45 protein-coding genes and 1 pseudogene (1 of these 46 running past the window's edge) are annotated in these 57671 nt (G+C 71.1%); 17 read left to right on the top strand and 29 right to left on the bottom strand.

Translation table 11 applies throughout. The features are described 5' to 3' along the window. On the top strand, window positions 1-511 hold the 3' portion of the coding sequence (locus ACFYPJ_RS36650; RefSeq protein ID WP_389026046.1) for a histidine phosphatase family protein. Its footprint begins 83 nt before the window's first position; 511 of the gene's 594 nt are visible here — the last part of the coding sequence; its start codon lies off the left edge, out of view; the stop codon is at window positions 509-511. Window positions 512-737: 226 nt separating this feature from the next. On the opposite strand, the gene ACFYPJ_RS36645 is transcribed toward ACFYPJ_RS36650, so the two are convergent. Continuing rightward, on the bottom strand, window positions 738-1403 hold the full coding sequence (locus tag ACFYPJ_RS36645) for a TetR/AcrR family transcriptional regulator (protein ID WP_389026044.1): 666 nt from the start codon (window positions 1401-1403) through the stop codon (window positions 738-740). A 236-nt stretch (window positions 1404-1639) separates the two neighbouring features. Then, the gene (locus tag ACFYPJ_RS36640) at window positions 1640-2236 is read right to left on the bottom strand and encodes a TetR/AcrR family transcriptional regulator (protein WP_389026042.1); all 597 of its coding nucleotides are present in this window, start codon (window positions 2234-2236) and stop codon (window positions 1640-1642) included. Between the two features lie 114 nt (window positions 2237-2350). Between ACFYPJ_RS36640 and ACFYPJ_RS36635 the strand changes: the two genes are divergently transcribed. After that, window positions 2351-3253: an NAD(P)-dependent oxidoreductase gene (locus ACFYPJ_RS36635; RefSeq protein WP_389026050.1), complete on the top strand. Its 903-nt coding sequence runs from the start codon at window positions 2351-2353 to the stop codon at window positions 3251-3253. A 116-nt stretch (window positions 3254-3369) separates the two neighbouring features. Here the strand turns inward: ACFYPJ_RS36635 and ACFYPJ_RS36630 are convergent, their stop codons facing one another. Further along, entirely contained in the window at window positions 3370-3807 is a 438-nt protein-coding gene (locus tag ACFYPJ_RS36630; protein ID WP_389026040.1) for a PPOX class F420-dependent oxidoreductase, read from the bottom strand. Window positions 3808-3991: 184 nt separating this feature from the next. On the opposite strand from ACFYPJ_RS36630, the gene ACFYPJ_RS36625 reads away from it, so the two are divergent. Next, window positions 3992-5215 (top strand): serine hydrolase domain-containing protein, encoded by a 1224-nt coding sequence (locus ACFYPJ_RS36625; protein ID WP_389026038.1) that lies wholly within the window; start codon window positions 3992-3994, stop codon window positions 5213-5215. A 151-nt stretch (window positions 5216-5366) separates the two neighbouring features. On the opposite strand, the gene ACFYPJ_RS36620 is transcribed toward ACFYPJ_RS36625, so the two are convergent. The 5 genes from ACFYPJ_RS36620 to ACFYPJ_RS36600 all read right to left on the bottom strand — a co-directional run bounded on the left by ACFYPJ_RS36620 (window position 5367) and on the right by ACFYPJ_RS36600 (window position 11280). Then, window positions 5367-6341: a zinc-binding alcohol dehydrogenase gene (locus ACFYPJ_RS36620; RefSeq protein WP_389026036.1), complete on the bottom strand. Its 975-nt coding sequence runs from the start codon at window positions 6339-6341 to the stop codon at window positions 5367-5369. Between the two features lie 359 nt (window positions 6342-6700). Then, entirely contained in the window at window positions 6701-8065 is a 1365-nt protein-coding gene (locus ACFYPJ_RS36615) for a GH1 family beta-glucosidase (protein ID WP_389026034.1), read from the bottom strand. 44 nt (window positions 8066-8109) lie between these two features. Then, window positions 8110-8970: a carbohydrate ABC transporter permease gene (locus ACFYPJ_RS36610; protein WP_389026032.1), complete on the bottom strand. Its 861-nt coding sequence runs from the start codon at window positions 8968-8970 to the stop codon at window positions 8110-8112. Then, window positions 8963-9961 (bottom strand): carbohydrate ABC transporter permease, encoded by a 999-nt coding sequence (locus ACFYPJ_RS36605; protein WP_389026030.1) that lies wholly within the window; start codon window positions 9959-9961, stop codon window positions 8963-8965. The genes ACFYPJ_RS36610 and ACFYPJ_RS36605 overlap by 8 nt, the downstream gene beginning before the upstream one ends. Window positions 9962-9966: 5 nt before the next feature. After that, entirely contained in the window at window positions 9967-11280 is a 1314-nt protein-coding gene (locus ACFYPJ_RS36600; protein WP_389026028.1) for an ABC transporter substrate-binding protein, read from the bottom strand. A gap of 185 nt (window positions 11281-11465) precedes the next feature. On the opposite strand from ACFYPJ_RS36600, the pseudogene ACFYPJ_RS36595 reads away from it, so the two are divergent. Then, window positions 11466-11765 (top strand): annotated as a pseudogene (locus tag ACFYPJ_RS36595) (sugar kinase); the annotation flags it as partial. 306 nt (window positions 11766-12071) lie between these two features. Here ACFYPJ_RS36595 and ACFYPJ_RS36590 read toward each other — a convergent pair. From ACFYPJ_RS36590 to ACFYPJ_RS36575, 4 genes are all read right to left on the bottom strand, one after another. Further along, entirely contained in the window at window positions 12072-13112 is a 1041-nt protein-coding gene (locus ACFYPJ_RS36590; RefSeq protein ID WP_389026026.1) for a LacI family DNA-binding transcriptional regulator, read from the bottom strand. 62 nt (window positions 13113-13174) lie between these two features. Then, on the bottom strand, window positions 13175-15610 hold the full coding sequence (locus ACFYPJ_RS36585) for a glycoside hydrolase family 3 C-terminal domain-containing protein (protein WP_389026024.1): 2436 nt from the start codon (window positions 15608-15610) through the stop codon (window positions 13175-13177). A 25-nt stretch (window positions 15611-15635) separates the two neighbouring features. Continuing rightward, entirely contained in the window at window positions 15636-17390 is a 1755-nt protein-coding gene (locus ACFYPJ_RS36580; RefSeq protein ID WP_389026022.1) for a discoidin domain-containing protein, read from the bottom strand. Between the two features lie 138 nt (window positions 17391-17528). Then, window positions 17529-18623 (bottom strand): DUF1996 domain-containing protein, encoded by a 1095-nt coding sequence (locus ACFYPJ_RS36575; protein ID WP_389026020.1) that lies wholly within the window; start codon window positions 18621-18623, stop codon window positions 17529-17531. A gap of 317 nt (window positions 18624-18940) precedes the next feature. Between ACFYPJ_RS36575 and ACFYPJ_RS36570 the strand changes: the two genes are divergently transcribed. Both ACFYPJ_RS36570 and ACFYPJ_RS36565 read left to right on the top strand, forming a co-directional pair. Then, window positions 18941-20734 carry a coagulation factor 5/8 type domain-containing protein gene (locus ACFYPJ_RS36570; protein WP_389026018.1) on the top strand — a complete coding sequence of 598 codons (1794 nt, stop codon included), beginning with the start codon at window positions 18941-18943 and terminating at the stop codon, window positions 20732-20734. Window positions 20735-21481: 747 nt separating this feature from the next. Beyond that, window positions 21482-22717 (top strand): MFS transporter, encoded by a 1236-nt coding sequence (locus ACFYPJ_RS36565; protein WP_389026016.1) that lies wholly within the window; start codon window positions 21482-21484, stop codon window positions 22715-22717. Between the two features lie 190 nt (window positions 22718-22907). Here the strand turns inward: ACFYPJ_RS36565 and ACFYPJ_RS36560 are convergent, their stop codons facing one another. Both ACFYPJ_RS36560 and ACFYPJ_RS36555 read right to left on the bottom strand, forming a co-directional pair. Beyond that, window positions 22908-23588, bottom strand: coding sequence for a 4'-phosphopantetheinyl transferase (locus ACFYPJ_RS36560; protein ID WP_389026014.1), 681 nt, complete (start codon window positions 23586-23588; stop codon window positions 22908-22910). After that, window positions 23536-24444, bottom strand: coding sequence for a metallophosphoesterase family protein (locus ACFYPJ_RS36555; protein ID WP_389026012.1), 909 nt, complete (start codon window positions 24442-24444; stop codon window positions 23536-23538). Before ACFYPJ_RS36555 ends, ACFYPJ_RS36560 begins: the two co-directional genes overlap by 53 nt. A gap of 474 nt (window positions 24445-24918) precedes the next feature. On the opposite strand from ACFYPJ_RS36555, the gene ACFYPJ_RS36550 reads away from it, so the two are divergent. Both ACFYPJ_RS36550 and ACFYPJ_RS36545 read left to right on the top strand, forming a co-directional pair. After that, a complete protein-coding gene (locus tag ACFYPJ_RS36550; RefSeq protein WP_389026010.1) occupies window positions 24919-26787 on the top strand; it encodes a serine hydrolase in 1869 nt (622 codons plus the stop codon). A gap of 392 nt (window positions 26788-27179) precedes the next feature. Beyond that, window positions 27180-27845, top strand: coding sequence for an RICIN domain-containing protein (locus ACFYPJ_RS36545; RefSeq protein ID WP_389026008.1), 666 nt, complete (start codon window positions 27180-27182; stop codon window positions 27843-27845). A 197-nt stretch (window positions 27846-28042) separates the two neighbouring features. On the opposite strand, the gene ACFYPJ_RS36540 is transcribed toward ACFYPJ_RS36545, so the two are convergent. Beyond that, on the bottom strand, window positions 28043-28324 hold the full coding sequence (locus tag ACFYPJ_RS36540; RefSeq protein ID WP_389026006.1) for a hypothetical protein: 282 nt from the start codon (window positions 28322-28324) through the stop codon (window positions 28043-28045). A 382-nt stretch (window positions 28325-28706) separates the two neighbouring features. Then, window positions 28707-29093 carry a hypothetical protein gene (locus tag ACFYPJ_RS36535; RefSeq protein WP_389026004.1) on the bottom strand — a complete coding sequence of 129 codons (387 nt, stop codon included), beginning with the start codon at window positions 29091-29093 and terminating at the stop codon, window positions 28707-28709. Between the two features lie 188 nt (window positions 29094-29281). Between ACFYPJ_RS36535 and ACFYPJ_RS36530 the strand changes: the two genes are divergently transcribed. Then, on the top strand, window positions 29282-29986 hold the full coding sequence (locus ACFYPJ_RS36530; RefSeq protein ID WP_389026002.1) for a TetR/AcrR family transcriptional regulator: 705 nt from the start codon (window positions 29282-29284) through the stop codon (window positions 29984-29986). A 417-nt stretch (window positions 29987-30403) separates the two neighbouring features. Here the strand turns inward: ACFYPJ_RS36530 and ACFYPJ_RS36525 are convergent, their stop codons facing one another. The 3 genes from ACFYPJ_RS36525 to ACFYPJ_RS36515 all read right to left on the bottom strand — a co-directional run bounded on the left by ACFYPJ_RS36525 (window position 30404) and on the right by ACFYPJ_RS36515 (window position 32159). Beyond that, window positions 30404-30766, bottom strand: a complete 363-nt coding sequence (locus tag ACFYPJ_RS36525; protein WP_389026000.1) for a hypothetical protein — start codon at window positions 30764-30766, stop codon at window positions 30404-30406. 438 nt (window positions 30767-31204) lie between these two features. Next, window positions 31205-31513: a hypothetical protein gene (locus ACFYPJ_RS36520; protein ID WP_389025998.1), complete on the bottom strand. Its 309-nt coding sequence runs from the start codon at window positions 31511-31513 to the stop codon at window positions 31205-31207. 364 nt (window positions 31514-31877) lie between these two features. Beyond that, on the bottom strand, window positions 31878-32159 hold the full coding sequence (locus tag ACFYPJ_RS36515; RefSeq protein WP_376537077.1) for a metal-sensitive transcriptional regulator: 282 nt from the start codon (window positions 32157-32159) through the stop codon (window positions 31878-31880). 414 nt (window positions 32160-32573) lie between these two features. Here ACFYPJ_RS36515 and ACFYPJ_RS36510 point away from each other — a divergent pair, with 414 nt between their 5' ends. Next, window positions 32574-32855 carry a heavy-metal-associated domain-containing protein gene (locus ACFYPJ_RS36510; RefSeq protein WP_389025997.1) on the top strand — a complete coding sequence of 94 codons (282 nt, stop codon included), beginning with the start codon at window positions 32574-32576 and terminating at the stop codon, window positions 32853-32855. A 121-nt stretch (window positions 32856-32976) separates the two neighbouring features. On the opposite strand, the gene ACFYPJ_RS36505 is transcribed toward ACFYPJ_RS36510, so the two are convergent. From ACFYPJ_RS36505 to ACFYPJ_RS36465, 9 genes are all read right to left on the bottom strand, one after another. Beyond that, window positions 32977-33537 (bottom strand): pyridoxamine 5'-phosphate oxidase family protein, encoded by a 561-nt coding sequence (locus ACFYPJ_RS36505; RefSeq protein WP_389025995.1) that lies wholly within the window; start codon window positions 33535-33537, stop codon window positions 32977-32979. A gap of 144 nt (window positions 33538-33681) precedes the next feature. Then, a complete protein-coding gene (locus ACFYPJ_RS36500) occupies window positions 33682-34911 on the bottom strand; it encodes a cytochrome P450 (RefSeq protein ID WP_389025993.1) in 1230 nt (409 codons plus the stop codon). Between the two features lie 111 nt (window positions 34912-35022). Further along, on the bottom strand, window positions 35023-36618 hold the full coding sequence (locus ACFYPJ_RS36495) for an MFS transporter (protein WP_389025991.1): 1596 nt from the start codon (window positions 36616-36618) through the stop codon (window positions 35023-35025). 157 nt (window positions 36619-36775) lie between these two features. Continuing rightward, window positions 36776-37438 carry a hypothetical protein gene (locus ACFYPJ_RS36490; protein WP_389025989.1) on the bottom strand — a complete coding sequence of 221 codons (663 nt, stop codon included), beginning with the start codon at window positions 37436-37438 and terminating at the stop codon, window positions 36776-36778. Beyond that, on the bottom strand, window positions 37435-39276 hold the full coding sequence (locus tag ACFYPJ_RS36485) for an acyl-CoA dehydrogenase family protein (RefSeq protein WP_389025987.1): 1842 nt from the start codon (window positions 39274-39276) through the stop codon (window positions 37435-37437). Before ACFYPJ_RS36485 ends, ACFYPJ_RS36490 begins: the two co-directional genes overlap by 4 nt. Further along, window positions 39273-40334: a methyltransferase gene (locus tag ACFYPJ_RS36480; RefSeq protein ID WP_389025986.1), complete on the bottom strand. Its 1062-nt coding sequence runs from the start codon at window positions 40332-40334 to the stop codon at window positions 39273-39275. The genes ACFYPJ_RS36485 and ACFYPJ_RS36480 overlap by 4 nt, the downstream gene beginning before the upstream one ends. 149 nt (window positions 40335-40483) lie before the next feature. Then, complete coding sequence (locus tag ACFYPJ_RS36475; protein WP_389025984.1) at window positions 40484-41257, bottom strand: N-acetyltransferase; 774 nt, start codon at window positions 41255-41257, stop codon at window positions 40484-40486. 55 nt (window positions 41258-41312) lie between these two features. Next, entirely contained in the window at window positions 41313-42098 is a 786-nt protein-coding gene (locus tag ACFYPJ_RS36470; protein ID WP_389025982.1) for a leucyl/phenylalanyl-tRNA--protein transferase, read from the bottom strand. A gap of 7 nt (window positions 42099-42105) precedes the next feature. Further along, window positions 42106-45138: an amino acid adenylation domain-containing protein gene (locus ACFYPJ_RS36465; protein ID WP_389025980.1), complete on the bottom strand. Its 3033-nt coding sequence runs from the start codon at window positions 45136-45138 to the stop codon at window positions 42106-42108. Window positions 45139-46890: 1752 nt separating this feature from the next. On the opposite strand from ACFYPJ_RS36465, the gene ACFYPJ_RS36460 reads away from it, so the two are divergent. From ACFYPJ_RS36460 to ACFYPJ_RS36430, 7 genes are all read left to right on the top strand, one after another. Next, complete coding sequence (locus ACFYPJ_RS36460) at window positions 46891-47637, top strand: TnsA-like heteromeric transposase endonuclease subunit (RefSeq protein ID WP_389025979.1); 747 nt, start codon at window positions 46891-46893, stop codon at window positions 47635-47637. After that, on the top strand, window positions 47637-49685 hold the full coding sequence (locus tag ACFYPJ_RS36455) for a Mu transposase C-terminal domain-containing protein (RefSeq protein WP_389025977.1): 2049 nt from the start codon (window positions 47637-47639) through the stop codon (window positions 49683-49685). The genes ACFYPJ_RS36460 and ACFYPJ_RS36455 overlap by 1 nt, the downstream gene beginning before the upstream one ends. Further along, window positions 49685-50743 (top strand): AAA family ATPase, encoded by a 1059-nt coding sequence (locus ACFYPJ_RS36450; protein ID WP_389025975.1) that lies wholly within the window; start codon window positions 49685-49687, stop codon window positions 50741-50743. Before ACFYPJ_RS36455 ends, ACFYPJ_RS36450 begins: the two co-directional genes overlap by 1 nt. Beyond that, a complete protein-coding gene (locus ACFYPJ_RS36445; RefSeq protein WP_389025973.1) occupies window positions 50740-51582 on the top strand; it encodes a TniQ family protein in 843 nt (280 codons plus the stop codon). Before ACFYPJ_RS36450 ends, ACFYPJ_RS36445 begins: the two co-directional genes overlap by 4 nt. Window positions 51583-51625: 43 nt before the next feature. Then, complete coding sequence (locus ACFYPJ_RS36440; RefSeq protein WP_389025971.1) at window positions 51626-51970, top strand: hypothetical protein; 345 nt, start codon at window positions 51626-51628, stop codon at window positions 51968-51970. Further along, complete coding sequence (locus tag ACFYPJ_RS36435; RefSeq protein ID WP_389025969.1) at window positions 51967-52293, top strand: hypothetical protein; 327 nt, start codon at window positions 51967-51969, stop codon at window positions 52291-52293. The genes ACFYPJ_RS36440 and ACFYPJ_RS36435 overlap by 4 nt, the downstream gene beginning before the upstream one ends. Window positions 52294-52672: 379 nt before the next feature. Then, entirely contained in the window at window positions 52673-56341 is a 3669-nt protein-coding gene (locus ACFYPJ_RS36430) for a S8 family serine peptidase (protein ID WP_389025967.1), read from the top strand. Window positions 56342-56492: 151 nt separating this feature from the next. On the opposite strand, the gene ACFYPJ_RS36425 is transcribed toward ACFYPJ_RS36430, so the two are convergent. After that, window positions 56493-57497, bottom strand: coding sequence for an aldo/keto reductase family protein (locus tag ACFYPJ_RS36425; RefSeq protein ID WP_389025965.1), 1005 nt, complete (start codon window positions 57495-57497; stop codon window positions 56493-56495). Between the last annotated feature and the right edge of the window lie 174 nt (window positions 57498-57671).

Genomic DNA, 57671 nt, shown 5'->3' with positions numbered 1-57671 from the left:
GACGCGGCACGGCGAGGAACAGGCCAAGTCCCTCGCTCCGCTCCTCTCGGGCCGGACCTACGCGCTCACCCTCACCAGTCCGTCCGACCGCGCGGTCCGCACCGCCGGACTCGCGAGCCTGACCGGGACGGTGCCCGATCCGGAGCTGCACGAGTGGGACTACGGCGGCTACGAGGGCATCACCACCGACGAGATCCACCGCACGCGCCCTGACTGGGACCTGTGGACGGACGGCGTGCCGCCCGGCCCGGACGGGCATCCCGGCGAGTCGCCCGAGCAGGTGGGACAGCGGGCCGACCGGGTGCTCTCCCGCATCGAGGCCGCCCTCGCCCAGGACACCGGCGATGTGGTGCTCGTCGCCCACGCCCACTTCCTGCGGGTGCTCACCGCCCGCCGGCTGGGCCTGCCGCCCGCCGAGGGCCGCCTCTTCCAGTTGGCCACCGGCGCGGTGAGCCGGCTGTCCCTGGAGCACGGGCGGCCCGTGATCGCGGAGTGGAACAGGACCGCCTGACCGTCCCGGCCCGGGTCACACACCGTGACCCGGGCCGCAGCGGAACGGCAGGGACGACGTGCGGGCGGGTGCCGGATGCCGGGTGTGTCCGGGCGACGGCAGACGAAAACGCGCCGGGCCGGCCGGGGCTCAGGGGCAGCGCGGAGACCGACCGGACGGCGGGACCGAGCAGGACCGCGACGGGGCCGCGCACGGCAGGCCGCACCGCCGTTCGGGTTCCGCCGGATCAGTCCGTCGTCCGCCGCGTGGTGAGGTAGGCGATCACCATGTCGCCGAGCAGGGCACGGTGGCGCTCGCGCTGGGCGGGGTCGGCCGGGTCCGGGCCGGACAGCGCTCCGTATCCGCGCCGGCCCGCGACCCGGAGGAAGCAGAACGCACTGATCATCGCGTACACGTCGACGGCATCGGCGTCGGCCCGGAACACACCCCGTGCCCGGCCCGCCGCCAGGATCCGGCGGATCGCTTCGAGGGCCGGCGGGTCGGTGGCCACCGGCCGGGCGGAGGCGGCGCTGCGACCGGCCCCGTGGCCGGGGTCGATGCTGACCAGACGGATGAGGTCCGGGTGCTGTTCGTGGTGGTCGAAGGTCAGCTCGGCCAGCCGTCTGATGGCCGCGGCCGGATCGAGGTGCTCGACGTCGATCCGCTGCTCGGCCGCGCGGATCATCCCGTACGCCCGCTCCAGTACGACCGTGAACAGCTGCTCCTTGCCACCGAAGAAGTAGTAGATCATCCGCTTCGTGGTGCGGATACGGGCGGCGATCTCGTCGATCCGGGCACCGGCGTAGCCAGCCCGGGCGAACTCCTGTGTCGCCGCGTCCAGGATCTCGTCCCGGGTGCGCGCGGCGTCGCGGCCTCCCCCGCTCCGTCCTGCCGGTACGCCGCCGCTCGTCATCAGGACCTCCGGACGGTAGGGCCAGTACCGCACATTCTAGAAGCCGGTCCCGCCCGGCACCGGGCGTCGTCACGACCGGTCCGACCAGGATCTGAGGGCCGGTCCCGGCGACACCACCCCGCCAGGTCATCTCGGACAGGGAGACACAGTCACACCGGGCCCGGAGGCCAGCGGCCCTCTTGCAGGACCGCAAAGAAGATGACGGGGGCGACCGGGCGCGCAGACGGGTGCTGGTCTCAGGAGGGGGGCCGCACGGCCGCGTCGAGAAAGGGGCCCAGTTCCCGGGCCACGGTCGTCAGGGGCGCCACGTCGCGTTCGGCCCTGGCCAGCAGGATCGCCCCCTCCAACGCACTGATCATCACGCCGGCCAGGGCGGCGGCCCGTTCGGCGGGCACCCCCAGGCCGGCCAGGGCCGCGCCGAGCGGGGTCCGCCAGGCCGCGAACGCGGCGGCGGCCGCGGCACGGGTGGACGTGCCCGCAGCCGCGCAGTCCACGGTGGCCGCGGCGACCGGACAGCCCCGGTCGAAGCCGCTGGTGCCGTACTCGTCGGTCCACTGCCGCACCATCGCGGCGAACAGACCGCTCGGCGTCGGCCGGTCCTGCTCGGCCAGGAAGCGCGCGATCCGGTTGCCCGCGTACCGTCCTGCCCAGTCCACGGCCTCGTTGACGAGCTGTTCCTTGCCGCCCGGGAAATAGTGCTGGAGCGATCCGCGCGGCGCCTGGGCGTGGGCGGCCACCTCGCGCATGCCCGTCGCGGTGACTCCGTCGCGCCGGATGAGCTGGGCCGCGCTGAAGACCATCCGCTCCCGCGGTCCCCTCCGGGAACCCGCCATCGTCGACCTCCCGGCGTGCCGTGCCTCGCTGGCCGCCAGCCTATGACCGTCGTCATAGCATTCGCTACTATGACCGCTGTCATAGTCGGTTCGGGGGCGGAGGGCGGTCCGCAGGTGCACGTCGGATTCATCGGACTCGGAGTGATGGGGCAGCCCATGGCACTGCGCCTGGCGGTGGCGGGCACCCCGCTCGTGGTCTGGAACCGCAGCACCGGCCGCACCGAGCCGCTGCGCGCGGCCGGCGCCGAGGTGGCCCCGGATCCCGAGGGCGTGTTCGCACGGTCGGACGTGGTGATCCTGATGCTCGCCGACGACACAGCGATCGACGCGGTGCTCGACCGCGGCGGCCCGCGGTTCGCGGCCCGCGTCGCCGGGCGTGTCGTCGTACACATGGGCACGACCTCGCCCGAGTACTCACGGGCGCTGGAGGCCGACGTCCGCGCCGCGGGCGGCCGTTATGCCGAGGCGCCGGTCTCCGGCTCCCGGGTGCCGGCCGAGCAGGGCCGGCTGGTGGCCATGCTGGCCGGCGAGGAGGCGGCCGTGGCTCAGGTACGGCCGCTGCTGGCGCCGATGTGCCAGGAGGTGTTCGTGTGCGGTCCGGCACCGCACGCCCTGCTGATGAAGCTCTCGGTGAACCTCTTCCTCATCACTCTGGTGACCGGGCTGACCGAGGCGTTCCACTTCGCCGAACGGCAGGGCCTGGACCGGCGGCTGTTCCTGGACGTGCTGGACGCGGGCCCGATGGCCAGCGGGGTCTTCCGGATGAAGGCACCCAAGCTGGAGGACCGGGACTTCGCGGTACAGGCGGCGGCCCTGGACGTACTCAAGAACAACCGCCTGATCGCGGCGGCGGCCCGCACGGCGGGGCTGGCCTCGCCGCTGCTCGACGTCTGCCACGGCCTGTTCGAGGAGACAGTGGCCCACGGGTACGGCGGCGAGGACATGGTCGCCGTGCTACGGGCGATCGAGGCGCGCACCGAGAGAGCCGCCGCCGAAGCGCCGACCGCGCGCCGCTGAGGGACGCAGGCACGCGGTGACCCGCGGCGGCCGGGCACGCCACCGCCGGGGCGGACCGGCGGCCCGTCCTGGCAGCGGCGCCCGCGCTCCCCCGTCCGGTGCATCCGGTGCGGCGCTCAGCGTCGCGGAATCCCGTACGCCCGCTCGACCCGCAACCGCAGCACCAGGCGTCGGTCACGGACCATGGCCGCCCGGAAGTCGTCCCAGTCGGGGTGCTCGCCCAGGACGTCGCGGTAGAGGCGGACCAGTTCCTCGACCGTCTCGTCGTGCGGGTCCCGGGCCACCGGGGTGAGGTCCGCCGTGCCCTCGGCGACCGTGTACGCCCACCGGTCGGCGCTGGTGACGTGGTACGACGCCCGCGGGTCGCGGCGCAGATTGCGGGTCTTGGCGCGGTCGTCCGTGATCGACACACGGATGACGCGCTCCTCGGGGTCGTAGGCGTGGCTCACGTTCGACAGCTGGGGGCGGCCGTCGTGCTTGAGCGTGACCAGCACTCCGGCGTGACCGTCGGAGAGCAGTGCCAGCAGTGCGTCCTGTGTCGCGTCCTCAGTCATGCAGGGATCAACCGGGCGGGCGTGCCCGGACATTCCCCTGTGACGGCGCGTCGCGTCGCTCACCCGCGCGCGGAGGGGCGCATCCGCCCCGCTCCCTGCGCCACGATGTGGTCCAGCGTGGTCCGCGGCCGTCCGGGCGGGGTATGCCGGACCGCACCGCGTACCGCCCGACCGGAGGAGAGCGATGCCACAGCTGCGACAGGAAGCCGATCCGGACGAGGCCGGTCTCGACCCGAAAGCGCTGGACCGCCTCGACCAGTACCTCGCCCACCACGTCGACGAGGGCCGGCTGCCCGGTTGCCTGGTGGCCGTGGCCCGCGGCGGGCGCATCGCCCATCTCACGGCGTACGGTCATCGCGACCGGGCCGCCGGGCTGCCGGTCGGGGCGGACACGCTGTGGCGGGTCTACTCGATGACCAAGCCGGTCACCGCCCTCGCCGTGCTGCTCCTGGTGGAGGAGGTCAGGCTCTCCCTGGACGACCCGCTCGACCGCCATCTGCCGGTCTTCGCGAACCCGCGGGTGTATGTGGGCGGCTCCGGCACCGGGGTCACCACCCGCCCGGCGGACGGCCCCCTCCTGATCCGGCACCTGCTGACCCACACGGCGGGCCTGACCTTCGGTTTCTACCACTCGCATCCCGTCGACGCCCTCTACCGCACCGCCGGTCTGGAGTCGTCCGTGCCGCCCGGCGCGGATCTCGCCGGGACGATGGACGTGTACGCCGGACTGCCGCTCCAGTTCGAGCCGGGTACGCAGTGGAACTACTCGGTGGCCTCCAATGTGCTGGGCCGGGTCGTCGAGGTGGTGTCCGGGCAGCCGCTCGACGCGTTCTTCGCCGAGCGGATCTTCGGTCCGCTCGGCATGCCGGACGCCGGGTTCCACATCGTGCCCGGACAGGCCGAACGGCTGGCCGAGTTGTACGGGGAGACCGAGGACGGCGGCATCGAGCCGGTCCCGGGGCTGCCGCTGCACGGCCGTCCCCGTTTCCTGTCCGGCAGCGGGGGCATGGTGGCCACGGCGTACGACTACCACCGGTTCGCCGAACTGCTGCGCCGGGGTGGGGAGTTGGACGGGGTCCGGCTACTGCGGCCGCAGACGGTGGCGCTGATGACGCGCAACCACCTTCCCGGCGGCGCCGACCTGCGTGCCTTCGGCGCCCCCGCCCACCAGGAGCCCGGCAACGCCGGGCTCGGCTTCGGCCTGAGCGTCTCCGTGGTGATCGACCCGGACCGCACTGCGGTCCCGGCCCGGCTCGAGACCTACGGCTGGAGCGGCGCGGCGTCGACGACCTTCTGGGTCGACCCCGGCCGCGGCCTCACCGTGCAGTTCATGACCCAGGTACGACCGCGGACACTGAAGGTGATCCCGGCGGTGAAGCGGCTGGTGCACGATGCGGTCGTGGACTGAGCCGCGCCCGCCGGCCGGATCCGGACCGGTGCGCGACCGTGTCCAGACCCGGGCCGGCGGCGCCGAACGCCCAGGCGGTGACGCCCTTTCAGGGGCCGAAGCCGCCGGCTTGCGGCATCCCCGGGTTCAGTACGTACCCGCCCCGCTCGGGTCAGGCGTACCGGACCCGGTGGCACAGGGCCGCGAGTTCACCCGTGGTGAGCCGCGGCATCACCTCGGGCAGTTCCTCGAACGCGCTCTCTCCGGTGATGAGCGCGTCCAGCGCGGGATCGGCGAGCAGGTCGAGGGCGAGGGCCATCCGGTCGGCGTGGCTGCGGCTCGCGCGGCGGGCCGGGGAGACCGCACCGACCTGACTGGCGCGGACGGTGAGCCGCCGGGAGTGGAACGCCTCGCCGAGCGGCAGGGTGACGCGCCGGTCGCCGTACCAGCTCAGTTCGAGGACCGTGCCCTCGGTGGCGAGCAGGCCGAGACTGCGGACCAGGCCCTGTGCGTCGGCGCTCGCGTGGACGACCAGGTCGCAGTCGCCGAGGGCGTCCTCGGGCGCGGCGAAGTCGACGCCCAGGGCCCGGGCGGTCGCGGCCCGCGCCGGCTCCGAGTCGACGAGTTGGAGCCGTACGCCGGGGAAACGGGCCAGCAGGGCGGCCACCGAGCAGCCGACCATGCCGCCGCCGACCACCGCGATCCGGTCGCCGATGAGAGGCGCGGCGTCCCACAGGGCGTTGACGGCGGTCTCCACGGTACCGGCGAGGACGGCCCGCCCGGCGGGCACCGTGTCCGGCACGGGGGTGACGGCGTTCACCGGAACGACGTAGCGGCTCTGGTGCGGATACAGGCAGAACACCGTGCGTCCGGTCAGGTCGTCCGGGCCCTGCTCCACCACGCCCACGTTGAGGTAGCCGTACTTCACCGGCCCGGGGAACTCGCCGTCCTGGAACGGCGCCCGCAGCACGGCGTGCTGGCTCTTTGGGACCCCGCCGCGGAACACCAGGGTCTCGGTGCCGCGGCTGACTCCCGAGTAGAGCGTGCGCACCAGGACCTCGCCCCGGGCGGGCTCGGGGACGGTGATGTCCCGCAGCTCGCCGTGGCCCGGCGAGCGGAGCCAGAACGCGCGCGCGGACCGGTTCATCGGCATCCTCCTGAACGGCCGGGACGTCGTTCACGTACCGGGATGTGCACAGAGGCCGCGCACAGTACGCGACAGTGATCAACTCTGTCACTTGTCACTCGGCCGGAGGAATGCGCGGTGGCCCGGAACGACACGTACGACGCCCGGCCGGTCCAGCGGGAGACGGCCGTGGGAGCGGGAGGGGTCAGCTCTTCCTGCTGGTCCTGCTGGGTACGGCGTTCGGCATGGGCCCGGCGGGCTGACCGGGCCGGCGTACGCCTTCGCGACCTGGGCGGCGCTGTCCCGGGCGCCGCAACCGGCCTGCGAACGCCGGCAGTGGGCGCGGGCTCCCGCGCCCGCGCCCACCGTCCGGGCCGGGCTCAGGCGGCCCGGCGTGCCCGGCTGCGGTGCCGTCGGACGATGTCCGCGTACCGGTCCCCGGTGCCCTTCATGGTGCGTTCCTGGGTGCGGTAGTCCACGTGGACCAGGCCGAAGCGCTTGGCGTAGCCGTATGCCCACTCGAAGTTGTCGAGCAGCGACCAGGCGAAGTAGCCGGCCAGCGGGGCGCCCTTGCGGGCCGCGGAGGCGCAGGCCGCGAGGTGCTCGATCAGGTACTCCTGGCGCTCGGGGTCGTCGACGGTGCCGTCGGGGCGGACCACGTCCGGGTAGGCGCTGCCGTTCTCGGTGACGTAGATCCGGCGGGCCCCGTACTCGTGGGTGAGGCGCAGCAGCAGCGTCTCAATGCCGCTCGCGTCGATCTCCCAGTCCATGCCGGTGCGCGGGACGCCCAGCCGGCGCACGGAGCGGGCACGGGGCGCGGGACCGGCCGGGTCGTCGGCGACGTACGCCGGGAAGTAGTAGTTGAGGCCCAGCCAGTCCAGCGGGGCCGCGATCGTCTCCAGGTCCCCGGGGTGCTCGGGCAGGTCGACGCCGTACACCTCGCGCATGTCGGCCGGGAAGCCGCGGCCGTGGACCGGGTCCAGCCACCAGCGGTTGACATGGCCGTCCTGCCGGCGGGCGGCCGCCTCGTCCTCGGGGCGTTCGGTGGCGGGGTGCACGGTGGAGAGGTTGTTGACGATGCCGACCTGGGCGTCCGGCGCGGCGGCGCGAATGGCCTGCACAGCCAGGCCATGGCCGAGGAGCAGGTGGTAGGAGGCGCGGACCGCGGCGGTCAGGTCGGTCAGCCCGGGTGCCATCTTGCCCTCCAGGTGGCCGATCCAGGCCGAGCAGGAGGGCTCGTTGAGGGTGGTCCACAGGCGCACGCGGTCGCCGAGCCGGGCGGCCACGGCCGAGGCGTACGCCGCGAAGTGCTCGGCGGTCTCCCGCTCGGCCCAGCCGCCGCGGTCCTGGAGGACCTGCGGGAGGTCCCAGTGGTAGAGGGTGACGGACGGGGTGATGTCCGCCGCCAGCAGGGCGTCGATCAGCTCGTCGTAGAAGGCGAGGCCCTTGGGGTTGACCGGGCCGTCGCCGCCGGGCACCACGCGCGGCCAGGCGATCGACAGCCGGTAGGCGTTGGTGCCGAGCCGGCGCATCAGCTCGATGTCCTCGCGCCAGCGGTGGTAGTGGTCGCAGGCGACGTCGCCGGTGTCACCGTTGTCGATCTTGCCGGGGGTGTGCGAGAAGGTGTCCCAGATCGATGGGCTGCGGCCGTCCTCGGCGACGGCTCCCTCGATCTGGTAGGCCGCGGTGGCCGTGCCCCACAGGAAGTCGTGCGGAAGCGCGGCGAGGTCGATACGGTCGGACACGGAAGACCTTTCAGAAAGGGCGGAGTTGCCGGGTGAGGGGTGTGTCACTTGACGGCTCCCGCCGTGAGTCCGGCGACGAGATAGCGCTGCAGCAACAGGAAGCCGGCCACCACGGGCACGCTGACAACGAGCGAGGCCGCCATGATCTGGTTCCAGTACACGTCGTTGAGCGTCGAGTAGCCCTGGAGCCCGACGGCGAGGGTGCGGGTGGCCTCGTTGGTCATCACCGAGGCGAACAGCACCTCGCCCCAGGCCGTCATGAAGGCGTACACCGCGACCGCGACGATGCCGGGGATCGCGGCCGGCACGACGACCCGCAGCAGCGCGCCGAGCGGTCCGCAGCCGTCCACCAGCGCGGCCTCGTCCAGGTCGCGCGGCACCGAGTCGAAGTACCCGATGAGCATCCAGATGGAGAACGGCAGCGAGAAGGTCAGGTAGGTCAGGATCAGCCCGCCGCGCGAGCCGAACAGGGCGATGCCGGTGGCATTGCCGATGTTGACGTAGATGAGGAACAGCGGCAGCAGGAAGAGGATGCCCGGGAACATCTGGGTCGACAGCACGGTCACCGTGAACACCCGCTTGCCGCGGAAGCTGTAACGGCTGACGGCGTACGCGGCGAACACCGCGATCACCACCGAGCAGACGGTGGCCGAGCCCGCCACGACCAGCGAGTTCACGAAGTACTTCGCGAGCGGCACCGTCGACCAGATGTCGATGTACGGGCGGATCGTCAGGCCGCTGGGCAGCCAGCGGAACTTACCGGTGACGTCGGCCAGCGGCTTCAGCGAGCTGGAGACCATGACGTACACCGGCACCAGGACGAAGCCGGTGAGCAGGGTGAGGAAGATCCGCCGCGACCACAGGAACGAGCGCGGCGGGGCCATCGGCGAGCTGGGGCTAGACATCGGCGGCCCTCCGTCCGCGCGAGGTGAGCAGGAGGTACACGCCCGTCACGACGAGCAGGAACAGCAGCAGCAGGACGGACATCGCGGAGCCGGTGCCGAAGTTCCAGGTGACGAAAGACGCCTGGTAGATGTGGACCGAGATGAGATCCGCGGCCTGCGGCGCCGCCTTGCCGAACAGCACGTACGGCGTGTTGAAGTCGTTGAACGTCCACAGGAACAGCACCAGGACCAGCACCTGGTTGACCGGGCGCAGCGACGGCAGGGTGATGCGGCGGATCTGCTGCCACATCCCGGCGCCGTCCAGCGCGGCGGCCTCGTACAGATCCTTGGGGATGTTCTGCAGTCCGGCCATGACGATGAGGAAGGCGAACGGCCAGCCCTTCCACACCGAGACGGTCAGCAGGGCGTAGAAGCTGTTGTCGCCGATGAGCCAGAAGGACGGCTCGTCGGTGAGGTGCAGTTGGTCGTGCAGGACGTGGTTCACCAGCCCGTTGTCGTGCTGGAACATGAACACCCAGGTGATGACGGCGGCGTACACGGGCAGCGCGTACGGCACCAGGAACAGCGCCCGCAGCAGCCCCCGGCCGCGGAAGGCGTCCTGCATGTAGACCGCGGCGGCGGTGCCGATCAGCCAGCACAGGGCGACCGAGAGCAGGGTGAAGCCGACGGTGACGAAGAAGGAGTGCAGCAGCGCCTTGCCGACGGGGGCGTCGAAGTCCACCGACAGCCGGTAGTTGCCGAGACCGGACCAGGGGGCGGTGCTCCAGTCCCGGATGTAGAACTGGGTCAGCTCCTTGAAGCTCATCACGACGCCGATGACCATCGGCACCAGGTGGACCAGGAGTTCGAGCAGCAGCGCGGGCAGGAGCAGCAGGTACGGCAGTCCGATGCGGCGGATCCGCCCGGGGCGGTGCGGGCGGCGCACCGCCCCGGGAGGGCCCTTGCGCACGGTCCGCCCGTCTGTCTCCGTCGGGACGGTGGCGGCGGTCATCGTGCTCAGGCCGCCGGCATCTGCTGCTGGGCCTTTTCGAGTGCGGCCTTCACCGAGTCGGCGGTGACCGCGCGACCGCCCGCGGCGTACGCGAACAGCTCCTTGACGGCCGTGCCGACCGCCGTCTCGAACTGCGACTCGGACGCGACCTGGGGCAGCGCGGCGGCGCTCTTGGCGAGGGTGTCCTTCAGCACGGAGTTCGACGGGGTGTTGAAGGCGGCGTCGCCCTGCGCGTTCCTGACCGGCGGGATGGAGGAGTACGCCTTGTTGAGGATCGTCTGTTCCTCGTCGCTGGTCATGAACTTCACGAAGTCGGTCGCGCCGTCGATGTTGTGGCTGTTCTTGAAGACGGCGATGTTGATGCCGGCGACCATCGAGTTGATCTGGGTACCGGTGCCGGGGGCGCCGGACTGCACGGGCACGGGGGCTATGCCGTACTTGTCCTCGCTCATGCCCTGGGACTTGAGGTTGGCGGCGGCCGACTGCCACAGCAGCATCGCCTGCTTGCCCTTGGCGAAGTCGCTCACGGACTGGTTCTGCGCGTACTCGGCGTCACCGGTCGGGATGACCTTGTCCTTGGCCATCAGGTCGACGTACTGCTGCACCGCGGCGACGATCTTGTCGTTGGTGAAGTCGGGCTTGCCGTCGGCGGTGAAGAAGTCGGCGCCGTGCTGCTTGGCGAAGACGAAGACGTGGTGGATGTTCTCGGAGACGTTCGCGCCCTCGGCGCCGAGGACCGACTTGCCCTTCGCCTGGATCTTCCTGCCGTCGGCGATCAGCTCGTCCCAGGTGGCCGGCGGCTTGTCGATGCCGGCCTCGGCGAAGATCTCCTTGTTGTAGTAGAGCGCGTACGCCATCGAGTACAGCGGCACCGCGGCCGGGTCCTTGCCGTCCGCTCCGGTGGAGCCGAGCGCCGAGTCGACGAAGCGGTCCTTGCCGCCGATCCTGCCGAAGTTCTTCGTGTCCCAGGGCAGCAGCGCGCCGGTGGCCTGGAGCGAGGCGCTCCAGGTGTTGCCGATGTTGAGGACGTCCGGGCCCTGGCCCGAGGTGGTCGCGGTGAGGATCCGGTTGAGCAGGTCCGACCAGGGCACGACCTCCAGCTTCACCTTGATCCCGGACTGCTTCTCGAACTTGTCGAGTTCGGGCTGGAGGACCTGCTTGTCGATCGCGACGCTGGCGCCCTGGTTGGAGGCCCAGTAGGTGAGCGTCTTCGGTGAGTCGTCGGACCCGCCGCTGGACGAACCGCCTCCGCAAGCCGAGGCGGCCAGGGCGAGTGACATGGTGACGGCGCCTACGGCCGCGGCTCGGATGCTGCGCATGGCTCCTGGTGTCCCTTTCCGGGAGTCGTGAGCCTGAGGACGGCCCGCGGGAAGGCGACACCCCGTTCGACTCCCGAAGCCCCTCATGGCTTAATTTAGGACGTGAGTTAAACCTCAAGAGAAACGGTCGTCAAGAGACCGGGCACAGGTATCTGACCGGACGGACCACACAGCGAGGAGACCAGGTGGCGGTGCGGGGCGGTCGTACGGTGCGTGACCTGCGGCGGGAGAGCCGGGCCGCCGTTCTGCAACGGTTGTATTTCGACGGCCCCACGAGCAGGCAGGCGCTCGGGCCGGCGACCGGGCTGAGTTCGGGCTCCATCAGCACCGTGGTGGCCGAACTGATCGCCGACGGGCTGCTGGAGAAGGCCGGGAGCGTGGGCTCCGACGGCGGCCGGCCGCCCACCCTGCTGCGCGTCGTGCCCGGCAGCGGGCAGCTGACCGGGGTCGATGTCGGGGAGAACCGGGTACGGGTCGGGCTGTTCGCCACGGCGCCGGCCCGTCCCGCCGCGCGCGTCCGCATCGAGCTGGGCAGCCTCGGCCCGGACGCGGTGACGGTCGGCGCGGCCACGCCTCCGCTCGCGGCCTTCCTCTCCCGCGGCGGCCGTCGCACCCCGGCCGTACCGCCCCGTCCGCCGCCACCGGCCTGGCGCACGGCTCTGGACGGACGGCTGGCGTGAACGCCGCTCCCCCGGCTCCGGCGCACCTGCCCCGGCCCTGAGCGGACCCGCCCGGACCGCCCCGCCGCCGAGTGAGCCGAGCGTGGGACCGTCGTCGTCCCCGGTCGGGCCTCACGCCGACTGGCGTACCACCAGCTCGGGTTCGAACACGACCGACGTCACCTCGGTGCGGACGCCGCGGACGTGTTCGTCGAGCAGCCGGGCCATCGCCGCCGCCATGTCCTCGACGGGCTGGCGGACGGTGGTGAGCCGGGGACGGCAGGTGACCGCGACACTGGAGTCGTCGAAGCCGACCACCGCCACGTCCTCGGGGACCCGGCGCCCCCGCTCGCGCAGCACCTGGCAGGCACCCTGCGCCATGAGGTCGTTGGCGGCGAACACCCCGTCGACACCGGGGTGTTCGGCCAGCAGGCTGGACATCGCCACCACTCCGCTGTCCAGGGTGAAGCCGCCTTCGGCGACCGGCACGTGCGGATGGCCGTGCCGGGCCAGTGCGTCCCGGAAGCCGGCCAGCCGCTCCTGGCTCGCGGTCACCGCCAACGGGCCGGATATCGTGGCCAGTTCGCGGCAGCCGCGGGCGAGCAGATGCTCGGCGGCCAGCCGTCCGCCGTCCCGGTGGGCGAGGTCCACATGGCTGAGCGGCACCGGCCGCGGGGGCCGGGCGAACAGCACGGCCGGCAGCCCGGCCTCGGCGAGCAGCGCGGGCAGCGGATCGTCGGCATGGGTGGACACCACGAGCGCGCCGTCGGCCCGCCCCTGCCGCAGATACGTCAGCACCTCCTGCCGGGCCTCGGCCGACTCCGCGAACATCAGCACCGGATGCATGGAACGCGGACGCAGGAAGCCCACGACCCCGCCGGCCACCCGTCCGAAGAAGGGGTCCGCGAACACCCGTGCGGCGAAGTCGTTCTGGGTGGCGTCCGAGGCGTCACCGGCACCGGACACCACCAGCGCGACGGTCTCCGCGCGACGGGTCACCAGCGAGCGGGCGGCCCGGTTGGGCGCGTACCCGGTCCGCTCGATGGCCCGGCGGACCACCTCCTGGATCGCGGGATCCACGTTGCGCACACCGTTGACGACGCGGGACACGGTCGCCCGGGAGACGCCGGCCTCCCGGGCCACGTCCTCCAGCGTCGGGGCCCTAGTGTTCATGCCCGCACCCTAACGGCCCGGCGCCACCAGGGCATAGAGCGCTCTCCAGGCCCCGCCGGCCCTCATTCCCGGTCCCGTATCACCACCTCAAGGGCCAGGGGCAGGTCGCCCGCGGAGCGGCCCGCCAGCACCCGGCACGGACCCGGCTCGGTCCGCCACCCGCCCGCCTCGACCGACCAGTGCCGCAGCCCGCGCGCGGCGATCCGCACCGCGGCGGTCACGCTCTCGCCGGGCCGGGCCCGCACCGCCGCGTAGCCGGCGAGCCACCGCTCCGGGTACTCCACCGCCGCCCCCGGCCGGGCCAGATACACCTGGACGACCTCGCGGCCCGCCCGCGCCCCGGTGTTGCGCACCCGGACCCGCACGGTGAACGCGTCGCCCGCGCGGACCCCGGCGGGCCCGGTGACCTCCTCGTACGACCAGCTGGTGTATCCCAGCCCGTGCCCGAACCAGTAGGCCGGGGTGCGGTGCAGCCGCAGCCAGCCGCGGTATCCGACGTGCAGGCCCTCGGTGTAGGCGAGGCGACCGGCGACCGGCTGGGTCCGGGTGACGGGGGCGTCCGCGAGAGCGGCCGGCCAGGTGGTGGGGAGCCGTCCGCCGGGCTCGGCCCGGCCCAGCAGCACGTCGGCCAGTCCGCCGCCCGCCTCCTGCCCGGGGAACCAGGCCAGCAGCAGCGCGCCGACCTCGTCCCGCCAGGGCAGTTCGACGGGACCGCCGCTGTTGACGACGGCCACCGTCCGCGGGTTGGCCCGGGCGACGGCGCGGACGAGGGCGTCCTGCCCCGGGGGCAGGGCGAGCGAGGTCCGGTCGTGGCCCTCGTACTCGTCGTGCTCGGTGGTGCCGACGACCACGACGGCCGCGTCGGCGGCGCGGGCCGCGCGGGCCGCGTCGGCGAGCGCGACCGCGGGGTCCGGGGCGGGCGGCGCCGCGCCGACGACGGTGGCCCGGCCGGTGCCGGGGGCGAGTTCCCGGCGTGCCACCAGGTGCGGTGCGCTGCCCGCGGCCAGTTCGGCGGTGACCTGTCGGGCCGGCGGGCGGACATGGACGAGCGCGGGGTCGTCGGTGTCCTTGACGACGGTGTCGTCCAGCAGGGTGCGGCCGTCGAGGCGGAGACCGAGCCGGCCGAAGCCGGCGATGCCGAGCGTCCAGCGCCCGGAAACCCGCGGATGCAGCCGCGCGCTGATCTCCACGGTGTGCCCCCCGGGGATCAGGGGCGGCTCCAACTGCCGCCCGCTCTCCCGGCGTTCGGCGGACAGCTCGCGCCCGTCCGGGTCGAGTACGCGCAGCAGCACGCCGGGCACCCCGGACCGCGGATCGGTGCACAGGGTCATGTCCAGCGGGGCGGGCGGCCCCCCGGACACGGGCCCGGGGACGTGCACGACCCGGCCGCGCCCGCGCAGTCCGGCCCTGATCCCGTCGAGGACCGAGACCTCGTCCTGCGGGAAGACACCCGCGCTGCCACCGCCCTGGAACCGGGTACGGGCGGCGTGCTCGCCGATGACGGCCAGCGTCGCGAGCCGCCCGGGATCGAGCGGCAGCACGTCCCGGTTGGCCAGCAACACGGCACCCGCGGCTACGGCCCGACGCGCCAGCGCCCGGGTCCGGGGCGAGCGCAGCGGCGGCGGGGCCGGGCGGCGCTCTCCGAGGGCGCCGCACCGGGCGGCCAGCCGCAGCAGCCGGCGTACCTTGTCGTCGACGGCGGACTCCGGGACCCGCCCGTCCTCCACCGCCCGGGCCAGCGCCTGCCCCCACGGTCCCCCGGGGCCGGGCATGACCAGGTCGAGCCCCGAGCGCGCGGTGTCCCGTGTGCCGCGGGCCGCTCCCCAGTCGGAGACGACGACGCCGTCGAAGCCCCACGTGGTCTTCAGGGGGTCGGCCAGCAGCGGATGAGCGGTCATGCTGGTGCCGTCGAGCCGGTTGTATCCGGCCATGACCAGCCGGACGCCGGCCGCCACGACGGCCTCGAAGGGCGCGAGGCCGACCTCCCGCAGGGCCCGCTCACCGACGCGTACGTCGACGCTCAGCCGGTCGGTCTCCGAGTCGTTGGCCACGTAGTGCTTGGCGGTGGCCGCCACTTCGTGCGCCTGGATGCCCCGGACCAGGGCCGCGCCAATGCGGCCGGTCAGCTCCGGGTCCTCGGAGAAGCACTCGAAGTGGCGGCCCGCGAGGGGGCTGCGGTGCAGGTTGAGGTTGGGGGCGAGGACCACGTCCACCGCCTTGCGCCGCGCCTCGGAGGCGAGGAGGCCGCCGAGTTCCTCGACCAGCCGTTCGTCCCAGGTGGCGGCGAGCGCGGTGGCCGAGGGCAGCAGCACCGCCGTGTGCCGCTCGTCCCAGGTCTGGCCGCGCACCCCCGCCGGGCCGTCGGACAGCACCAGTTCGCGCAGCCCGATGGCGGGTTCGGCGGCGGTGCGCCAGGTGGTGGCGCCGGTCAGCAGCCGGATCTTGGCAGGCAGGGTCAGCTTGCGGGCCAGCCGGTCGAGTTCCTCCTCGTCGGTCATCCTCACCCCCGGTCGTCGCGCGCGGTCAGTTGTAGACGCCGAACTGGTACAGCGAGTAGCCCCAGCCGGTGCCGCGTTGCGTGCCGTTGACGCGGACGTAGCGTCCGGTGCCGGTGACGTCGAGGTCGGCGACGCCGCCGTTGCCGTCGGTCACCGCGCGCACCGTCTGCCAGTTCTGCCCGTCGTCGGAGGTCTGGACGGCGTACGCCTTGGCGTAGGAGGCCTCCCAGACCAGTTGGACGTGCCGGAACGAGGTGCGGCTGCCGAGGTCGACCTGGATCCACTGGGGATCGCTCCAGTCGCTGGCCCAACGGGTCGCCGGGTCGCCGTCGACGGCGTTGGCGGGCGTGCACGGGCAGTCGCCGTAACTCCCCTGGTACGAGGAGGCGGTGGCGGGTTTGCGCAGGGCCACGTCGGTGCCGTCCACCGGGGGCGGCACGACCTTGATCGAGCGGGTCTCGACGCCGACGTTGCCGTGGCCGTCCGTCACCTTCACATAGATCTTCCAGACACCGGGGCGGTCGGGTGCGGTGGTCCGAAGCCGGCCGCCGCCGAAGTCGGTGAAGGGCAGCGGGGCGAGGTTCTTGCTCTGGTCGATGTACATGCTGTTGTCGAGGACCTCGTAGGTGACGGGGTCGCCGTCCGGGTCGGCGGCCCGGACCGCGAGGGTCAGGTCACGGCCCGCCGGCACCGCGCCCGCGTCGCCCTCCACGGTCAGGCCGGAGACGACCGGCGGGGTGTTGTCGTGCGTGGTGTCACCGCCGTAGGCCCGCTTCACGGCGTAGTACGACAGCCGCTTCTGGCCCGCGGGCAGCAGGTTGAACCAGATGCCGCCGAAGTCGTACTCGGTGCCGTAGTGGAACATGGTGGCGCCGAGCGCGACGCCCTGGTGCCCGGTGACGCAGTTCCAGGCACGGGTGTACCCGTCAGCCTTGGCCTGGTCGGCGGGCTCCAGGGGCACGCCGTTGGCGTCGTCCGGCACCTCCCACTCGCCCGCGGGTCCGGTCTCGGTGACGATGTACGGCTTGCTGTAGCCCCCTTGCTCCCACGTGGATCTGATGTCGCAGACCGCGTTGTAGGCGTTGACGGCGTACAGGTCGAGGTCGGGGGCGTTCCTCTTGTAGTAGGGCCAGGCGCCGGTCCAGGCGTCGGTGGAGGTGACCGGGTGGTTCGGGTCGATTCCGTGGATCTTCTTCGCGACATCGTTGACGAAGGTCGTGTACGCGTCGCGCTGGCGCTCCAGTTCGTCGCCGCTGTAGCAGTTCTGGAGGCCGAGCACCGACTCGTTGCCGACGTTCCACATGAGGACGCCGGGGTGGTCCTTGTAGGTCTGCACCCACTTGGGGAACTCGTCGAGCATCTGGGTCTTGTAGGCGGTGTCGGTGACGTAGTTGACACAGCCGCCGCTGCCGGGGCCGCCACCGGGCTGGAGCCAGAAGCCCGCGATGACCTTGATGCCGTGGGCGGCCGCGGAGTCGAGCAGTGGTTTGCTGGTGGCGTCGGTGCCCCAGGTGCGGACGGTGTTGACACCCATGGAGGCGAGGTCGGGCAGGTAACCCTCGGCGTCGGCGGTGGCCGGGCCCCAGGTGAGGCCCTTGACCTGGTACGGCCGTCCGTCGACGGTCAACTGCCAGGCGCCCTGGCCCCCGGTGACCCGGACGACGCTTCCTGCGGCGTGTGCCTGGGCCGCGGGCAGGGCGGTGAGGGCGCCGACGGCCAGGATGCCGGCGGTGAGGGGCGCCGCCAGCCGGCGCGCGTGGGTACGGGGTAACGGGGTCATGTGGTCGCTCCGGTGGACGCGGAACACTGCGGGTGACGTTTCGAGGGAGTGCCGCGAGGGCTCAGGAAGCTCATGGTTCTCGTCGAGCGCCGCGACGACTCAGGGAAGCTGATAGTTGTTGTCGAGCGTCGTGACGGCTCAGGGAAGCTCATAGTTCTCGTCGAGGGCGGCGCCCGCCTCGGGGTGTGTCTCGTCGTAGCCGCGCGCGTCGCACTGCAGCCCGCCGACGACACAGTGGTCGACGAGCGCCTTGAGGGTGGCGTCGTCCCAGGCGTTGAAGAAGTCGTAGTGGAAGGAGTAGCCCCGTCCGCTGGACAGTCTCACCTGGGAGAGGTCCCCGTTGACCGGGAACGCCATCTTGAACTCGACCATCGGCAGGGCGACCGGGTGGTCGGCGGGGCATACGTTGTCGTTGGTGCCCGGCTTGACCACCGGATAGGCCATGTGGCTCTTGTGGTCGGGGGTGTCCAGGTACTGTGCGTCCCAGCAGCTGGGCGCCTGGAAACGGATGTTGAGCTGCACGTCGGCGCGGTCGGGGCAGTTCGCCGGGAAGTCGACGTTGAAGTAGCTGTCCCCGCACTCCCAGCCCTCGACGAAGCCGCGATGGGCCCGGAACTCGTCCGCGCTCTGCATGGGGCTGCCCACGACGAACCGCAGCCCCTTGGGGAAGGGGCGGACGCTGGTGTAGTCGGTGACGCCGGCCTTGTAGTAGATGACCTGCGGGCCGACCGGCAGTACCGGCTGGTCGCCGTTGTACAGGGTGGGCATCCAGTACCCGGAGCGGTCGCCGGGTGCCTTGCAGGTGGTGGTGCCCGCGTCCAGCGAGGCCGTCGTGCTGTTCGCGTCGGTCGTGGTGTTGCCCATGAACGTGTGGTCGTGGGACTTGCCGGGCTGCTGCGGATAGACGATGGGGTCGTCCGGCTTGGTGTGGCTGACCGAACAGTTGGCCTGGAACTCGTGGAAGTAGCGGTGCGGCGGGGTGTCGGCGGACGGGGTGACGCCGGTGACCGGCGGGTTCGCCGGGATGTAGCCCTCGCCGTCGGGGTCTTCGGGTGAGTACGCGGTCGACGGAGCCATGACGTGTGCGGCCGTCCGTGCCGCGTGCGCGAGGTGTCCCGGCAGGCCGTCGGGGGTGTCCGTGGCCGACCGCGCGACACCGCTGAGGCCGAGTGAGGTCAGCAGTAAGGCACCCGCGATCAGCGCACCTGAAACGGTCTTCGGTCTCGGTGCCATGGAAGGCTCCTGTACGGGAGGTGGGGGTCTGTGGGGGTATACGGAGAGAGCTTGGGAACACTGGGGGAGAGCGCTCTCCCACGGCTGGAGTGTTGAGGCGGTGGCACGAGGGTGTCAAGGGATCCGGCACAAAGGATCAACGATGCTCCGCGCACACTTCTCAAAAGCAGGGAAAGCTAATTGACGGTGGATCAGCAAAATCGGTCGGAATCTCGTCACGACCCTTGACGCATCGTTCACACCAATGAAACATCCAACCGCGAGAGAGCGCTCCCCGACCCCCACACCGTTCACTTCCTGAACCAGGAGAGCCGCGCATGCCCCCTACTCCCCCCTCCATGGGCCGCAGAGCCGTACTCGGCGCCGCAGCAGCTGTGGCCACCACCGTCACGGGCCTGTCGGCCACCGCGTCGGCGACACCTGCACCGGCGTCCGCCGAACCGTCCGGCGGGCGTCCGCTCGATCTGCCCGGCGGCGGCGACCTCGGCCCCAACGTCATCGTGTTCGACCCGTCCACGCCTGGCATCCAGGCCCGGCTGGACGACGTGTTCCGGCAGCAGGAGACGGCGCAGTTCGGCACCGGCCGGTACGCCCTGCTGTTCAAGCCGGGCACCTACAACGGCCTCAACGCGCAGATCGGCTTCTACACCTCCATCGCGGGCCTCGGCCTGTCCCCCGACGACACGACCATCAACGGCGACGTCACGGTCGACGCGGGCTGGTTCAACGGCAACGCCACGCAGAACTTCTGGCGTTCGGCGGAGAACCTGGCCGTGGTACCGGTCAACGGCACCAACCGCTGGGCCGTGGCGCAGGCCGCGCCGTTCCGCCGCATGCATGTGCGCGGCGGCCTCAACCTGTCGCCCAACGGCTACGGCTGGGCGAGCGGCGGCTACATCGCGGACAGCCGGATCGACGGCCAGGTCGGCCCGTACTCGCAACAGCAGTGGTACACCCGCGACAGCGCGATCGGCGGCTGGCTCAACGGTGTGTGGAACATGGTGTTCTCGGGCGTGGAGGGCGCCCCGGCGCAGACCTTCCCCAATCCGCCGTACACCACCCTGAACACCACACCCGTCTCCCGCGAGAAGCCCTTCCTGTACCTGAACGGCAGCGAGTACCGGGTCTTCCTGCCGGAGAAGCGCACCGACGCCCGCGGCGTCACCTGGGGCAACGGCACCCCGCGGGGCACATCACTGGCGCTGTCCCAGTTCTATGTCGCCAAACCGGGCGACAGCGCGGCCACCCTCAACCAGGCGCTCGCGCAGGGCCTGCACCTGCTGCTCACGCCGGGTATCTACCACGTGGACCAGACCCTCCAGGTCGACAACGCCAACACCGTCGTCCTGGGCCTGGGTTACGCCACGATCGTGCCCGACAACGGGGTCACCGCGCTGCGGGTCGCGGACGTGGACGGGGTGCGCCTCGCCGGCTTCCTGATCGACGCGGGACCGGTCAACTCCCCCACTCTGCTGGAGGTCGGACCGACCGGTGCGTCCCGGGACCACTCGGTCAACCCGATCACCGTGCAGGACGTGTTCGTCCGCATCGGCGGCGCCGGCGCGGGCAAGGCGACCACCAGCATGGTGATCAACAGCCGGCACACCATCGTCGACCACACCTGGGTGTGGCGTGCCGACCACGGCACCGGCGTCGGCTGGGACACCAACCGGGCCGACTACGGTGTCGTCATCAACGGCGACGACGTGCTGGCCACCGGTCTGTTCGTGGAGCACTTCAACAAGTACGACGTGCAGTGGTTCGGGCAGCGGGGCCGGACGATCTTCTTCCAGAACGAGAAGGCGTACGACGCCCCCAACCAGGCGGCGATCCAGAACGGCTCGGTGAAGGGCTTCGCCGCCTACCGGGTGGGTGACAACGTCACCGCGCACGAGGGCTGGGGCCTGGGAAGTTACTGCTACTACAACGTCGATCCGACGATAGTGCAACACCATGGCTTCGCCGCCCCGAACACCTCGGGCGTGAAGTTCCACAACCTGCTCGTCGTCTCGCTGGGCGGCAACGGCCAGTACGAGCGCGTGATCAACGACATCGGGTCGCCCACCTCGGGCACCTCGACGACGCCGTCCACGGTGGTGTCGTACCCCTGACGGGACAGGGAGGGGCGGGCGACGGCCGCACGTGCCGCCGCCCGTCCCGGCGCGGCCCCGAGGCGAACGGCAAGGCGAGTGCATCCGTTTATCCGGAGCCGTATCCAGATCGGCGTGAAGTGCCGCGCCGGATGAACGCGCCGGATGAATTCGACAAAAGCTCCCGGACTTAGCTCGACGGCCCGTTCGGTCCCATTCCGCCGCGATCTTCCACTATCATCCGCGATCTTCCGTGATCCGCCCTGGTCGTGCGGGAATTCGAGTGCGCCACGGCCCGCAGGCCAGGCTCAGATCAGTACCTTCGGGGCAGGGCTCGACATTTTCCGGACATTCGACTGCCAGGATTCGGCAGACTCGCGGTGAGCGACACACCGTTACCCTGGCCGGGCACCTGACCACCGTCTTGACCGGGGCATACCCCCGCAATTACGGCATCCAGCCGAAATGCGAGGTCAACACCTGGACGGTATAGACAAGTTGTGTCAATCCAGTTCGGGCCGGGTGCGACGCACCGCCGAGTACGCATTGCCCGGCGTTCAACGCATTTCCGGAGAGGGAATACGGACTTCCGGCGAAGTGCCGCCCATGGCCGGGAAAATGGTACTCGCTCACCGAAACAACCCGCCGTCGAGGCCGCGCACAGTGGTGCGTACCGTTGGCCGGTGGACGCCCTCCCGACGAACGTACAGTTCTAATCTGTTCGTAAGCAGTCGACGGGTGACCCAGAAGCGGACGGATTGGAATCGATTGGACACGCAGAAGTCGCGGAAGACGTCGTTCGCCGCGCTGCGCCGGATGACCTTGGTCCCGGCCCCCGTGCTCATCCTGATCGTGGGGACCCTCTTCTCCCGCGTCGGCGACTCGCTCGCCTCCCTGGGCATGGTGCTCGACGCCGCGGACAAGGACATCTCCTGGGGCGTGACGGAGGTGTTCCTCGCCGACCTCGTGCCCACGGTCGCCGCCGCTCCTCTCATCGGGTCCCTGGTGGACCGGATCAGTGCACGGTCCGTGTGTCTGTGGGCTCTGGTCGCCCAGGCGTTGACGCTCGGCGTGGCCGCCGCCGTCGACGCCTTCCACCTGCGGGTGGCGCTGATCGCCGTGGCCGGGCTCGCCGGTGTGGCATCGGTGGCCGCCGGTTTCAAGATCCTGCCCGTGGTGGCCGGGGAGAAGCACACCGGCCGGGCCAACAGCCTGCTCACCGCGGGCCTGTCGGCCGCGGGGCTGCTCGGGCCGGCGCTGGCGGGCCTGCTGCACTCTGCCTGGGGCACCGCCGCGCTGCTCGGCGCCGACGCCGTCTCGTTCCTCGTCCTGGCCTGGTGTACCGCGCTGGCCCTCCCCAAGTCCGCCGACGTGACGCTCGAACGGCGGCCCGCAAGGAAGCTCTCGGACGGCTACCAGGCGCTGCGGCGCGCACCGGTCGTCGGCACGCTGCTGCCCACGCTGGCCGCGGCGATGCTGGCGACCAGCATCGAGGTCGTGGCGGGTGTCTACTATCTGCGTGACGTCGCCGACGACAACGACACCGTCTTCGGCCTGTTCCTGGCGACCTGGGCGCTGGGCAGCATCCCCGGCGCGCTGCTCGCGGGACGCGCGGGCTGGGCGAACCGGCACACCGCGCTCATCCTGGGCGGGGTGCTCGGTATCTCTCTTGGGCTGTTGTTCGCGGGCGTCGTCCCGGTGGCCGCGGTCATCTTCCCGCTGTTCCTGCTCGGCGGCTTCGGCAACGGCGTGTGCAACGTCGGGCTGCGCAACGCGGTGCACACCCATGTGCCCGCCGAGGTGCACGGCAGCGCGTGGGCCTGCTACCAGGCACTGTCCCGGACCTGCATCGGCCTCGGCTATCTGCTGGGCACGCCCAACGGCCTGGTCTCCAGCCGCGGCCAGGTGATCATTTCGGGTGCCATACCCCTGGTCTTCTCCCTGTGGGCGATGCTGATCACCACGCGGCGCAAACAGCCGGCCCTCGGCGAGCTGTCCGGCTGAGGGACGCCGACGGGCCCGCACCCGACGGCCGTACCGGACGGCCCGCGCCGACAGCTGTAGGAGAGCCGGTCAGCACGCGCGTGCCGAGGGAGCAGTGGTGAAAGGCCGGTGCTGCAAGGCCGGCATCGGAGATGCCCCGTACCGGAAAGCCCCGTACCGAAGAACCCCGTAACGGAAGGGCCCCGCCCGTTCAGGCGTGCGGGACCGTCACCGACGTGGCCACCAGGCCCCGCCGTACCGCCCAACGCCCGTCGAAGCCGGTGACCCGGCGGCCGTTCACCAGCGGTCCGGGGACGAGGAGTGCCGCCCGGAAGCCCCCGTACGGGCCGCCGCCGGGCTCGGGAAGGATCTCGATGTCCGCCTCGCTGAAGTCCAGCCACTGCCGGGTGAGCGGGAACCACGCCTTGTAGACGGACTCCTTGGCGCTGAACAGCAGCCGGTCCCAGTGCACCCCGGGCCGGACCGCGGCCAGTTCGCGCAGCCGTCGGGCCTCCTGCGGGAGGGACACGGATTCCAGGATGCCGTCCGGCAGCGGGGCGTGCGGCTCGGCATCGATGCCGAGGGAGGCCAGGTCGGTGGCGCGGGCCAGGGCGGCCCCGCAGTAGCCGTCGCAGTGGGTCATGCTGCCGACCAGACCGTCCGGCCACTGCGGGGCACCGCGCTCCCCGCTCACGATCGGCTGCGCGGGCACACCCAGCTTCTCCATGGCCTGCCGGGCACAGGCGCGCACGGCGGAGAACTCACGGCGCCGCTTGGCCACGGCCCGGGCCATGAGCGCCGCTTCCTCGGGAAAGAGCGGGGCTTCCTCGATCCCGTCGTCACCGAGCATGTCCACGGTCACGACCGTGTCCGGGAGCAGCTCCTCGATCACCGGATCCAACCTCCATCGGGAGAATGCGACGCAGCGTGCCGGGCGAGCCCGGTCGTTTGCGCCATTCGCGGGGATAGCCCACGGACACCTCTTCGAAGCGCACACCGTCCAGCCAGGTGGTCCGCGGGATGTGCAGATGTCCGTAGACCATCGTCTCGACCCGGAACCTGCGGTGCCAGTCGGCAGTCGCCCGGGTACCGCACCACATGGCGAACTCCGGGTACCACAGGACCTCTGTCGGATGCCGGTCCAGCGGCCAGTGGTTGACGAGGACCGTCGGCAGCCCATCCGGAATGTCCGCCAGGCGGCGTTCGGTCTCGGCCACCCGCGCGCGGCACCACGCCTCGCGGCTGGGGTACGGATCCGGGTGCAGCAGGTATTCGTCGTTGCACACGATGCCCGTGCGCTGCGCGTAGGCGAGCCCCTCCTCCTTGGTGGCGCACCCCGCGGGCAGGAACGAGTAGTCGTACAGCAGGAACAGCGGCGCCACGGCGACCGGGCCGCCCGGCCCCTCCCACACCGGATACGGGTCCTCCGGGCTGGTCACGCCCAGTTCCCGGCACAGCGCGACCAGGTGTTCGTACCGCGCCGCTCCGCGCAGCGTGACCTCGTCCTTGGGATGCGTCCACAGCTCGTGGTTGCCCGGGACCCACAGCACCCGCCGGAACCGGTCCGCGAGCGTCTGGAGGGCCCAGCGGACGTCGGCCACCGTCTCCGCGACGTCGCCCGCCACGATCAGCCAGTCCTCGTCCGAGGCCGGACGCAGGTCCGCCACGATCGCCCGGTTCTCCCGGTATCCCACGTGCAGGTCGCTGATGGCCAGCAACTCACCGGTACGCCCGGCAGACGACTCCACCCGTCACCCCTCCGATCACACGACCCCTCCACGAGACCACGCCGGGCACCCACCGGGCAAGGGTGACCCGCGGCCTTGCGGAGTCTCCCTGCCGTTCCCGTCCCGACGGCCGTACGGCCGACAGGCGCACCGGCGGCTGGGGCGGCTCACTGGAGCACCGACCGGATGCCGCTGGACGTCGTACGCGCGGTCCGCGCCACCATATCGGCGTCGTTCTGGGAACCGCACGGCCCGGCCGGGCCGGGTGGCGCGTCAGGTGCTGACGCGCCGACAGTTTTCAGCCGTCCACCGGCTGTTGTCGTCCCGGATTTCGAACGGTGATCAGTTAGGCTGGCGGGACCGCCGCGTGGCGATGACCGGCCGGACTTCCGGAGGCCGTGGATCGCCCGGCGCCCACTCCAGCACCGTCGTCGGGTCGCCTGACGTGCCCGTCCGGTCGGCGGCACGTCTCGCGAGCGTACGAAGGAGACATCGATGGCGGACCGCACACCCGACACCGGCGTCCTCGACCAGGACGACCCGTCGGCGGGCACCTCCCGCGCGGAACGCGGTCCGAGCACGGAATTGACCGCCGAGGCCAAGGAGCGGCCGTCCGGTGAGCAGATGTCGAAGCCGGAGCCGCCCGAGGAGACGGACGGGCCGGGCGAGCCCGAACGGGCGGACAACACCACCGACACCGCCGACACGCCGGCACACCGAACGGACGACAGCGACGACCCGGCCCCGGCCGAGAGCACCGAGGAACCCTCCGACGACGCCCCCGGAGAAGCCACAAGGGCCGAAGCAGCCGCAGAAACCGGAGAGGCCGGAGAACTGGCCGGTGGAGAAGCCGCTGCCTCGGAGTCGGCCGAGAACACGGGGCCGGTCGCCTTGCGGGCCCCGGAGGACGGGGCCGAAGCCGCCGGGACGACGGCGACCGGGGCCGACGGCCTCGCACGTGTCGAACCGCCCGCTCCCCCGGCAGCCGAACAGGACGCCCACAGCCCGCAGCACACCCCCACCGCGCAGGACACGAAACCCGCCGTCGCGCCGCTCGACCCACTCGACCCGCGCGCACACCCCACCGACACCCCGCAGGCACCACCGCCCCCGGCACGTGCGCTCCGTCGCGGGCTCACGATCTGGACGCCGCTGGTGGCACTGCTCGTGCTGGTCGTCCTCGTCGTCGTCCAGTTGGTCCGTCCGCTGCCCCGGCCGGTCCTCGCCCTCGGCGCGGGGATGCCGGCCTTCACCGTCGGCGGGGCCCCCTTCACCGTTCCGTGGCCCGCGAAGGGACAGGCCGCGGTCATGGTCGAGGGCTCGGGGACCATCGGTACGTTCGGGAAGCAGAAGCCGGTGCCGACGGCGAGCGTCGCCAAGGTCATGACGGCCTACGTGATTCTCCGCGGGCACCCGCTCAAGAAGGACGAGTCAGGCCCCCGTGTCACCGTCGACGCCCAGGCGGTGGAGGACGGCAGGGCCAAGGACGAGTCGCGCATCGAGGGGCTGCGGGTCGGCGAGACGTTCAGTCTCCGGGACATGCTGCGGATGCTGATGATCCCGTCGGGCAACAACGTGGCCCGGTTGCTCGCCCGGTGGGACACGGGCGCCCGGGACGAGACCGCGTTCGTCCGGAAGATGAACGAGGCCGCCAGGTCGCTCGGCATGAAGAACACCACGTACACCGATCCCAGTGGTCTGGACAAGGGAACCGTCAGCACCGCCGTCGACCAGCTCGGACTTGCCGAGGCGGTCATGAGGTCCGACGCCTTCCGCGCTGTCGTCGCTCTGGCCGGCGCCGACATCCCCGGGGTCGGGCGGATCACCAACAACAACGAACGGCTGCTCCTGGCCGGTCTGGGCGTCCTGGGCATCAAGACCGGCTCCAACACCGCGGCGGGCGGCACGCTGTCCTGGGCGGCGTCCAAGTCCGTGGGCGGCGAGGACCGGCTGATCCTGGGCACGATGCTGGACCAGCACGTCACGGGTGCGGACCCCAACGGCGCGAACAGCCTTGTGTTGGTTCAGGACAACAGCAGAAAAGTCATCGCGGCCGTCCGGGAGGCGCTCACCTCGGCGACCGTGGTGCGCGAGGGCCAGGTCGTCGGACACGTCGACGACGGTCTCGGCGGACGTACGCCGGTGGTGGCGACGCGAGACCTGGAGGCGGCCGGGGTGCCGGGGCAGAAGCTGACCCTCACGCTCCGCAAGGGGGGCAGGGATCTCGTCCACGGGGCGCCGGCCGGGACGGTGGTCGGTGAGCTGGCTCTGAGCGGCGACGCGGGCGCGCGGCGGGTGCCGGTGGCGCTCCAGTCGGAGCTGCGGGAACCGTCGATCGGAACGAAGTTGACCCGGACCGGGTGAGCCGCACGGGGCGGCCCGCAGCCGAGGACCGGGCGTGACCGCCGACGCCAGGACCGAGTGTGCTCACGCAGGGCGAAGACACGCGTGACGCCCTCCTCGAAGGCCGGGCCGCCTGCGGACGGCAGCCCGGCGGCGGGACCCGGTCGCCTGCCGCCGCGGCGTAGTGTGCGTGCGCTTTCTTGCGCATGCGGCAGTGGCGAAACTGGGCGCTTGTTCTCCAGCCTCATTCCGGCCAGGATTTGAATTCGGCCGGGGAGGGACACATGAGGCGCCCGCAGCCTATTAACGATCTGTCCTGCAACCAGCTCAGATCCGGCACTGCTCCGATTTCATCTGTTCGCCGTCGCATTTCGCGGACGCGAATACGGCGTGCGCCGAAGAAAGGAAACGGGTTGCAGCTCATACGGAAGAGAAAGCTGAGAAAGTCGACGCTGATCGCGGCGATGGCCGTGCTGGCGGGCTTCGTGGTCGCCCCGTCGGCCGCCGCCCAGGGGGACGACGCCTCGTCCTCGGCGGTCGCCCCGTTCACCGGCGTCACCCCCGCGAAGATGGCAGCGTCCGCCCCTCTCGTGGAGATCGTGAATCAGTCCACCGGGCTGCGCGCCGACGTCATGTGGGCCTCCACCAGCCCAGGTCAGGGGGTCTTTCTCTGGCCTGACAACACCAGTTGGTCGCAGGAGTTCGAACTGCTCGACAGCGGGAACGGGTACTTCCGCATCAAGGCACGCCACTCCGGTCAGTGTCTGACGCTCGGCGGCGGCACCCAGAACGGGACGCCGGTCGTCCAGGACCCCTACTGCGATGCCGGATACTCACCGTCCGAGTGGTACACCCAGCAGATCACTCCGCCGCAGGAACCGTGCATGTGCTTTCCCATCACGTACATGATCATCAGGAATCACTCGACCGGCCGTTGCCTGGACGCGGCTTCCTCCACCGGGCAGCCAGGTGAGCAGGCGATCCTGCAGACATGGAACTGCATCACAACGGGCACGGAATGGAACCGCTGGAACCAGGTGTGGAAATTCACTTATCTCAATTCACCGCCGATCGGCTGAGCCCTCGTCACATTCGCACATGCCGCGCAGGCGTTCAGGGCCGGCACGGGGGGCTTGCCCACCGCGGTAGCGCGGTTCAATGCCGTGGCGTCGCCGACCCAACGAGGCCCGACGGGGGTGCCGACGGGGCTCCTGGGTGGATTCCCGGGAGCCCAAGTCGGACGGTGCCGGTACGGCGGCCGAGCGCCGGTCCGCGGTCAGTGCCTGCCGGTCACCCTCATCGTCGCGGCCGGCGCCGGGACGGCGTGCGGCGAGTCGGTGACGGCGGTCAGCCCGCTGGTGCAGGTGCCGGCCGGGCCTGCCTCGGCCGCGTCCAGGGTGACCGGTACCTGCACCGTGACGCCCGGCGCGACGGTGACGGAGTGCGGTGCCGACAGCCAGCCGGCCACGCCCGAAACGGCGCAGTCGCCGTACCCGGGCGGCTGCTGGACGCCGGTAACCTGGCCGCCGGTGGCGTCCGCACCGCCGACGACGTACATCCCGCAGGTGCCGCTGCCGCGGTAGACCAGCGTCGGTCGCCGGCAGCGCCGACCAGGAGTCGGTGGCCGGGTCGTACTCCACCGCCTGATTGGTCAGCTGTCCGGCGGTGACGCCGCCGACCAGTTGCAGCCGCCCGCCGGAGGACGCGGAGGCCAATCCCCATCAGCAGCCCCACCACGTCAAGTTCGCGCGGCGAGAGCCGGTCACCGTACCGGGCCGGCCCACCCGGGTGCCGATCCGCACCCCCTCGTCCGCGAGGGGGTGCCGTATCCGGTCCGCGTCCCCCGCTCGCCGAGGGCGGTGAGGCCGTCAAAGACCTCCCGGTGCATGCCGACGGCCCGGTCCCGCTCGCCGTCGGCGAGTCGGCAGCCGGCTGCCGACTCACGGGCCGGCAGGGCGTCGTACGGCCGGGGCAGGGCGGAGCAGGCGGGCTGCCGTCGCGGCCGGCGTGGCCGGTCCGCGGGTACCCGCCGCGTCGGGCAGCAGCTCGGGGGCGGGCGGCAGTTGCCCGGCCCGCTCCGGGAAGACCGGGCGCAGCGCCCCCGCCGGCCCGCTCAGGGGCAGGCCGGTGACCCGGTCGTTGAGCCGGCGTACACCGTCGACGACCGGGCCGAGCGTGTACGGCTCCGCCCAGGTCCCGTCGCACGGGCACGGATCGGTCAGCGGCCGGCCGCAGGCCGTGGCCGCAGGCCGTGGCCGCAGAACGTCGCCGCAGGCGACGGCGCAGCCGGCGGGACGTCGCCCGCGTGGACGGTCTCCGTCGGGCATCCGCCCTGGCGGCGAGCCGTCGTCGCCCGCGCGTCCCGGCCGGACCCGGTGCACACGCGCAGTCGTCCTCCGGAGGAGCAAACGTATGAGCGGGACCTCGCGGTGAGCAGGGCGTCCGAGGCCGGCCTCCGCGTCGTGAGCGAGGTCACACCTAAAATTCGAGGGCCCCCTCATGTTATGCTCACCGCATGAGCCCCCAGCCCACCCGAACAGCACCACGGGCGGCGGCAAGACCGCTCAGGCGTGATGCGCAGCGCAACAGGGACGCCATCCTGACCGCAGCCCGCAAGAGCTTCGCCGAGCAGGGTCTGGGCGCTTCCCTGGAAGGCATCGCCCGCGAGGCAGGTGTCGCGATCGGAACGCTCTACCGGCACTTCCCCAGCCGGCTGGACCTGGTCGAAGAACTCTTCACCGCGAAGTTCACGGAACTGCTCGACGCCGCCGAGTCGGCCGCGACCATGGACGACGCCTGGGCCGGGTTCTGCCACTACCTGGAGAGGCTGTGTGAGCTGCAGGCGTGTGACCGCGCGTTCCACGACCTGGTCTCGTCGCGGCTGCCCCTGCACGCACTCGGCAGGGGAATGTTCGAGCGCTCGAAGGAACTGGGCGACGAGATCTTCGCCAGGGCCCAGGAACAGGGGTCGCTCCGCAGTGACGTCACCCCGCAGGACATCGCGTTCGTGATCTGGTCGCAGGCCGGGATCATCCAGGCCACACACACCGTCGCCCCCACCGCGTGGCGCCGCCATCTCCATCTGATGCTCGACGGCTTCCGCGCCGGGTGCGCCCACGAACTGCCCGAGCCCCCGCTGACCCGCCGGCAGGTCGAGTCGAGCCTGGTCGCTCTGGAGTGCCCCGAAGAGGAGTGCCACGACTGCCACGGGGCGGAATGACCGACGCGGCGGGCCTGCCCGACGCGTGATGAAACCCAGGGCAGGAAACCCAGGGCATGAAGCCCGGGTCGTGGGACACGGGGCATGCATGAGACACATGACGTGAGACACGTACGGTGAGACACGGCTCATGAGACACACAACGGGTCCGGTGCCGTGGTCGGCTACCGGACCCTCATCTGCAAGGGGCGCCTGGGCCCCAGGCCGTACCGCCGTCGGGCGGTGACGGCGTTCTTCAGCTTTCCGCGGGCAGCTCCGCCGGTTGCGCGTACGCGTCTCCCGTTCGGCCGGGAAGGATTGCGGCGGCCCGGCTCCGCGGCGGGCCCGGCATGCGGTGGCTCGACGGCGCGCGGACGCGACCCTCCTGGGTCTCGTCCGCGCGCAACGCCGAGCCGACCTCGATGGCCTGCATCCCCGTCACCGGTGGTTCAGGTACCAGGAGTACTGGTCCACGTACCACTGAGTGGCTACGACCCCGCGCCACGGCGTGACCTTGACCCACCCGTTCCCGTCCCAGATGTACGCGCGGTGACCGTCCCAGCGCGTTGAATAGTCGTGCTGGCCGGACCAGCCGATTCCGTAACCGTTGCCGTAGTAGCCGATCCGGCCTTCGTCGGTCCTCAGCGCCACGGCCTGGGTGTGCTGGGCGGGCTGCGCGTGGGGTGCCCGCACGGGCTGCGAAACGGCCGCGGAGGCCGCGCCGCCGGCGCCGAGAACGGCGCCGCCCGCCAGTGCCGCGGAAGCAAGACCGACCGAGACCCGCCTGATCCACCTGTTCATCTTCGTCTCCTCATGATGTGCCGCGATGCCGCCGTCAGGCGGCCGCTGCCGTGTCTGTGATCTGCGATCCGGGAGATCCGGACCGTCCGGCTGCCGAGCTACTGGGGCTCATCCGGAGGGGGTCCTCATGTTCGGCAGGTGCCAGCGTAACCGAGGGGGGCCTCATATTTGCAAATGCGTTTCCGGTGACCATCATCACGGCATGTCACAAAGGGTTGACTGGAATAAAAGAAGCAGTAGCAAACGACTGCTTGCGGTTCGGTGCGGGCCACTGAACAGGGCGGCCGGCAGGGGCGCTCGCCACTCCGGTACGGCGCGTTCCGCCGGGGGGGCGTGGCAGCGCACGACGATCGGGGCTTGCGTCCCGACCGCCGCCCGCGCCCGGTACGAGCCCGCCCGTCTCCTGCCCGCGTGGCCCTGGGCGCGTCCGGGCCACTCCTAGCCGGCCGACGGCTGCGGAAAGGCGACCGGACTCCTGAGCCCCGCCCTGTTCACCGCTCTCACCCCGAAGAACACGTTGTCCTTGGACAGGTCCACTGCGTGCCGCGTGACGTCCGCGACCGGAATGACATGGGTCCACTCGGGGTCCGTCGTCTCGCGCCAGACGATCTCGTAGCCGGCCAGGTCCGGCTCGGTCCCCCGGGCCCACACCAGGTCCGTGGAGTTCGTCAGCGCCGACGTGATGATCTTCGCGCCGCGCGGTGTGCCGGGGGCCTGGGCCAGGGACCACAGGGCCGCAGCGTTCACCTCGGGGGCTGGGCCGTCGCGGGCGGGCGCCGGTCCTCGCCCCCTGGTCGGGCGGCCTCGGCCGGTCCCGTCGTACCCAGTACCGCCGCGCCGCTCGCCGCTGTCGCGGCCAGGATGGTTCGCCTGCTGGGGCTGGGACGCATCTGCCCTCCCGGGGCTGACTGTGCCGACCGACCCTGCCATGGTTATGGACACGCCAAAAATGGCAAGGGCGGCCACCGGGGCGCCGGGACCGGCCGTGGGCGGCGAGCGGCCTCAGTCGACCGGCTCAAGCCGGTTCCGGGGAGGGCGGGCGGCGTCGAGTCCGGCTACGGGAGCATGATCCGGGCGCGCGCCCCTGGGCTGTCCGACGCCGGCCGGACGGTCACGAGCGCACGAGCCGCGCGATGGCGTCGGACGCCTCCTTCAGCTTCTGCTCCCGCTCCGCACCGCCCTCGGCGACCGCGTCACTCACGCAGGTGGCCATGTGCTCGTCGAGCATCTGCAGCGCGAACGACTGCAGCGCGCGGGTCACCGCCGACACCTGGGTGAGGACGTCGATGCAGTAGGTGTCCTCCGCCACCAGGCGTTGCAGCCCGCGTACTTGGCCCTCGATGCGGCGCAGCCGCATCATCACGTCATCCTTGTGCTTCTTCTGGCCCGCCATGCCTCAGCTTTCCTTCCCTCCACCGAGGGTCGCCCCCTACGGCGAGCTCCCCCCTGAAAGATACCCTCCACCGGTACGAACCATCCGTGGCCGACGCCGGAAGGGACGCCGCGTGAACGGCTGCGACGGACCGGGAAGCAGCGAAACTTCGGTCCCGCTGCGAGGCCGCCGACCGGCTGCCCGGCGGCCCGGACGGGCGGCGCCGACGCTGAACTCGCCCCCGCCGCCCCGTGGTCGAGGCGGATCCCGCCGGTGCCGAAGCGTCGGGGGGAGCACCGGGGACCTTGCTCCGATATAGGGGTAGGGGGTATATCTAATACCGGGCGCCGCACCTGGAGGGTCACCATCAGTACCCTCACCCTCTAGGGGTACTGCGACGCCGCCAAGTCTCTGCTCATCTCCGGGAGGAAACCCATGTCGTCCTGCTGCACCCCTGACGGCAGCTGCCACTCCGACGCGACCGGCGAGTCCGTCTCCGACGGCGTCAGCACCACCTACGCGGTGACGGGCATGACGTGCAGCCACTGCAAGGCGGCGGTCACCGAAGCCGTCGGCGGGGTCGACAGCGTGCTGTCCGTCGACGTCGACGTCGACAACGGCCGGGTCACGGTGATCACCGAGGAGGGTCCCGATGACACCCTGATCGCCAAGGCCGTCGACGACGCCGGGTACGAGCTGACCGGCCGCGCCGCCTGACGGAGTCCGGTGAAGCGCTCCCCGCCGCCTGCGGGGTGCGATCCGGCCGGGCCCGTCTCAACCCCCGTCGTCGGGCCCGGCCGGTTCAACCTCTCCCCGCGCCCGGGGCCGGGCGGGCAGGTCAGCCGAACGCCGTCCTGACCTGCCCGCGCGCGGACAGCCCGGCCTGGGTCGCGGCGCCCAGCGGCAGTTCGATCCGGCGGTCGACGCGGTCCTCGGCCCAGGTACGTGTGTCGATCAGCCACCAGTGCTCGACGTCGATCCGGTAGAGGCGGTGGGGGGCGGGCGCCTGCAACAGCCGGGGCGGTAATTGCCATTCGGTCCGCTGCCGGGCGTCGGGGAACACCGTCTCGTAGAACGGCGCGTAGTAGGCGTCCAGTTGTTCCGGCGCGATCTCCGCGCAGCGGCCGGTGAACTGTGCTCCGTCGACGGACGAGACGGCCACCCCGGCCGCGCCCTCCCTGACGAACAGCGAACCTCCCACCCGCGGCTGGGAGCGGATGTCGCTGCTGTGGCGGGCGCCGGTGGACGAGCCGAAGACGAAGTGCAGCGGATCCGGGAACCACGCGTACTCCAGGGTGGCCACCCACGGGGTGCCGTCCCAGGTGGTGGCCAGGTTCAGATACCGGGCCTCGTTCAGCAGATGTGCCGTCCGGTCGATCAGGCTCTCTTCGATCGCCATGGGTGACCTTTCCGTGGGTGGCCTTTCGCTGTCCTGCGGCGTGGCTGCACGGCGCCGCGGCGGGTACGCCGTGTGGTCCGTGCCGCATGCGGTCCGCGGCGCGGCGCCGCGTGGTCCGTACGACGTGCGCTCCGCGGCGGGCGGTCACCCGTGCCGCAGGAACACGGGCAGCGACGAGACGTCGTTGCCGATGAAGGTGTGCCCGGGCGGTACGTCCTCGGGTTCGACGGCGAGGGTCAGCCGCGGGAACCGGTCGAACAGGGCGGGCAGCGCGATCCGGGCTTCGAGCCGGGCGAGATGCGAGCCGGGGCAGAAGTGGGCGCCGAGGCCGAAGGCCAGGTGTTCCTTGTCCGCGCGGTCGATGTCGAAGGCGACGGGGTCGTCGTGCACCTGCGGGTCACGGCCATGGGCGCCATAGCAGATCAGGATGGCGTCGCCGGCCCGGATGACCACCCCTTCGCCGAGGTCGATGTCCTCGGCGGCCCAGCGCATGGGCAGGTGCATCACCGGGCAGTGCACGCGCAGGGATTCCTCGACGGCGTCGTCCCAGCGAGCCGGGTCGGCCCGCAGGAGGGCGAGCTGGTCGGGGCGGCCGAGGAGTTCGCGGACGGTGTGGTCGATCAGGTTGATGGTCGTCTGGCTGCCGCCGCCGATCATCAGCAGCAGCGTCGACACGAGTTCGTGGTCGTTCAGCGACTCTTCGCCCTCCTCGCGCGCGCTGAGCAGGAAGCTGGTCAGGTCGTCCCCCGGTGTGTGCCGCTTGGTGGCGATCAGGAGGTGCATCGCCGCCACCAGGTCCTCGTAGAGGGCGACCGATTCCTCCTCCGACAGGTCGGTCCTGGCCACCTCGCGGAACACGCGCAGCACTTCGGGCCGCTGGTCGTCGGGGATGCCGAAGAGGTCGCAGATCACCTGGGTCGGCACGCAGTAGGAGAACTCCTGGTGCAGGTCGACCGGCTCGTCGGCGGGTCGTGCGGCCAGCTCGTCCAGGAGCATCGTCACGTCCGCTTCGATGTGGGAGCGCAGTTTCTCCACCCGGCGGGGGGTGAAGGCCGGGGTGATCAACTTGCGGAGCCGCGCGTGCTCGCGCCCGTCCGTGGTGGCCATGGAGTCCAGGTCGACCCACGGGGACAGCCAGGGGACGGAGCCTGGCTGGTAACCGGGCACGGTCTTCTTCAGGTTCCGGGAGACTCCGGGATGCGTCAGGAGTTTCCTGACGACGTCTCCACGGGACACCGACCACGCTCCCACCCCATCGGGCAGGTGCACGGGGACGGCGGGTCCCAGCGAGCGCAGGTGCTCGACCTGTGCGTACATGCACCGGCCGCCCTCGCTCTGCATCGTCTCGGTCGGAGTTGCGCTGAAGGGAATCACTGCGTGCCTCCTGATGAGGGCCGGACGCGGCGGCGGGAGCGGCAGGGCCGGCCCAGCCGTCGCGTCCGGCTGTGATCACTTGTTTCGGTGTCTTGTCACTGCGGGGGACATTCAGTCGGCCTCCGCGGTGGAGACCGGCTCGGCGGGGCTCGCGTCGGCGCCCTGCCCGGCCGGTGCGGTCGAGCCGGTCGGCGGTACGTGCCGCAGCGCGACGGCCGCGACGACGGCGCTCACCGCGGCGATCACCGCTGCGGTGGCGGCGGCGACGTTGAGCCCGGTCGTGAACGCCTCCCTGGCCGCCCGCAGCAGCTCACCGCCGACGCGGGCGGGCAGGTCCTGGGCGGCGGCGACGGCGCCGTCGAGGTTCTGCTTGGCGGCCGACCTCGCCTCGTCGGGCAGGGCGCCGGGAAGTTTGTCGGCGACGCCGCTGCGGTAGGTGGCGGCACCGATGCTGCCGATGATCGCCACACCGAGGGAGATGCCGAGATCGTTGACGGTCGAGGCCAGACCGCCGGCCGCGCCCGCCTTCTCCGGCGGTACCGAGCCGACCACCAGGTCGGTGGTCAGCGCCATGGACGGGGAGACCGCCGGATACAGGACGATGAAGCCCGCGATGACCCAGGGCAGACCGGTCGTGCTGTCGATCTGGGTGAACAGGATGTAGCCGACCACCTGCACGGCCAGGCCCGCGGCGATCACATTGCCGGGCCGGATCCGGCGGGCGAGGATCGGGGAGCGCATGGCGACCACGATCAGGACGAGAGCCGCCGGAAGAATGGCGACGCCGGTCCTGAGCGGCGACAGATCCTTCACCAGTTGCAGGTACTGGGTGAACATCAGATACACGCCGCCCAGGCCCATGGCCGAGAGGATGAAGACGCCGAGGGCCCCGCTGACCGTACGGTTCTTGAAGAGGCGGACGTCCAGGAGCGGTTCGGCGGTGCGCAGTTGGCGGAAGACGAACCCGGCGCCGAAGACCACTCCGACCGCGATGGACAGTGCCGAGAGCCCCGGTGAGTCGGTGGTGGCGAAGGACTTCACGCCGTAGATCAGCGGCAGCAGCGTCAGCAGCATGAGCAGGGCACTGACCAGGTCGAGCTTGCCGTTGCGCGGTCCCTGGTGGCGGGGCAGCAGCAGCGGTGCGCCGATGGCCACGACCGCCATGACCGGAACGGCGACCAGGAAGGTGGCCCGCCACGAGAACACTTCGAGCAGCAGACCGCTCAGCAGCGGTCCGAGCGCGACACCCGCCGAGATGGCCGCCGCCCAGGTGCCGATGGCCACGCCCCGTTGCTTCGGGTCCTGGAACATCGTGAAGATCAGGCCGAGTGTGGTCGGCATCTGCATGGCGGCGGCGATACCGAGCAGGGCCCGCCAGACGATCATCAGCGTCGGCGAGTCCGTGAGGGCGGCCGCCACCGAGACCACCCCGAACAGCACGGCCCCGACCATCAGGAGGTTCCGGTGCCCGAAGCGGTCGGCCACGGTGCCCATCAGCACCAGCAGGCTGGCCATCAGGAAGCCGTAGATGTCCAGGATCCACAGGGTCTGCGCGCTGCTGGGCCGCAGATCCGCCGCGAGGTAGGGGATGGCCAGGAACAGGATGGTCAACATCATGAACAGCAGGAGCGCGGGGAGGACCAGCAGGCCGAGCGCCGCCCACTCCTTGCCCCCCGCGCGTAGTTGCCGGCTTCCAGCCTCGGACATCGGTACTCCTCTCCTCGTCGAGACCCGCGACGGTGCCGTGCCCGGGGGCCGGTCGCCCGCGCGTGGGCATACCCCCTTGGGGTAGCGGTAGAAAAATAGGGGTAGGGGGTATGGGTGTCAAGCCAACCGGTCTTCCGCTGCCGGGACTTCGACGAGGTCAGCCGGGGTCGAGGTCACGGGCGAGGCAGTTCCAGAAGGCGGTCTCCAGCGAGTGCACGGACAGGGCGCAGTGCAGCGCGGCCCCCGGATCGTCGCCACCGGCCAGCCCGTGGTCCAGCGTGGCCGCCGCCTGGTCCAGGAGGGACTGCGGCGTCTCGGCGAAGAAGCGGAAATGTCCGAGCGCCCGTTCCTCGAAGCCGTACCGGGACACCAGCGCGTCGGCCACGCGGGTGTAGGTCCCGCCGGACTCCGCCACGTTCGCCAGCAGGGCGAGGGCGACATCGCTGCAACTGCCGTGCTGCGCGGATCGTGCCAGGTGGCGTGGATACGCCTGGGCCGCCGCCTGGGGCTGGTAGGCGCGCAGTTCTCCCTCCCGCAGGCCCAGCACGGCCGCGAAGTCGAGGAGGAGGCCCAGCGCCTCGACCTCGCCCTGGGCCATGGCCCCGTACAGCTCTCCCGCCGGAGCGGAGGGGAAGCGGGTCGCGAGCAGCGCGAAGCTGCGTCGGTCGCTGCCCACGAGGTGATACAGCTCCCCGGCGAGCTGCCGCAGCCGTTCCCCGGGCACCCGGCCGCGCTCCAGGACGTCGAGGAAGCGGTTGGGTTCGGCTTCCTCCGAGATGCGCTGCCGTGCTGCCGCGAGGACATCCGTCACGGTGTTCACCGAGCCCTCCTCACCGGTCCGTCGGCGGTTCGCCCGGTGCCGGCCGGCCGGATGACCCGCCGCAGGTTCGCGCCCGTCGCGGGCCCCGGCTCCGGCCGGGCGATCCACGGCCCGTCGGTGGAAGGGTCCGGCACCCCGTCCTCAAGCCAGACGTGGTGGCCCGCCAGCACACCGGCCGCGGTCTCCCGGTCCGCCGCGTCGGTGTTGTCTGCCAGCCGGTCCAGCAGGTGTCGGACCCGCAGCCGGGCCTGCCGGCAGAAGGCGTCGGCGAGCCGTCCGGGGGCGGAGTCGGCCCCGCCGAGGGCCTCGGCGTAGACACAGCTCGCGCTCATCGCGTACAGCTCGGCGCCGACGTCGACGATCCTGCCCAGGAACCGCTGGCGTTCGTCGAGTCCGGCTGCCGGGCCGCCGGCGACCAGGGCGAGTTCGCCGGCCAGCCGCCGGCAGGTCCGCTCGACGAACGCGCGGTGACCGCCCCATGGGCCGTCGCCGTCGTGCGCGGGGCCGCTGTCGGGCACCGGCTCCTGGGGGTCCGCGGAGCGGTGCAGGTCGATCAGATCGTGTGCGAGGAAGGCGCGCAGCGCCTCGCTCGAACCGTCGAAGATGCGGCCGGCCCGCGTGTCGCGCAGGAGTTGTTCGACCGGGATCCCGCGTTCCCCGCGGCCGACCGCCGAGTCCGCCGTCTCGTAGCCGCGGCCGCCCCGGATCTGCAGGAGTTCGTCCGCGACGACGCACGCCTGCTCCGACGCGAACAGCTTGGCCAGCTCGGCGTCCAGCCGGGTGTCGGTGCCTGCCCGCTGTGCGCGCCGGCCGATGACCTCGACCATCGCCTCCAGGGCGAACGCGGTGGCGGCGATGAAGGACAGTTTGCCGACGACCGCGTCGTGGCGGCCGATGGGCCGGCCGAACTGCACCCGGGCCGCGCTCCACTGCCGGGCGATCTTCAGGCTCCACTTCGCCGCGGCGGCGCACACCGCGGGCAGTGAAAGCCGTCCGGTGTCCTGGGCACCGAGGGCGACGGCCAGTCCCTCGCCCTCCGCGCCGATCCGGTTGCGTGCCGGGACGACCACCCGGTGCAGGCGAATGCAGCCGTTCTCCAGGCCGCGCAGGCCGAGGAAGGAACTGCGGTGCTCGACCGTCACCCCGGGCGCGTCGGACTCGACGACGAAGGCCGTCATCCTGCCGTCGTCGGATCCCGGCGCGGGCACGACCGCCATCACCACCAGCAGGTCGGCGATCACCCCGTTGGTGGTCCACATCTTCACACCGTCGAGCACGTAGCTGTCCGTGGCCGGGTCGTGGACGGCCGTGGTGTGCATCCGGTACGGGTCGTTGCCGATGTCGGCCTCGGTGAGCGCGAAGGCGGAGATCTCCCGGACGCACCTCGGCAGGAACTCGCGTTTCTGCTCGTCGGTCCCGAACAGCAGGACCGGCTGGGCGAGCCCGATGGCCTGGTGGGCGGCGAGCAGTTCACTCAGCGCCGGATGCGTCGTGCTGGTGATCATCAGAGCGCGGTGGTAGCAGACGGAGGACAGCCCGAGCCCTCCGTACCGCCTGGGGATCTTGATGCTCAGCGCGCCGATGTCCTTGAGCCCTTCGACCACGTCGTCGGGGATGCGGTCGTCGCGCTCGATCGCGGCGCTGTCCACCTCCTTCTCGCAGAAGGCGCGCAGCCGCGACAGGAACCGTTCCTCCGCCTCCTCCAGGCGCCGTGGATCGCCCTCGGGAAGGGTGAGGAGGTCCGTCGCCGCCCGGCCGAGGAACAGACCGGCGGCGAAACCCGGCTGGGGGGTCGTCGTCCGGCCGGACTGCTGCTCCGGCGCCTGTTCCGCCGTCATGCCGTGGCCGCGGGGACGGCCTGGATGACCGACAGCGGCCCGGCCTGCCCCAGCCCGACCGACCGCACGGTGAACCCGGTCTCCGCGAGCAGCGCCCGGAACTCGCCCTCGGTGCGCTCCTGGCCGCCGGTCATGACCATCATGTTGATGTCGGTGAAGTAGGCGACGGGCGCGGCGGTGTCCGCGGTCTCCGGCAGCACCGTGCCGACGATCAGCAGGGTGGCCTGCGCGGGCATGTGGGCCCGTACGGTGCGCAGGATGGCGCGTGCCTCGTCGTCGCCCCAGTCCTGGAAGACACTCTTGATGATGTAGAGGTCTCCCTCGCCCGGCACGGACTGGAAGAAGTCGCCGGCCCGGACCTCGCACCGGTCCGAGAGGCCGGCCTTGCCGAGGGCGGCGGCTGCCTCGGCCACGCCGCTCGGGCTGTCGAAGACGATGCCTCGCAGCTCGGGCCGGGCCGACAGGATCGCGGTGAGCAGGGTGCCGTCACCGCCGCCGAGGTCCACCACGGTGCCGGTCGCGGGGAAGTCGTATCCCGCGGCGAGCTGCCCGGCGGAGATCCTGGACTCTTCGCTCATCGCCTCGTTGAACAGGGTGCTGGTCTCGCCGTGCTGGGCCAGCCAGTCGTAGACGCCCATCCCGTACACGTGGTCGAAGGCGCGTTCGCCGGTGCTGACGGTGTGGTGCAGGCTCTGCCAGGACGTGAGGAAGATGGGGTGGCAGAACATCTTGGCGAAGTTGTGGAGGGAGTCAGGGGAGTCGGAACGCAGCTGGGAGCCGATGCCGGTCAGGGCGAAGCTCCCCGGCTCGGGTTCCTCGGCGATACCGACGGCGACCAGTGTGCGCAGGAGGCGCCGGAGCGACGGCTCGTGGGTGCCGGTCGAGGTGGCCAGTTCCGCGCTGGTTCGGGAGCCGGTTCCGATCAGGTCCGCGAGCCCGAGTTCCGTGGCCACACCGATCGCGTGCGCCGTCATGTATCCGCCGATCCGCTCGATCAGGGCCGCGCGGAGGGTCAGCTTCTCGGTGGCGAGGACGTCCTGGGGAGGCGTGCTGCTCATGGGAGGTCGTACTCCTTGTCGTCGGTGTCGCTCTGTGCGGGCCAAGCGGTGTGCCGGTCGAGGTGTCCGGTCGGGGTGTGTCCGTCGAGGTGTGCCGGTCAGCAGGTGTGCGGAGTCGGCCGGTGTACGGGGTCCTCGGGGCGGCCGTGTCATGACGGCCGGCCGGTGAGGTGGTGTCTGACCCAGACGTTCGGTTCGACGTAGACGGCGTAGTCGTGCGTGACGCTCACCGTGAGCGGGGTCAGCGCTCCGGGCAGTTCCACGAGGCCGTCGGTGTCCAGGGGAAGCCCGGTCCACTCGCGCCACTGCGCGAGGCTTCCGGAGACGGTCATGGACGCCGGGCACACCTTCAGGACCTCGCCGCCGGCCCTCAGGTGCACCCGCAGCCAGGGGTCCTCGGGCAGCCCGTCGGGCCGTGTCAGCGCCAGGTAGTCGGCCAGCGGCAGTTCCTGGTACCGGTGCTTGCGGCTGGGGCGGACCGGGACCACGAGATGCGAAAAGCCCCGCTCGCGCGCGTGGTCGGCGAGGGCCCGCAGGGTGTACGCGGACAGGTTCTGCGCGCGGCGGTCCGGGACGACGGCTATCTCCAGTGCGCACAGGGCGGTGAGTTCCCGGCCGGCCCGGGTGTCGGACAGGCACTGGCGCAGTGTCGCGTCCCAGCCGGCGTCCGGCAGGCGGTCGGGGTCACCGTCCCAGGCGAAGGGCACGCTGGCGGCCCGGGCGACGACCTCGTCCTGTTCGTCGACCACGACGAGCTGGTGCGCCGCGTGGGTGTCGAACGCCCAGTCCACGAGGAGCGGTTCGGGCTGGATGTAGGCGGGCCACGACGATTCCATGGTGATCATCGCCTCTTCCAGTTCGGGTCTGGCGGCGAGGCTGATCACACGCAGATCGGTGCTGGTGCTGCTGGCGGTGGTGGACATGGGGTCTCTCCGGTCGGCGGGCGCGGACGGTCGTAGTGGTGGACGGTCGTGGACGTCACTCGGCGAGGCGGCGGGCGGGCAGTCGTGCCGTGTTCAGCGGCCGGCTCTCCGGCCGCTGGGCCAGCAGGCCGATGTACTGCCGCCGGGGTATCGGGCGCGCACCCAGGAGCCGGACGTGCTCACCGTCGCGCTGCACGTCGACGGCGAGTCCGCCGGCCTCGGCGAAGCGCCGGGCCAGGTCGGCGACGGCGGTCTTGCCCGCCCCGCTGCTCCGGGTGAACTGGGAATCGGCGCTGAACACGGCGCCGATCCGGACTCCGTAGACACCGCCGACCAGTTCGTCGCCGTCCCAGACCTCGACGCTGTGCGCATGACCCAGCTCGTGCAGCAGGCACAGACCTCGCAGCAAGTCGTCCGTGAGCCAGTGTTCGCTACGGTCCGCGCGACACCGGCGGACCACCTGCTCGAAGCAGACGTCCGCGGTCGTCGTCCAGTCGTTCCTGGTGCGCAGTTGACGGCGCAGGCTGCGCTGCAACCGGGTCTGTCCGACGCCGATCACGGGCCGCGGGTCCGGTGCGCACCAGGCGATCGAGAAGGGTTCGTCGCAGCCGGGGATCACCTTCACGAGACCTGCCTCGACCTGGGCCTCGTACATCAGCTCGTTGACAATGCGCTGTTCGGCCGTGCCGGCCGGGAACGGGTACAGGCCCCGCTGGTAGGCGGCGAGCAGGGAGCGGGGGCCCAGGTCTCCCCCGAAGGCGACGGGGCCGTCGGCGGGAGCGCCGACGACGTCCAGCGATTCCCATGAGCTGCCGGTACGGGCCGGTGTTCGGATGTACACGTCCGCCTCACAGGAAATCGATGGAGGTCAGGTACCGGAGGTAACGGTCGAGCATGTCCCCGTCCACGGGCGGGATCTCGATTCCGCTGCCGTGCAGCATGTGCTCGACGTTGTCGCGGGAGAAGACGGGAAAGGTCGTTTCGAGGTACATCTCGGCGACGCTCATCTCGCCGGTGGAGCACCGGTCGATGAACAGCGGCGCGAAGGGCGTCATGGGGTGGTCGGGCTGCTCGATCGCGGTCTTCACGATGCCGTCGATCCACTGGTCCCAGGGGATCTCACGGATCGTGTGGCCGTGTGCGCGCAGCCGCTCGACGAGGAGGGAGACGTTCGCCTTTCCGGGGTTGGTCAGGTGGTAGACCTCGCCCGCCGGGAGCCGGCTCGACGCGATGTGCAGCAGTGCGGCCGCGTAGGCGTCGACCGGTGTGTAGTCCAGCGGGAGTTCGGCGACGGGCGCCGTCCCGCTGTCGACGATGAACTTCTTCATCGCGCACATCTCGGTCGCCGTGTTCCAGGCTCCGCTGACCCGGTCGCCGGAGATGTCGGCGGCCCGGTAGATGGCGACCGGCAGGCCCTCCTCGGCCGCGTTCAGCAGCAGCCGCTCCGCCACCCACTTGCTCTCGACGTAGCCGACGGAGAGCCGGTCCGGGTGGGCCGGCGGTGTCTGCTCGGTGACGTGCCGGATCCCGGCGGTGCCGAAGCCGGAGATCACGGCCATGGTGGAGACGTAGTGGATGGGAATGTTCCGGTAGCGTCCGGCCATCCGGATGATCTCCCGGGTGCCCTCGACGTTCGTGGGGCGCATGTGGGAGTACGGATAGATGAAGTTGACCAGTCCGCCCGGGTGGTGGATGACGTCGACGGTCTTGGCGTAGTGGTCGAAATCCTGGTCCGAGAGTCCGAGCCGCGGCAGATCCAGGTCACCGGGAACGGCGCAGATCCGTCCGGACGCCCGGTACTCGTCCAAGTCGTCGTCCAGGTAGCGCCGTGCGGTGCTCTGGATGCGTTCCATCGCGTGGCGGGCGTCGCGGGCGCGCACCAGGCAGTGCACGGTGGCGCCGGTGGTCGCCAGCAGTTCCCGCAGCAGGTAGCTGCCCAGGAAGCCGCTGGCTCCGGTGAGCAGGACGTGGGAGGGGTCCGCCCAGGACGTCTCGTCCGTGGGCCGTGGCCGGATCGGTACGCCGACGGTGGTGTCGGCGTCGAAGTCGGCCTGGGCCGCGGTGTCCGCGCTGAGGGTGCCGGCTCGGGCCGATTCGACCGCGGCGGCGAAGCTGCGCAGGGTCGCGTCGTCGAGGAGGAGGCGGATCAGGGGACGCACCTGGGTGATCAGGATGCCGAGCGAGGCTCTGGCCTTCGCCAGGAGTTCGGCCGCGAGGATCGAGTTCCCGCCGAGGTCGAAGAAGTTGTCGCCGGGTTCGACCGAGTCCACGTCGAGCACCTGGCACCACAGGCCGGCCACGGCGCGCTCGACCAGACTCGCGGTGGCTGTCCCGTCGTCGGCCGTCGGACCGGACGCCGGGAGCCGCGACGGGTCGGGCAGGGCGGCGAGGTCGATCTTGCCGTGCGCCGTCACCGGCATCTCGTCCAGTTGCACGAACCTGGCCGGGATCATGTAGGCGGGCAGGTGGCGAGTGGCGAAGGCGCGCAGCTCGCCCGGATCGAGCCGGTGGGGTGTGTGCCGCGCGGTGAAGTAGGCGGCGATCTGGGCTTCGCCCTTGTGGCTGAAGGCCGTCACCGCGGCGTCGTCGATGAGGTCGTGCGCCGACAGGGCCGCCTCGATCTCGGCCGGCTCGATGCGGAATCCCCGGATCTTGATCTGCCGGTCGGCCCGTCCGACGACTTCGAGGTCCCCGCCGGCCGTCCAGCCGCCGAGGTCACCGGTGCGGTACACGGGTCCGGCGCCCGCCGCCGCCCCGGGCAGGGTGCGAAATCGCTGTCCGCTGCGGGCCTGGTCGCCGAGGTAGCCCTGGGCGACGCCGGGACCGCCGAGGTAGATCTCGCCGTGCCGCCCCGGCGGGACGGGGGTCAGGTCCTCGTCCAGCACGTGTGCGACGGTCTGCGGCAGCGGGCGTCCGACGGGCGCGGGACCCTGGTCCGGCAGTACCGCCGGGGTGATCTCCATGGTGCACGACGTGATCGTCGTCTCGGTCAGCCCGTAGGCGTTGACCAGCCGGGAGCCGGGCATCAGCCGCAGGGCGGTCCGGCAGTCCTCGGCGTGCACCGCGCTGCCGCCCACGATGGTGAGCCGCACCGGCAGGTCCGCCGGGGTGCGGGCCAGTTCGGCGAGGAAGGCACGCCAGTAGGGCGGGGTCAGGTCCATGACCGTCACGCCGAGCGAGACGAGCCGCCCGGGCAGTTCGCTCGGCGCCCAGTTGTACTCGGGCAGGACGAGGGTCGCGCCGTTGAGCAGCGTGTTGAGGATCTGCTCGATGGAGGTGTCGAAGGACAGCGCGGCGAACTGGAGGACCCGGTCGTCCGGTCCGACGCCGTACCGTTCGTTCACGCTCCGGCACAAGTAGCCGAGGGAGGCGTGGCTGACCTGCACGGCCTTCGGGGAGCCCGAGGAACCGGAGGTGTAGATGATGTACGCGGTGTCCGACGCCGCGACGCCGGTCGAGGGCGGGCCGGTGGGTAATTCCGCGGTGAGGCCGGCGTCCACGCGGAGGGTCGCCACCGAGAGTCCGGCGAACCGGTCCTCGTTGCCGGAGCGCGTGACGGCTACCGCGCAGCCCGTCTCCTTGACGTAGACCGCGAGCCGGTCGTCGGGGAGACCTGGTTCCACGGGCAGGTAGGCCGCCCCTGCTTTGAGCGTCGCGAGGAACGACACGACGAGGTCGATCGAACGTTCCAGGTGGACCATGACCACCGAGCCGCGTCCGGCCCCGAGCGTCCGCAGGTGGTGAGCGAGTTGGTCGGCCCGTCTGTCGAGTTCGGCGTAGCCGATCCGGCGGCCGTCGTGTTCGACCGCCGTCGCGTCGCGCCGAGCGGCCGCCACGGCGGCAAAGCGATCGTGTACGAGCGGCTTTCCGATGGTGTCCATGTGTCCTCTCGTCCAGTGCGGGTGCGGAGAACGCCGACTATCTGTCAGCGCGCGTGAAGGCATGCCGAAATGCACGCTGAGAATTGCGCCGACCCCGAATGCGATCGGGCAGCAGGTCGAGTCGCCGAGTATGAATCCGACAACAATTGATTGCGGGAATCGAAAGGAACGAGCGGCTTGGCTCATCGCTCCGGTGAGTTCGGGCGGAAGCGTCGAGCGGCCACGCGGAAATGGGCCCGGTCGGCCCTAGGAAATCGAGTGAGCGAGGTCATCGGCCGCACTGGAACGGTGCGGCGATGCGGTCATACGCTGCGGTATCCGGACGCGATCGGTACATGCATCATCGCTGTCTCCATGGTTTGCCGTCCCCCATCTTCAACCGAACGCCACGTTCGTCGGCGAGTTTGAGAACCCCGGCACGATCAGAAGTCCGTCTGCCATTCCGGGGTCCCGGCTGGTGCGGATGACGCGCGTTGCTGTGACTGGTGATCAACTGGCACCGACGTGTGCTCTGTTGCGACCGTGGAGAGAAAACCCTACGGGGGTAGCTCTTGTCAATGGGGACAAACACGAAGATCACGGTTCCAGCGGAAGGGTAATAGCGGAGGCGCGCGTGTCACTTGTGTGGAAATCCCGCGCTGGAACCGCCGCCATCAGGCAGGCGCGACGGGCGCGAACTGCAGGCACCTGGCCGCCCCGTGATCCCCAGGACGGCGCGGCGGCGGGGCCGGCTCCGGCCGCCGTCCCACCAGGAGGTTGTTTCCCCTAGGGGGTATGGGTATAAGTGGGTCGGCATCCCGGCGCCGCACCACTGGCCTCATCCGCCGCACGGGCCCACCCCGTGCGAGGGGACCGCCACACCACTCGGGGGAAATCTCATGTCGTCCTGCAGTACGTCCGGCGATCCCCGCTCCCCCTCGGGAGCCCACGGGTTCGGCAACGGCAGCAGGCGTCGCGGCGCCTTCCACGCCCGGGAATGAGCGGTGTTCCTCGCGCGCCGGCCCTCCGTGGCCGGGACCGGCACGCACCGGCCGGGACCGGCACCCGCTGGCCGGGACCGGCATCCGCTGGCCGGGACCGGCGGCGTGGACACGGACGGACGGCCCGCCCGCCGTCGAGGTCCTCGCCTCGCCGTCCGGGGCCCGCGACCGCCGGCCGGCGGCAGCTGCGGTCGTGAGGCGGACCCGCTCACCGCCGGGCGGACCCGCTCAAGCAACGGCGGGGCGAACCGCACGGTCCCTCCCCTCCGTTGAACCGTGTGTTCAGTGGCGGCACGGAGACGGCGCAGCCGCGACGGGCTGTTCCCGATGACGAACACACGCAAGCGGCGCAGCCGCGACAGGCTGTTCCTGGCGACGAACACGACGAGAACGCCGTCGCGGCGCCGGCGACCGCCGGGTTGAACAGTCCGCACACCGCCGGCGGCAGGGCGCAGGCGGCGCAGGTGCCTGCCCACCATCGGACTGTTCGCCCACGACCCGAGATGATCGACTTAACAGGGACACGCCAAGTTGGCAGTGATCAGTCAGTGCTGGTCACCGTATGGCGGCCCCTCAAGGATCTTGACATCACCGAGACTTGACGCACCCCCGATGTCCGGTCTCAGCGAAGCGGGGTTTGTCGCGCTGATTTGTGTGCGGACCGTGCGGTGTACGGGGCGGGGACAGGTTTGAGTGAGACGGTGTCCCGCTTTGGGGTGGCTCTTGTCTCGCTACGGGTGGCTTGTCTCATTCCAGTGGACATCGTCCTGGTGTGGATGATCAGGGGGAGCCGCCGAGCGGCAGGGGCAGGGCAGCTGATTTCGAGGTGGCCTGGGTTCAGGGCGGGGTCGAGGTACGCGGTTCGCTGGCGGACGTGACGGAGCTGGCCTTCGAGGAGGCCGATCCGGTACGGGACTTCCCGTCGTACCGGGGGCAGAGGAACTTTCCGGGCTTGTACTGGGCGGCCACGATGCTGCGGCATGTGGGGTTCGAGTCCTGGCTGGAGCGGGATCACGCGATCTCGATGGACTTCGACCCGCGTGTCACGTGGTTCGCGTCGCAGCCGTTCTGGCTGTCCTGGACGTCGCCGGACGGGTTGCGGCAGTCGCATGCGCCGGACTACTTCGCCCGTCGGGCCGACGGATCGGCCGTGGTGGTGGACTGCCGGCCGGAGGGGCGGCGCAAGCCGCGGGACCTGGCCAAGTTCGCCGGTACGCAGATTGCATGCGAGGCCGTGGGCTGGGATTTCCGGCTCGTGGGCGAGATCGACCGGGTGCGGGTGGCGAACCTGCGGTGGCTTGCAGGGTTTCGTCATCCCCGGTTCGCCCAGGCCGGGTTGGAGGAGGCGGTCGAGGCTGCCTTCGCCGTTCCCGGACTGCTGGTGGGCCATGCCTCGCACGTCGGTGATCCGGTCCTGGTGCTGCCGGTCGTCTTTCATCTGCTGTGGTGTGGGCGGCTGACGACGGACCTGTCGCGCCCCTTGGGTGATCACTCGTTGGTGAGCCGGGTGGAGGGCTGATGACCGAGCACGAGCGGCCCAAGGGGGTGCTGCGGGTGGGCGACCGTGTCCGGTTCGAGGACCGGGTCCACACGGTGGTGGGTCTGTCGGGCACGACCGTCCGCCTGGTCGACGAGCACAGCACCGCGAGCATGGTGATGTTCGCTCACCTGATGGCCTCGGAGGGATTCGAGCTGCTCGACGCGACGGCGACCACGCCGGGACTTCCGCCCTTCGGCCTGCTGGACACCGTGCCTGAAGTGGCCCTGCGCAAGGCCCGGTTCTTCGAGAAGCATCTGATCGAGGTGGAGACCGGCCTCCCTCCCGACGCGCCGAAGGGGACTGTTCCCAGGCCGGAGTACGACCCGCAGTGGCGAACCGTGAACGAACGCCTCGTGGCCAAAGCAGCCGAGCTGACAGCGGCAGGCAACGAGGTGTCGGAACGGACGCTGTTCCGGCTGAGGTCGAAGTGGCGGGATGAGGGACTCTGGGGCCTGGTGGACCGGCGAGCCACCAGGCTGTCCATGGCATTGGGCACCGGCCGGGTGGACGAGCGCCTGGTCGAGGCAGTGCTGGAGGTCCTGACCGCGCAGGAAGACTCATCGACGGGGACCCGCACCCGAGTGATCCGGCAGGCCGAGAAGCTGGTCGCCGAACGGCACGGGAAGGGCACGGTCCCGCTGCCGTCGCGGGCAACGTACTTCCGACTGCTCAAGTCGCTTTCCGAGGGGCGTCACAGCTTCGGGGCCGCCACGACCCGGCGTTCTCTGGCCGGGAGGCCGGAGGCTCCGTTCACCCCGACGCTGGCCGCCCGGCCCGGCGAGGTAGTGCAGATCGACACCACCCCGCTGGACGTGCCGGCCGTTCTCGACGACGGCGTGACCGGGCGGGTCGAGCTGACGATCGCGGTGGATGTCGCCTCCCGCACCATCTGCGCGGCGATCCTGCGGCCGGCCGGGACCAAGGCCGTGGACGCTGCGCTGCTGCTGGCTCGGATGCTGGTGCCCGAACCGATGCGACCCGGCTGGTCGGACGCCCTGCGGATGTCGGCCTCACTGATCCCGTACGCCCGGTTGATGAGCGTCGACGCCCGCCTGGAGCACGCCGCGGCACGTCCGGTGATCGTCCCAGACACGATCATCGTGGATCGGGGCAAGGTCTTCGTCTCGGAAACGTTCGTCGCGGCCTGCCGTTCCCTGGGCATGTCCATCCAGCCCGCACGGCCGGCCACGCCGACGGACAAGGGAGTCGTGGAGCGGACTTTTGAGTCGATCAACACGCTGTTCTGCCAGCACGTCGCCGGATATATCGGCTCCGACACCACCCGGCGCGGCCGCGACGTCCAGGCGGTCTGGACGATCGCGGAACTCGCCGATCTCTTCCACGAGTGGGTTGTCGCCCGGTGGCAGACCCGACCGCATGACGCTCTGCGCAGTCCGTTCCTGCCGGGCAAGGCCCTCTCGCCGAACGAGGTCTACGCCATGCTGGTCTCCCGCACCGGCTACCTGCCGGTCTGCCTCCGCGGGGACGACTACATCGAGTTGCTGCCCGTCGAGTGGCGAAAGATCAACGACTACGGCATCACGCTCGACTACCGCACCTACGACTGCCGGGAGTTGGGCTCCTACCGGCGCCAGCCATCCGGAGTGGACACCAAAGGCAACCTCTGGGAGGTCCATTACGACCCCTACGACCTGTCACATGTCTGGGTACGCGACACCCGGGCCGGAGGCTGGATCACCGTTCCCTGGACCCGGCTGGGCACGGTCTCCGCGCCGTTCGCCGATTTCACCTGGCGCCATGCCCGAGCCGTGCTGGCGGCCAAGGGCACCGACGACACCGACGAGGACGCCGTCGCCGTCGTCATCGACGACCTGCTGACCCGCGCCGGGAACGGGCCCGACCGGCGCATCGCCGCCCGCACCAAGGCGGCAACGGCCGTCCCCGCGCTGCCGCAGGCACGGCGCGAACCCGAGCCGGAGACGGGCGGGGAACCAGACAGCGAGGGCGAGGTCGCCCAGGTCATCCCGTTCGGTGTGTTCGATGCCTTCACCGACGGGAGCCGCTGATGACGCACTTCCTCGATCCGGAAGAAGTCGACCACCCGCTGACGACCAAGGAGGGCTGGACCGCCTTCACCACGGAGGCCACCACCCCGCCAGACATCCTGGCGCCCGCAGCCCTGCAGCGGCTCACCGAGGCGGAACGAACGACCTACGACCAGGCCCTGGAGGACTATCACGCGCAACTCGTCATCGTCTCCACCCCGACGATCCGTCATGTCACCGCGACCGGCCGCAAGCGCATCCTGCTCAACCGGCACCAGCACTCCGCCCGCCGCGGACTGATCGTCTCGGGCCCCGCCGGGACCGGAAAGACCACCGCCATCACCCAACTCGGCAAGAACTACGAACAGCTGGGACGCCGCCGCGGCGAGATCCTGCCGGACTCGCTGCCGGTCGTCTACGTCACCGTCCCTCCCGCGGCCACCCCGAAGATGCTGGCCATCGAGTTCGCCCGGTTCATCGGCCTGCCGCTGCCCTCACGGTTCAGCCAGGTCGAAGTGACCAACAAGGTCTGCGATCTGCTCTGCACCCTCGGCTGCCGTCTCGTGCTCATCGACGAGCTGCACAATCTCGACATCGGTACGCGGGTGGGCGCCGAGGCATCCGACCAGATCAAGTACCTGTCCGAGCGCATCCCCGCGACGTTCGTCCTGGCCGGCGTCGATGTCGAGGGCACCGGGCTGTTCGCCGGACGCCGCGGCGGACAGATCGCCAGCCGCTACACGCTCATTCCCACCAGCCCGTTCCGCCACAAGACCGAGGAACAGCGCGGCTCCTGGCGTTCCCTCGTGGCAACTTTGGAGGAGTCCCTGCGGCTGCGGGCCCACCAGCCGGGGACCTTGCTGGACCTGAGCTCCTACCTGCACGACCGCACCGGCGGAATGATCGGCAGCCTGTCCCACCTCGTCCGCGAAGCCGCCCTGGACGCCCTCCTCGACGGCAGCGAGAAGATCACCAAAGCCTCGCTGGAGCGGGTCGACCTGGACGAGAGCGCCGAACAGCAGAACATCCCCCGCGCACGTCGCCGCCGCCGGAGCGGTGGCACGAAACACGTCGCGTGACCACCCGGCCGCGGGCCCTGCCCCTCGCGCCGCCGCCCGTCCACCACGAGACCATCGGCTCCTACCTGAACCGCCTCGCCGACGCCAACCACCTCACCATCGGCTACCTCTCGTCCCTGGTCGGTCCGTCGCGCCAGCACCGCCGAGTCGACAACCGAGTCGGCTACTGGACCCCAGACGCACTGGGACAGCTGGCCGCACTGACCGGCCGGAGCCCGTCCTGTCTGATCCACGCGATGCCGCCGCTCGGCACGATCGGCGACCCGCTCCGGCACCTACGGTCCGCCACCGAAGAGGTCATCGAGCCACGGCGCCGCCCGGCCTGCCGCCTCTGCATGGCCCGTCGGCACATCCACGGCCTCGTCGTCCGCAGCACTCCACACCATGAAGGCGTCTGCCACCGTCACCACCGCTGGCTCCTCGGCGATGAACAGCATGACCTGACACGGCTGCCCGAGATCCTGCGAGCCAATCTCCAGCACCACCGGATCGTCCGCCGAGGCGCACATCCCTCCACCGCGCTGGCCTACATCGACGCCCGCGATCGCCTGACCAGGTGGTTCACCAGCGAGAGCAGTGGTGAGGCGCTTCGGCAGAGATGGAACTGCCGCCTCCACGTGCTGGGCGAGGACCCGTTCGGTGATCCCCACCGTCCCTCCGACGCCCGGATCGAGCTGGCCATCCACCCCGAAACCATTGTTCTCAGCGGCCTGTTGGCCTCGCCACGCTGGCGAGACCGTCCCCAACTGCCGGCCGAAGCAGCACAGCGACTCAACATCGCACCTCATCAGCTTCCGCTGCATGAGATGGTCGTCGCCACGATCGGGAAGGGGCGGTGATCTCACTCCCCGCCTGTCAGTGGCGATCGTCATCATGGGGGACATGACCAACCCGAACCTGACCACCGGCAGTATCTGGCGGCTCCACCACGGAGATCAGGAGATTGCCCGGCTGACCGTGACCGGCGCCGATATGCCCTGGACACACGTTGAAGTCGAGACACTTCCTGGTTTTGAAGAGTTCCGTCCCCTCTTCAGTGAGCAAGAGCGGGCCGCCGACGAGGAGGACTGGGAGCGGGCCGACGCCTGCTACACCCAGATCCGCAGTGCGCTCACCATGACGTTTCCCGACGGCGGCCCGGTCACCGAGTTCATGCTGCACATCCACGACGACGGCACCGCCGGCTGGCGCTGGCACGACGAGCCCTTCGACGCGGTGAACCCGTGACGACCTGGGTTCGCTGCTTCTGGGACGAGGAAGACGTCTGGTTCTACTTCGAGCTGGACGCCGATGGTTACGTGATCCGGCAAGTCGAGGTGCAGGAGCCCGGAAACAGGGCTCTGACCGCTGCCTCGCTGGCCGAGTGGCAAGAAGCCCAAAGAGACGGTCGGTCAGCTGAATACGAGAGCGTCTACGGTCTGACCGCGGAGCCGCCCATCTCCGAGTGGGAAGGGCACGAACCGCAGTCGTTGTCGGCCGACGAGTTCGAGATCGTTTGGTCGACCGCCCGCGGTGAGCTTCAGGATCGTCAGCGGCGCCCCTCTTCCTGAGCACGTCCATTACTGCGGCTTCCGATCAGGAAACTGCCATCTTCAATGCGAAACCGGCCGTCAAGCGTCTCGCCAACCTGACAAGGTCCTGCTCAGACGGCATCACCCTCGTCATGATCCATGAGACGCGCCAACCGCACCGCCCACGCGTCTTCGCGATGCCTCGTCGCTGCCCCCAGTACGTCGCGGTTGAACCTGTCACCCCGCAGGTCAACGGCCTCGCCCCTGCAAGATCTAATGAGACGGGACACCCGACAACCTCTTCAGATTGGTCGCCGATCTTCCTCAATCGTGAGGGGTTCGTTTCCCGCGCCGACCACCTGAGAGGGCCGTCTTGTTGCAAAGACCCACCCGAAGAACGATGTTGATCGCGTCGTCCATGACAGCGGCGGTGCTCCTGGCCCTGCCGGGTACGCCGTCCAGCGCCGCCCCTACGCCCCGGGCCGTCGCCGCCGCCGACTCCACCGCGGCCCGGCCTGCAGCGCGGACCGTCACGTTGATCACCGGTGACAAGGTGACCGTGACCACCGCAGCCGACGGTACGGTCACCCGCTCCCTGCAGGACCCACGCGGGCAGGACGTCGAGTTCTTCACCAGTACGGTCGGCAAGGACACCTATGTCTACCCGGCCTCCGCGCTGCCGTATGTGTCCTCGGGACAACTGGACCGGGGCCTGTTCGACGTCACCCGACTGCTGGCGGACGGCTACGACGACGCGCACACGGACAAGTTGCCGCTGATCGTCTCCTACGGCGACGCTTCGGCTCGCTCGCTCGCCTCCCGGGTGCTGCCGCAGGGCACGACCAGGACCCGCACGCTGCGCAGCATCAACGGTGCGGCCGTGACGGAGTCGCGCGCGCAGGCCGCCGGCTTCTGGTCCTCCCTCACCGCGGGCACCGCGCGGGCCACCGCGACCCAGCCGCGGCTCGGCGCCGGAATCGCCAAGATCTGGCTGGACGGCAAGGTCAAGGCTGATCTGGCCGACACCACCGCGCAGATCGGCGCACCCGAGGTGTGGGCGGGCGGCGACACCGGTCAGGGCGTGGACGTGGCGGTGCTGGACACCGGCATCGACACCGGGCACCCCGATCTGACCGACCGGATCAGCGCGAGCGCCAGCTTCGTCCCGGGCGAGGACATCGAGGACCGCTTCGGACACGGCACCCATGTCGCCTCCACCATCGCGGGCACCGGTGCCGCCTGTGACGGCAAGGAGAAGGGCGTCGCACCAGGGGCCCGCCTGCACGTGGGCAAGATCCTCGACGCCCAGGGGCAGGGCCAGGATTCCTGGGTCCTGGCGGGCATGGAGTGGGCCGCCCTCGACCAGCGCGCCAAGATCATCAACATGAGCCTCGGCTCCGGCCCCGGCGACGGCAGCGACCCGCTGAGCCAGGCGGTCGACACGCTCAGCCACGAGACCGGTGCGCTTTTCGCCGTCGCCGCGGGCAACTACGGCCCCCACACCGTGTCCGCGCCCAGCGTCGCCGACGCAGCGCTGTCGGTGGGCGCGGTCGACGGCTCCGACACGCTCGCCGACTTCTCCAGCACCGGACCGCGCCCGGGCGACGGCGGCCTCAAACCAGAGCTGACCGCTCCGGGTGTCGACGTGCTGGCGGCCCGCTCCCAGTACGTGTCCGAGGGCAGCGGCTACTACCAGACGATGAGCGGGACTTCGATGGCCACCCCGCATGTCGCCGGGGCTGCCGCGCTGCTCGCCGAGGCGCACCCCGGCTGGACCGGGCAACAGCTGAAGGACGCCCTGGTCAGCACCACCGCGCCGACTCCGAAGTACACCCCCTACGAGGCCGGCAGCGGTCGCCTGGACATCGCGGCCGCGATACGGAACACCGTGTTCGCCACCGGAAGCGTCCACGGGGGCTACCGGAGCTTCTCCGCGCCGCCCGGCGAGACGTACCAGAAGAAGGTGACCTACACCAACACCGGCGGCAGCCCGGTCACCCTCCACCTGTCCGTGAAGCCGAGCGCGGGCACCTCCCCCGAGGTGTTCTCGCTGTCCGCGCCGGCCGTCACCGTCCCCGCGAACGGCACCGCCGACGTGACCCTGACCACCAGTTTCGACACCGTGCAGACCGGTGCGTCGGTGTCCGGGCAGATCCTCGCCACGGACGACGCGGGGACGACGGTGACGCACACGGTCATCGGCGCCTACAAGGACTTCGAGCACTACGACCTGACCGTCGCGGCCAAGGACCGCCGCGGCAGGCCGCTGAGCGGCGGCCGGGTGATGGTGACCGACGGGAACACCGTCGAGTCGATGGTCACCGACGCGAACGGCACCGCCAGGCTGACCCTGACGCCCGGCAATTACACGGTGTGGCTGTCCGCCGATGTGGAGGGCACCCATGGGCCCCGCTCCACGGGTTTCGCCCTGCTCACCGCGCCCGAAGTGGTCCTCGACAAGGACGTCATGGTGGACCTGGACGCCACGAAGGCCGAACAGGTCAAGGTCGACACCCCGCGGGAGACCACACCGCTGACCAGCCGCGTCGACGTCGCCCGCACCTTCGACGCCACGCACTTCGTCAATGCGTCCTGGCTGCCGCCGGACTCGTACGACAGCGTCTGGGCGCTCCCCCACGACGAGCCGGTCGCCCAGGGAACCTTCGAGTTCGGGACCAGTTGGCGCCTGGCGCAACCGGCCCTGACCCTCGCCTCCGACACCCGCGCCTTCGACGACCTCCTGGTCCAGCCCGGACGCACCCCCATCGGCAGGGGCGGTCATCGCTACCAGACCGTCTACGCCGGTGACGGCGGCAGCGGCGCCTACCAGGGGCTCGACGCGCGGGGCAAGGCCGTCGTCGTACGCCGCAACGACACCGTCGACATCCAGCAGCAGGCCGACGCGGCGGCCGCCGCGGGTGCGGCCCTGCTGGTCGTCGTCAACGACGGCGCGGGACGGCTGCAGCCCTGGACCCAGGACATCTGGAGCGCGCAGGCGCCTCCCCCGCCGGCGGTCACCCTGGCCACGGTCACCGCGGACGAGGGCGAGAACCTCATCGCCCAGATCCAGCAGCGGGCGACGTGGCTGCGCGTGCAGTCCCACCCGACGGCCGAGTACCTGTACGACATCGTCCACCACGCCCCGACGATCCCCAAGGACCCCACCTACCGGCCGCGGCCCGGCGACCTGGCCCGGGTCGACGTCTCCTTCCGCAACAACGCGCCCGGAAACGGCCGGGAGTACCGCGGTGACGTGTGGCAGGGCCGGGTGGTCGGCATCCCGCTGAGCACTCCCGTCCAGGGCGACCGCACCGACTGGGTGTCCGCCGGTGCCGAGTGGCGCGAGGGCGCCGGCATCGCCGGGCAACTGACGGTCATCAACGACCGCTCCAAGCACTACCCGGCCGGCACCCGGTCCGGCCTGGAGTACTTCGGCCCCATCCAGCGACCGCGCATGGGTGACACCTACCGGCCGCTGCGCTTCGACGACCAGTTCCAGCTCAAGGTGGCCGGCTGGAGCGACTCAGGCGCCGGACACATCGGCGTGGGCAGCGGCCCTGATCTGCACAACGCGCTCACGCTCTACCAGGGCGACACCCTGGTCGCGAAACAGGACTCCGGCACCATGTACGTATGGGGCCTGTCCGCCGAGGACCTGCCCTACCGCCTGGTGTCCGAGAACTCCCGGAGCACGGGCTACTCGACCGCCACCCGTACCGAGTGGGCCTTCACCTCCGGCCGGCCGGCCGCCGGCACCCAGAGCTGTCCCGCGCTGATCCAACTCGACTACACGGTCCACGGCATGGACGACGCGGGCAAGGCCGGGCGCGGGACCGCCCTGCTGGTCACCCCCTCCCACCTCTCCGGAGGGCCGGGTTCGCAGGCGATCGACAAGGTGAACCTGGACGTGTCGTACGACGACGGCGCCACCTGGCACCCCGCGGCGCTGCAGCACACCGCGGAGGGCTGGCGGACCCGGCTGAACGCCCCGGCCGGCGCCCGCTTCGTGACCCTGCGCACCGCCGCCCGGGACACCCAGGGCAACAGCGTCACGCAGGCCATCACCCGGGCCTTCGGCCTGAGGTGACCGGCCACCGGCCCGACTCGCCTTGAGCGGCACCGGGGGCAGGACCGCGGCACGCGGCCCTGCCCCCACGGCTGGGAATCCATGAGGAAGACACGTCTGCGGGGCGCCGCCGAGCTGTACGGAGGCGCCCCGCGGGGGACGGGCAGACCGCTCAGACGGTGCGCACCGGCACGTTGTGGTGCACCCGCTTGGGGTCGGTGACGGCGACGGGCGCGAGGATCTCCTCCATCCGGGCCATCAGATCCTTCTCCAGGACCACACCGGACGCCTTGGCGTTCTCCACGACCTGCTCCGGGCGCGAGGCGCCGACGATGGCGGCGGAGACATTGGAGTTCTGCAGCACCCAGGCCACCGCGAGCTGCGCCGGCGAGAGCCCGGCCTCGGCGGCCAGCGGCTTGAGCTGCTGGACGGCCTCCAGCACCTCGTCGCTCAGCCAGCGCGCGATCGTGTCGGCGCCGCCCTTCTCGTCGGTGGCACGCGACCCCTGCGGGGGCTGCCGGCCGGGCTCGTACTTGCCCGTCAGCACGCCCTGCGCGATCGGCGAGAACACCACTTGGCCCATGCCCAGTTCCTCACAGGTGGGCACGACCTCACCCTCGATCACCCGCCACAGGGCGTGGTACTGGGGCTGGTTGGAGACCAGGGGGATGTGCAGCTCGCGCGCCAGGGCGTGAGCGCGCCGGATCTGCTCCGCGGGCCACTCGGAGACTCCGATGTAAAGGGCCTTGCCGGAGCGGACGACATCGGCGAACGCCTCCATCGTCTCCTCCAGCGGCGTGGCCACGTCGTACCGGTGGGCCTGGTACAGGTCGACGTAGTCGGTCTGCAGGCGGCGCAGCGAGCCCGTGATCGACTCCATGATGTGCTTGCGGGACAGCCCCCGGTCGTTGCGGCCGGGTCCGGTGGGCCAGTAGACCTTGGTGAAGATCTCCAGTCCCTCGCGGCGCTCGTCCTTGAGCGCATCGCCCAGCACCGCCTCCGCGCGCGTACCGGCGTAGACGTCGGCGGTGTCGAAAGTGGTGATGCCCACCTCAAGTGCGGCACGCACACATGCGGTGGCCTGCTCGGCCTCCACCTGCGAACCGTGCGTGAGCCAGTTTCCGTACGCGATCTCGCTGATGACGAGGCCGCTACGGCCGAGATGGCGATATTCCATAAGGATGAGTCCTTTGTCGGCGTGTGGGTGACCCCCCGACGGCCGTGGGGGGGGCGCCCCCCCGCCCGCCGGGGGGGGGGGGCCCCGGGGGGGGGGGCCGGGGGGGGCCCCCCGGATACCCGGCCCGCCCAACCATTACCCCCCCCCCCCCCCCCCGGGGGGGGGGCTACGGCC

Origin of the sequence: Streptomyces sp. NPDC006012 (genome assembly GCF_042871185.1) — a bacterium.
Lineage (GTDB): Bacteria > Actinomycetota > Actinomycetes > Streptomycetales > Streptomycetaceae > Streptomyces.
Note: the sequence above shows the minus strand (reverse complement) of the source record. Positions and strands in the feature narration are given on the sequence as shown.

Bases quoted from the DNA above. Each gene is read 5' to 3' on its own strand.
- ACFYPJ_RS36495 (WP_389025991.1), bottom strand. From the start codon at position 36,618: ATGTCCGAGGCTGGAAGCCGGCAACTACGCGCGGGGGGCAAGGAGTGG.
- ACFYPJ_RS36485 (WP_389025987.1), bottom strand. From the start codon at position 39,276: ATGACGGCGGAACAGGCGCCGGAGCAGCAGTCCGGCCGGACGACGACC.
- ACFYPJ_RS36480 (WP_389025986.1), bottom strand. From the start codon at position 40,334: ATGAGCAGCACGCCTCCCCAGGACGTCCTCGCCACCGAGAAGCTGACC.
- ACFYPJ_RS36645 (WP_389026044.1), bottom strand. From the start codon at position 1,403: ATGACGAGCGGCGGCGTACCGGCAGGACGGAGCGGGGGAGGCCGCGAC.
- ACFYPJ_RS36540 (WP_389026006.1), bottom strand. From the start codon at position 28,324: ATGTACGTCGTCGGCGGTGCGGACGCCACCGGCGGCCAGGTTACCGGC.
- ACFYPJ_RS36605 (WP_389026030.1), bottom strand. From the start codon at position 9,961: ATGACCGCCGCCACCGTCCCGACGGAGACAGACGGGCGGACCGTGCGC.
- ACFYPJ_RS36590 (WP_389026026.1), bottom strand. From the start codon at position 13,112: ATGAACACTAGGGCCCCGACGCTGGAGGACGTGGCCCGGGAGGCCGGC.
- ACFYPJ_RS36640 (WP_389026042.1), bottom strand. From the start codon at position 2,236: ATGGCGGGTTCCCGGAGGGGACCGCGGGAGCGGATGGTCTTCAGCGCG.
- ACFYPJ_RS36625 (WP_389026038.1), top strand. From the start codon at position 3,992: ATGCCACAGCTGCGACAGGAAGCCGATCCGGACGAGGCCGGTCTCGAC.
- ACFYPJ_RS36610 (WP_389026032.1), bottom strand. From the start codon at position 8,970: ATGTCTAGCCCCAGCTCGCCGATGGCCCCGCCGCGCTCGTTCCTGTGG.
- ACFYPJ_RS36515 (WP_376537077.1), bottom strand. From the start codon at position 32,159: ATGGCGGGCCAGAAGAAGCACAAGGATGACGTGATGATGCGGCTGCGC.
- ACFYPJ_RS36505 (WP_389025995.1), bottom strand. From the start codon at position 33,537: ATGGCGATCGAAGAGAGCCTGATCGACCGGACGGCACATCTGCTGAAC.
- ACFYPJ_RS36575 (WP_389026020.1), bottom strand. From the start codon at position 18,623: ATGGCACCGAGACCGAAGACCGTTTCAGGTGCGCTGATCGCGGGTGCC.
- ACFYPJ_RS36475 (WP_389025984.1), bottom strand. From the start codon at position 41,257: ATGTCCACCACCGCCAGCAGCACCAGCACCGATCTGCGTGTGATCAGC.
- ACFYPJ_RS36550 (WP_389026010.1), top strand. From the start codon at position 24,919: ATGGCGGACCGCACACCCGACACCGGCGTCCTCGACCAGGACGACCCG.
- ACFYPJ_RS36440 (WP_389025971.1), top strand. From the start codon at position 51,626: ATGACCAACCCGAACCTGACCACCGGCAGTATCTGGCGGCTCCACCAC.
- ACFYPJ_RS36570 (WP_389026018.1), top strand. From the start codon at position 18,941: ATGCCCCCTACTCCCCCCTCCATGGGCCGCAGAGCCGTACTCGGCGCC.
- ACFYPJ_RS36525 (WP_389026000.1), bottom strand. From the start codon at position 30,766: ATGAACAGGTGGATCAGGCGGGTCTCGGTCGGTCTTGCTTCCGCGGCA.
- ACFYPJ_RS36455 (WP_389025977.1), top strand. From the start codon at position 47,637: ATGACCGAGCACGAGCGGCCCAAGGGGGTGCTGCGGGTGGGCGACCGT.
- ACFYPJ_RS36535 (WP_389026004.1), bottom strand. From the start codon at position 29,093: ATGCCCGACGGAGACCGTCCACGCGGGCGACGTCCCGCCGGCTGCGCC.
- ACFYPJ_RS36530 (WP_389026002.1), top strand. From the start codon at position 29,282: ATGAGCCCCCAGCCCACCCGAACAGCACCACGGGCGGCGGCAAGACCG.
- ACFYPJ_RS36430 (WP_389025967.1), top strand. From the start codon at position 52,673: ATGACAGCGGCGGTGCTCCTGGCCCTGCCGGGTACGCCGTCCAGCGCC.
- ACFYPJ_RS36510 (WP_389025997.1), top strand. From the start codon at position 32,574: ATGTCGTCCTGCTGCACCCCTGACGGCAGCTGCCACTCCGACGCGACC.
- ACFYPJ_RS36600 (WP_389026028.1), bottom strand. From the start codon at position 11,280: ATGCGCAGCATCCGAGCCGCGGCCGTAGGCGCCGTCACCATGTCACTC.
- ACFYPJ_RS36465 (WP_389025980.1), bottom strand. From the start codon at position 45,138: ATGGACACCATCGGAAAGCCGCTCGTACACGATCGCTTTGCCGCCGTG.
- ACFYPJ_RS36630 (WP_389026040.1), bottom strand. From the start codon at position 3,807: ATGACTGAGGACGCGACACAGGACGCACTGCTGGCACTGCTCTCCGAC.
- ACFYPJ_RS36425 (WP_389025965.1), bottom strand. From the start codon at position 57,497: ATGGAATATCGCCATCTCGGCCGTAGCGGCCTCGTCATCAGCGAGATC.
- ACFYPJ_RS36585 (WP_389026024.1), bottom strand. From the start codon at position 15,610: ATGACCGACGAGGAGGAACTCGACCGGCTGGCCCGCAAGCTGACCCTG.
- ACFYPJ_RS36620 (WP_389026036.1), bottom strand. From the start codon at position 6,341: ATGAACCGGTCCGCGCGCGCGTTCTGGCTCCGCTCGCCGGGCCACGGC.
- ACFYPJ_RS36450 (WP_389025975.1), top strand. From the start codon at position 49,685: ATGACGCACTTCCTCGATCCGGAAGAAGTCGACCACCCGCTGACGACC.
- ACFYPJ_RS36580 (WP_389026022.1), bottom strand. From the start codon at position 17,390: ATGACCCCGTTACCCCGTACCCACGCGCGCCGGCTGGCGGCGCCCCTC.